Annotated in this window: 41 protein-coding genes and 1 pseudogene (2 of these 42 cut by a window edge); 38 read left to right on the top strand and 4 right to left on the bottom strand. The window is 50.5% G+C overall.

The features are described 5' to 3' along the window. Both NF683_RS20910 and NF683_RS20905 read right to left on the bottom strand, forming a co-directional pair. Positions 1-2,500, bottom strand: the 5' portion of a protein-coding gene (locus NF683_RS20910) for an efflux RND transporter permease subunit (RefSeq protein ID WP_253920894.1). Its footprint begins 575 nt before the window's first position; the window shows 2,500 of its 3,075 coding nt (coding positions 1-2,500); the start codon lies at positions 2,498-2,500; the stop codon falls past the left edge of the window. Beyond that, entirely contained in the window at positions 2,484-3,575 is a 1,092-nt protein-coding gene (locus NF683_RS20905; protein WP_253920893.1) for an efflux RND transporter periplasmic adaptor subunit, read from the bottom strand. Before NF683_RS20905 ends, NF683_RS20910 begins: the two co-directional genes overlap by 17 nt. A gap of 268 nt (positions 3,576-3,843) precedes the next feature. Here NF683_RS20905 and NF683_RS20900 point away from each other — a divergent pair, with 268 nt between their 5' ends. After that, positions 3,844-4,818 (top strand): malate dehydrogenase, encoded by a 975-nt coding sequence (locus NF683_RS20900; protein WP_038486035.1) that lies wholly within the window; start codon positions 3,844-3,846, stop codon positions 4,816-4,818. Between the two features lie 885 nt (positions 4,819-5,703). Here the strand turns inward: NF683_RS20900 and NF683_RS20895 are convergent. After that, positions 5,704-6,360: a histidinol-phosphatase gene (locus NF683_RS20895; RefSeq protein WP_253920892.1), complete on the bottom strand. Its 657-nt coding sequence runs from the start codon at positions 6,358-6,360 to the stop codon at positions 5,704-5,706. Positions 6,361-6,548: 188 nt separating this feature from the next. On the opposite strand from NF683_RS20895, the gene NF683_RS20890 reads away from it, so the two are divergent. Both NF683_RS20890 and ptsP read left to right on the top strand, forming a co-directional pair. Next, positions 6,549-7,046 (top strand): RNA pyrophosphohydrolase, encoded by a 498-nt coding sequence (locus tag NF683_RS20890; RefSeq protein WP_038486029.1) that lies wholly within the window; start codon positions 6,549-6,551, stop codon positions 7,044-7,046. 99 nt (positions 7,047-7,145) lie between these two features. Then, positions 7,146-9,407, top strand: coding sequence for a phosphoenolpyruvate--protein phosphotransferase (gene ptsP / locus NF683_RS20885; protein ID WP_253920891.1), 2,262 nt, complete (start codon positions 7,146-7,148; stop codon positions 9,405-9,407). A gap of 8 nt (positions 9,408-9,415) precedes the next feature. Here the strand turns inward: ptsP and NF683_RS20880 are convergent, their stop codons facing one another. Then, positions 9,416-10,195, bottom strand: a complete 780-nt coding sequence (locus NF683_RS20880; protein ID WP_089037438.1) for an NRDE family protein — start codon at positions 10,193-10,195, stop codon at positions 9,416-9,418. Positions 10,196-10,360: 165 nt separating this feature from the next. Here NF683_RS20880 and NF683_RS20875 point away from each other — a divergent pair, with 165 nt between their 5' ends. The 35 genes and pseudogenes from NF683_RS20875 to NF683_RS20705 form a co-directional block, all read left to right on the top strand. Next, positions 10,361-11,524, top strand: coding sequence for a response regulator (locus NF683_RS20875; RefSeq protein WP_253920890.1), 1,164 nt, complete (start codon positions 10,361-10,363; stop codon positions 11,522-11,524). Next, positions 11,521-12,318 (top strand): sulfite exporter TauE/SafE family protein, encoded by a 798-nt coding sequence (locus NF683_RS20870; RefSeq protein ID WP_253920889.1) that lies wholly within the window; start codon positions 11,521-11,523, stop codon positions 12,316-12,318. The genes NF683_RS20875 and NF683_RS20870 overlap by 4 nt, the downstream gene beginning before the upstream one ends. A gap of 51 nt (positions 12,319-12,369) precedes the next feature. Beyond that, entirely contained in the window at positions 12,370-13,158 is a 789-nt protein-coding gene (lgt, locus tag NF683_RS20865) for a prolipoprotein diacylglyceryl transferase (RefSeq protein ID WP_253920888.1), read from the top strand. Positions 13,159-13,286: 128 nt separating this feature from the next. After that, positions 13,287-14,117 carry a thymidylate synthase gene (locus NF683_RS20860; RefSeq protein WP_456362352.1) on the top strand — a complete coding sequence of 277 codons (831 nt, stop codon included), beginning with the start codon at positions 13,287-13,289 and terminating at the stop codon, positions 14,115-14,117. After that, positions 14,114-14,650 carry a dihydrofolate reductase gene (locus NF683_RS20855; RefSeq protein ID WP_089037443.1) on the top strand — a complete coding sequence of 179 codons (537 nt, stop codon included), beginning with the start codon at positions 14,114-14,116 and terminating at the stop codon, positions 14,648-14,650. Before NF683_RS20860 ends, NF683_RS20855 begins: the two co-directional genes overlap by 4 nt. 22 nt (positions 14,651-14,672) lie before the next feature. After that, the gene (locus tag NF683_RS20850; RefSeq protein WP_089037444.1) at positions 14,673-15,458 is read left to right on the top strand and encodes a ProQ/FINO family protein; all 786 of its coding nucleotides are present in this window, start codon (positions 14,673-14,675) and stop codon (positions 15,456-15,458) included. Between the two features lie 263 nt (positions 15,459-15,721). Then, complete coding sequence (locus NF683_RS20845) at positions 15,722-16,777, top strand: porin (RefSeq protein WP_253920887.1); 1,056 nt, start codon at positions 15,722-15,724, stop codon at positions 16,775-16,777. A gap of 337 nt (positions 16,778-17,114) precedes the next feature. Continuing rightward, on the top strand, positions 17,115-17,540 hold the full coding sequence (locus NF683_RS20840) for a DVU3141 family protein (RefSeq protein WP_253920886.1): 426 nt from the start codon (positions 17,115-17,117) through the stop codon (positions 17,538-17,540). Next, a complete protein-coding gene (locus tag NF683_RS20835) occupies positions 17,540-19,261 on the top strand; it encodes a polysaccharide biosynthesis/export family protein (protein ID WP_253920885.1) in 1,722 nt (573 codons plus the stop codon). Before NF683_RS20840 ends, NF683_RS20835 begins: the two co-directional genes overlap by 1 nt. Before the next feature lie 84 nt (positions 19,262-19,345). After that, entirely contained in the window at positions 19,346-20,155 is an 810-nt protein-coding gene (locus NF683_RS20830) for an ABC transporter permease (protein WP_253920884.1), read from the top strand. Between the two features lie 3 nt (positions 20,156-20,158). Next, on the top strand, positions 20,159-21,256 hold the full coding sequence (locus NF683_RS20825) for a chain-length determining protein (protein WP_253920883.1): 1,098 nt from the start codon (positions 20,159-20,161) through the stop codon (positions 21,254-21,256). Between the two features lie 665 nt (positions 21,257-21,921). Continuing rightward, positions 21,922-23,334 (top strand): MBL fold metallo-hydrolase RNA specificity domain-containing protein, encoded by a 1,413-nt coding sequence (locus NF683_RS20820; RefSeq protein ID WP_253920882.1) that lies wholly within the window; start codon positions 21,922-21,924, stop codon positions 23,332-23,334. Positions 23,335-23,467: 133 nt separating this feature from the next. Then, positions 23,468-24,349 (top strand): ATP-binding cassette domain-containing protein, encoded by an 882-nt coding sequence (locus NF683_RS20815; RefSeq protein ID WP_253920881.1) that lies wholly within the window; start codon positions 23,468-23,470, stop codon positions 24,347-24,349. Between the two features lie 48 nt (positions 24,350-24,397). Continuing rightward, a complete protein-coding gene (gene rfbB, locus NF683_RS20810; RefSeq protein WP_253920880.1) occupies positions 24,398-25,498 on the top strand; it encodes a dTDP-glucose 4,6-dehydratase in 1,101 nt (366 codons plus the stop codon). Between the two features lie 130 nt (positions 25,499-25,628). Beyond that, positions 25,629-26,522 (top strand): dTDP-4-dehydrorhamnose reductase, encoded by an 894-nt coding sequence (gene rfbD, locus NF683_RS20805; RefSeq protein WP_253920879.1) that lies wholly within the window; start codon positions 25,629-25,631, stop codon positions 26,520-26,522. 207 nt (positions 26,523-26,729) lie between these two features. After that, the gene (gene rfbA / locus NF683_RS20800) at positions 26,730-27,626 is read left to right on the top strand and encodes a glucose-1-phosphate thymidylyltransferase RfbA (protein WP_253920878.1); all 897 of its coding nucleotides are present in this window, start codon (positions 26,730-26,732) and stop codon (positions 27,624-27,626) included. An 82-nt stretch (positions 27,627-27,708) separates the two neighbouring features. Beyond that, on the top strand, positions 27,709-28,254 hold the full coding sequence (gene rfbC / locus NF683_RS20795) for a dTDP-4-dehydrorhamnose 3,5-epimerase (protein WP_253920877.1): 546 nt from the start codon (positions 27,709-27,711) through the stop codon (positions 28,252-28,254). Positions 28,255-28,295: 41 nt separating this feature from the next. Then, positions 28,296-29,618, top strand: coding sequence for a UDP-glucose dehydrogenase family protein (locus NF683_RS20790; protein WP_253920876.1), 1,323 nt, complete (start codon positions 28,296-28,298; stop codon positions 29,616-29,618). A 174-nt stretch (positions 29,619-29,792) separates the two neighbouring features. Next, positions 29,793-31,514 (top strand): coiled-coil domain-containing protein, encoded by a 1,722-nt coding sequence (locus tag NF683_RS20785; protein ID WP_253920875.1) that lies wholly within the window; start codon positions 29,793-29,795, stop codon positions 31,512-31,514. Further along, positions 31,511-33,397: a hypothetical protein gene (locus NF683_RS20780; protein ID WP_253920874.1), complete on the top strand. Its 1,887-nt coding sequence runs from the start codon at positions 31,511-31,513 to the stop codon at positions 33,395-33,397. The genes NF683_RS20785 and NF683_RS20780 overlap by 4 nt, the downstream gene beginning before the upstream one ends. A gap of 315 nt (positions 33,398-33,712) precedes the next feature. Further along, a complete protein-coding gene (locus NF683_RS20775; RefSeq protein WP_253920873.1) occupies positions 33,713-34,018 on the top strand; it encodes a hypothetical protein in 306 nt (101 codons plus the stop codon). A 60-nt stretch (positions 34,019-34,078) separates the two neighbouring features. After that, a complete protein-coding gene (wecB, locus tag NF683_RS20770; protein ID WP_253920872.1) occupies positions 34,079-35,197 on the top strand; it encodes a non-hydrolyzing UDP-N-acetylglucosamine 2-epimerase in 1,119 nt (372 codons plus the stop codon). A 125-nt stretch (positions 35,198-35,322) separates the two neighbouring features. Next, the gene (gene wecC, locus NF683_RS20765) at positions 35,323-36,603 is read left to right on the top strand and encodes a UDP-N-acetyl-D-mannosamine dehydrogenase (protein WP_253920871.1); all 1,281 of its coding nucleotides are present in this window, start codon (positions 35,323-35,325) and stop codon (positions 36,601-36,603) included. Positions 36,604-36,911: 308 nt separating this feature from the next. After that, positions 36,912-39,653: a glycosyltransferase family protein gene (locus NF683_RS20760; protein WP_253920870.1), complete on the top strand. Its 2,742-nt coding sequence runs from the start codon at positions 36,912-36,914 to the stop codon at positions 39,651-39,653. 3 nt (positions 39,654-39,656) lie between these two features. Then, on the top strand, positions 39,657-41,795 hold the full coding sequence (locus NF683_RS20755; protein ID WP_253920869.1) for a glycosyltransferase family protein: 2,139 nt from the start codon (positions 39,657-39,659) through the stop codon (positions 41,793-41,795). 8 nt (positions 41,796-41,803) lie between these two features. Next, entirely contained in the window at positions 41,804-43,408 is a 1,605-nt protein-coding gene (locus tag NF683_RS20750; protein ID WP_253920868.1) for a heparinase II/III family protein, read from the top strand. A 46-nt stretch (positions 43,409-43,454) separates the two neighbouring features. Continuing rightward, a complete protein-coding gene (locus tag NF683_RS20745) occupies positions 43,455-44,369 on the top strand; it encodes a hypothetical protein (RefSeq protein WP_253920867.1) in 915 nt (304 codons plus the stop codon). Next, on the top strand, positions 44,366-45,184 hold the full coding sequence (locus tag NF683_RS20740) for a hypothetical protein (protein WP_253920866.1): 819 nt from the start codon (positions 44,366-44,368) through the stop codon (positions 45,182-45,184). The genes NF683_RS20745 and NF683_RS20740 overlap by 4 nt, the downstream gene beginning before the upstream one ends. A gap of 49 nt (positions 45,185-45,233) precedes the next feature. Continuing rightward, on the top strand, positions 45,234-45,386 hold the full coding sequence (locus tag NF683_RS20735; protein WP_253920865.1) for a hypothetical protein: 153 nt from the start codon (positions 45,234-45,236) through the stop codon (positions 45,384-45,386). Between the two features lie 46 nt (positions 45,387-45,432). Continuing rightward, positions 45,433-45,941, top strand: a pseudogene (locus NF683_RS20730) (transposase); the annotation flags it as partial. 205 nt (positions 45,942-46,146) lie between these two features. Further along, positions 46,147-48,156 (top strand): glycosyltransferase, encoded by a 2,010-nt coding sequence (locus tag NF683_RS20725; RefSeq protein ID WP_253920864.1) that lies wholly within the window; start codon positions 46,147-46,149, stop codon positions 48,154-48,156. A 502-nt stretch (positions 48,157-48,658) separates the two neighbouring features. After that, positions 48,659-49,621: a sulfotransferase family protein gene (locus NF683_RS20720; protein ID WP_253920863.1), complete on the top strand. Its 963-nt coding sequence runs from the start codon at positions 48,659-48,661 to the stop codon at positions 49,619-49,621. A gap of 154 nt (positions 49,622-49,775) precedes the next feature. Further along, positions 49,776-55,118, top strand: a complete 5,343-nt coding sequence (locus NF683_RS20715; protein ID WP_253920862.1) for a glycosyltransferase — start codon at positions 49,776-49,778, stop codon at positions 55,116-55,118. 33 nt (positions 55,119-55,151) lie between these two features. Continuing rightward, on the top strand, positions 55,152-57,476 hold the full coding sequence (locus NF683_RS20710; RefSeq protein WP_253920861.1) for a hypothetical protein: 2,325 nt from the start codon (positions 55,152-55,154) through the stop codon (positions 57,474-57,476). Positions 57,477-57,532: 56 nt separating this feature from the next. Continuing rightward, positions 57,533-57,671, top strand: partial view of a hypothetical protein gene (locus tag NF683_RS20705; RefSeq protein WP_253920860.1) — the start only. It continues 767 nt past the right edge of the window; 139 of the gene's 906 nt are visible here — the first part of the coding sequence; its start codon is at positions 57,533-57,535; its stop codon lies off the right edge, out of view.

Raw genomic sequence — 57,671 nt, 5'->3', positions numbered from 1 at the left:
TAACCATCAAACTATCGTCAAGTTGGCTTTGGCCTGCCTCTAGTAGCGCTCGCAACCGCTCGTCCGCTAAATAGCCGGGTGCTAAATCTGCCTCAACGGTAATCGCACGGCGTCCATCAATGCGATTCAGAGTGCCTACTTTGGGGGCAGGTGTAATGTCTACAAAGTGAGCAATAGGCACTTGGCCTCGCGGGGTGTTAATCGTCAGTCGTTCAAGCTGGTTGAGCGTGCGCCAGTGTTCCGGTAAGCGCACACGAATATCCACCTCATCAGTAACGGTGGGCGGGCGGTAGTTGGCAACTTGAAGGCCAGTGGTGAGTAGCTGTACGGCACTACCAATGGTAGTGATATCGGTGCCCATGCGGGCAGCGGCTTCACGATTAACCTTTACCTGCCATTCGACTCCCGGCAGGCTGCGGTTATCCTGGATGTCGGTAAAACCGCCTAGCTCGTGCATTAGTGCCGTAATCTGGTCAACACCAGCATTTGCGATATCGGGATCGGTGGCGCTGACTTCAAGCAGAATAGGTTTGCCGCCGCCAGGCCCCATCTCCTGCTCGCGAAACTCTAGCGTAATCCCCGGTAGATCTTGAGTGCGCTCGGCCATGTCAGCCAAAATCGTGCGGGCAGGGCGGCGCTGATACCAGTCGACAAACTGAAACTGCAACATCCCGATCACATCATTGCCCATTTGCTGGTTGGGCACCGCAAAAGAGCGTGCATAAAGGGCTTCGACTTCTCCCATGCTGCCCAGTCGGCTTTCCACCCGCTTCAGGATGGTGTCGGTTTCTTCAGCGGAAAAATCGCCTCGGGCACGTACCAGTACCTGCGCGCTGTCCGGCTCTACGCTGGGGAAGAAATCAACGCCATGATTAAAACGAGCATAGCCGGTATAAATCAACCCAATTAACAGCACCGCAAACACGAGCACCCAAGCGGGATGCTGCAGCAAACGCCCGAGCACGCGGCGGTAGCCGCGCCCAAGTGACGTGCTTTCGTCGACCGGGCCTGCCCCCGCAGTCGCTGTATGGGATGTGCGGGTAAACAATCGACCCAGGGTAGGCAAAAACACCAGTGCCATGGCTAGCGACGCAAGGAGGCATAAAATGACAGTGGCAGGCAGGTACTTCATAAACTGGCCTACCACGCCTGGCCAAAACAGCAGCGGTATAAATACCGCAAGCGTTGTCGCGGTAGAGGCAATAACCGGCCAGCTCATACGTGTTGCGGCATTCAGCCAAGCCTGGTGGGGAGACTGCCCCTCATGCAGGTGTCGATCAGCGAGCTCGCTGACCACAATCGCGCCATCCACTAGCATGCCAGCCACTAAGATCAGCGCAAATAGCACCACGATGTTGAGCGTAAAGCCAAATGCCCAAACCAGAAGAATGCCGGTTAAAAACGCGCCGGGTATGGTCAGGCCTACCAGCAGCGCCATGCGCCAACCCATAACGGCTACGACAACAATTAATACCAGCACCACTGCGGTGAGCACGTTATTTAACAGCTCAGAAAGCATGTTTTGAACGGTAACCGATTCGTCCAAAATCGTGGTAATACGCAGCTGTTCCGGCAGTAGGTCACCTGCCTGGGCAAAGCGCTCTCTTACTGCGTCAATGGTGGCGATGATGTTCGCCCCAGCGCGTTTGGAAATTTCCAGCACTACGGCTGGCTGGCCGTCGATGCGGGCAAATCCTTCGGGATCTTTGTAGGTCGGTAAAATCCACGCAACATCACCAAACGTAACCACTTGGTCGCCGTCAACTTTCACCGGCATGTCCATGACATCGTTTAACGATTCGATAATGCCCGGCACTTTTAGTGCTAGCCGTCCGGCGCCGGTATCCAAGCTGCCCGCAGCAACTAGGCGATTATTGCGTGAGATTTGATTAAACAGCGTATCAAAATCAACGCCATAACTTTCCAGTACCAGTGGGTCAACGACAATTTCGAGTAAGTCCTCGCGGTCGCCAGCAATATCGACCTCTAGAACGTCGGCAATGCCCTCTATTTCCTCTTTTAAGCGACGCGCAATGGTTACCCGTTCTCGAGTATCCAACTCGCCGGAAAGGCCAATGCTCAATACCGGAAACTCAGAGACGTTAACCTCCATGACCCGAGGCTCGTCCGCTTCATCCGGTAAGCTACTGCGGGCGATATCCACGCGTTCGCGTACATCAGAAAGCGCGGTGTCCGGATCAAAGCCAGGGTCAAACTCCAGCGTTACCGACCCATGACCCTCGCTCGACTGGGCGGTAAATTTGCGCAGCCCTTCGATTCCACGCAGCTCCTGCTCCATTGGGCGAACTAGCAGGCGCTCGCCATCTTCCGGGCTAACGCCTTCCAGCGAAAGCGAGACGTAAATAATCGGGATAGTGACGTCTGGATTGGCTTCCTTGGGAATCATCTGCCAGGCAGTTGTACCCGCCAGCAGCAGGCCAACCAGGAGCAGCAGGGTGGTTCGCGTGTGGGTTAGCGCCGCATTAATCAACTGACGCATGACCACCTTCCTGGGTAGACACTGGTGTTACGGTGTCGCCTGGGTTGACCAAACCTGCGCCGAGGGTGATCAACTGCACGGAGCTGGGTAGGCCAGTAACGTAGGCGCGTTCGGTATCAGCACTGACCAATTCAATCGCCGTTTGGGCAACGCGGTTATTCTCAACAACATGCTTGATGGCTAATTGACCCTGCTCATTCAGATTAAAGAGAGCAGGCGATAGAGTATGCACCTGTCGAGGTGGCAGCGTTATGGTGAATTCAGCGCTACTGCCTGCTAGGCGTTGCCTGTCTGGATTGTCGAGCGTTACTTCGATATAGAATGTGCGAGTGGCTTCTTCTGCACGACTACTAATGTAAGACACTTCGCCGGAAAGCGACTGGCCATTGAGCAGTCGCGCGGTGACAGGTAAACCAACGCTTAACTCGCCGATTTGCTGTTGAGCCACCCAAGCGGTGCCGATTAAGCGCCGATCGTCGATCAGTCGTGCCCACTCTTCGCCTGGTTGCAGCAAGTCGCCAAGTTCAACCTGGACGCGGTCCAGCACGCCTTCAAAGGGTGCCGTTGGGCGGGTATCGCTTAACTGCTTTTCCAACTGAGCTACTTGGGCTGCGCTGGCGCTTAAGGCACTTTGCAGGCGCAGCAATTCTGGCTGAGAAATTAGCTCACGACGACGCAAATTTTGGGCGCCGGCGAACTCCGCTTCAGCAAGCGTTAGCTCATCACGTGCCTGCTGAAGGCGCTGGGGTAGCGCGTCATTGTCCAGTACCAGCAGTGTCTCGCCTCGGCTGACGGTTTCTCCTTGGGCCACCGGTTTTTCTGCGACATAGCCAGTTACATTGGCGCGCAGCAGTGTTTCTTTTTCAGCAGTTAGCTGGCCTTGCAGCACGTGCTTAGGAATATAGGGCGCGCTCTGCTGGGTCATCACCTCTACACGAGGTGTTGCGTCGCGTTCAGTGGCATCTACATCAGGTGGACTGCTTTGGAAACGTTGGAAATCGCCAACCGCTAGCCATATCACAAGCGCCAGAACCAGCAGGCTAGCAAGCGCGTAAGAGTAGGGGATTCGTCGCATGGGGTAGTTATATCCGTATTAACCCAAAAAAATCACACAAGGCAAGTCATGCTGAAGGGTATGTCATACTAAGAGTTAAGGCTTACTGACCGACACACCATAGCGCAACTGGCGTCTGGCAGCGAGTACCAAGCCGCTGAGAGAATGGGTAGTAGTCTCATGTATGATTGAGTTTTTGCACATCTGGGCATACCATCTTTGCGTCTTGAGTTCTGTCGTCCCACTCTCAGGCGAGAACCCACCCTAGGCGAACCATCAAGGAGCAATGATGAAAGATCCAGTACGTATTGCGATTACCGGCGGTGCCGGCCAGATCAGCTACTCTCTTATTTTCCGCATCGCCGCTGGCGATATGCTGGGGCCGGATCAGCCAGTCATTCTCCAGCTTCTCGAAATTCCCCAAGCCATGGACGCCCTGAATGGCGTTGTCATGGAAGTGAACGACTGTGCTTTCCCGCTGGTACAAGACATCGTTGCCACTGATGATCCGAACGTTGCCTTCAAAGATGCCGATTTCGCCTTGCTGGTAGGTGCACGTCCGCGTGGCCCGGGTATGGAGCGTAAGGATCTGCTGGAAGCCAACGCCGCGATCTTCTCTGTACAAGGTAAAGCGCTGAACGATCATGCTAGCCGTGACGTGCGCGTGCTCGTTGTCGGTAACCCGGCTAACACCAACGCATTGATTGCTTCTTGCAATGCGCCGGACCTCGATGCAGGCCAGTTCACTGCGATGACGCGTTTGGACCACAACCGTGCGCTGACGCAGCTGGCTCAGAAAACCGGCAAGCACGTTACCGACGTCGACAGCATGATTATCTGGGGCAACCACAGTGCTACTCAGTACCCGGATCTGGCGCAGTGCAAAGTAGACGGCAAAGCCGCCTTCGATCTGGTCGAGCGTGACTGGTACGAAAACGACTTTATCCCGACAGTACAGCAGCGCGGTGCGGCGATTATCAAAGCACGCGGCGCATCTTCTGCAGCATCTGCGGCGTCTTCAGCCATTGATCACATGCGTGATTGGGCGCTGGGTTGCGATGGCATCGTTAGCATGGCGATCCCGTCTGACGGCAGCTACGGCATTGAAGAAGGCATCATCTACTCCTACCCAGTGCGTTGTCAGGGTGGCAAGTATGAAATCGTTCAAGGCTTTGAGTTGGACGCGTTCAGCAAAGAGAAGATGCAGGCCACTGAGAAAGAACTGCGTGAAGAGCGCGCAGCCGTTGAGCACCTGCTCGGCTAAGCACGCTGGCTAGCGTGCTTTGAGCTGTTCTAAAAGCTGTTCTTAGAATAATGCTCAGTAATACAAAACCCCGCAAGCTAAGTGCTTGCGGGGTTTTTTATTGGGCGGCTGCGCAGCTCGCGGGTGCCTCATTTGCTCGTTCCTCGCAAGATGCGTTACCACGCGCTACGTTTGCAACGTACTGAATTAACGGGTTAGTAGCGCGGCGTAAGCGTCAGCGCACCCGCGGGGCAGTGCCATAATCGTTCGCGGGTGCCTCATTTGCTCGTTCCTCGCAAGATGCGTTACCACGCGCTACGTTTGCGACGTATTGAATTGACGGGTTTGTAGCGCGGCGTAAGCGTCAGCGCACCCGCGGGGCAGTGCCATAATCGTTCGCGGGTGCCTCATTTGCTCGTTCCTCGCAAGATTCGTTACCACGCGCTACGTTTGCAACGTATTGAATTAACGGGTTTGTAGCGCGGCGTAAGCGTCAGCGCACCCGCGGGGCAGTGCCATGGTCGTTCGCGGGTGCCTCATTTGCTCGTTCCTCGCAAGATGCGTTACCACGCGCTACGTTTGCAACGTATTGAATTAACGGGTTTGTAGCGCGGTGTAAGCGTCAGCGCACCCGCGGGGGCAGTGCCATGGTCGTTCGCGGGTGCCTCATTTGCTCGTTCCTCGCAAGATGCGTTACCACGCGCTACGTTTGCAACGTATTGAATTAACGGGTTTGTAGCGCGGCGTAAGCGTCAGCGCACCCGCGGGGCAGTGCCATAGTCGTTCGCGGGTGCCTCATTTGCTCGTTCCTCGCAAGATTCGTTACCACGCGCTACGTTCGCAACGTATTGAATTAACGGGTTTGTAGCGCGGTGTAAGCGTCAGCGCACCCGCGGGGCAGCTGGCTCAATCTCGCAGGCTCATAATGCGCCATTGGCGTTCTTCGGCCACCTTGCGCAGGGTGTCGTCGGGGTCGACGGCAACTGGGTGCTCTACCTGTTCAAGCAGGGGAAGGTCGTTGTGGGAGTCGCTGTAAAACCATGCGCCGTCCATGGTGAGCTCTTGGCCCTCTAACCATTGCTTTAAGCGAGTCACTTTGCCTTCGCGGTAGCTGGGAGTGCCCGCTACTCGGCCGGTATAGCGGCCGTCTACTATTTCTGGGTCAACTGCAATCAAGTCATCCACGCCCAAACGATTGGCGATCGGGGCCGTAATAAAGCGATTGGTGGCGGTGATGATCAGTAGAGTATCGCCTTTCGTGCGGTGCCGAGCCAGCAGCTCTTCTGCTTTAGGCAAGATATTCGGTTCGATTTTGCTGACCATAAACTGCTGATGCCAAGCGGCTAACTGTTCCGGCGTATTTTCAGCCAGTGGCTTCAATGCCATTTCCAAAAATGCCGCCATGTCTAACGTGCCCGCATTGTAGTCCGCCATAAAGCGCTCATTGGCCTCGCGGTAGGCAACTGGGTCAACTGCCCCCTGTTCGAGCAAAAACTCGCCCCAGGCATGATCGCTGTCGATGGATATCAGCGTATTATCCAAATCGAAAATGGCCAGACTCACGGCGCTCCCCTTATGGTGTTGGTTAATGGTGCTGCTCGTTAGCTCAGAATGAACGTCAGTAACGGTTTGCAAAGCGGCGGATTATCGCAGAGTCACCATGGTTTAACCACTTAGGGTGATATTGTATTGATACGCTTGTCTCCCTTGTGGAAAAATGGGGACAACTGAAAATTTATAAGGTGATGTCCGTGATCGACGCTGACGGCTTTCGCCCCAATGTTGGCATCATTATTGCCAACAGCCAGGGGCAGCTGCTTTGGGCGCGTCGTGTAGGGCAAAACGCGTGGCAGTTTCCCCAGGGAGGCATCAAGGCAAACGAAACACCACATCAAGCGCTTTTTCGTGAGCTTTTTGAGGAGATCGGTCTAACCGCCGACGATGTCGATATTGTCGCCTGTACCCGGGGATGGCTGCGCTACCGTCTGCCACGACGCATGATTCGCACCCACTCGCGGCCGGTTTGTATCGGCCAGAAGCAGAAGTGGTTTTTACTCAAGATTCGCTGCCAAGAAAATCGAATCTGTATGACGGCAACGCCTAAACCCGAGTTCGATGGTTGGCGGTGGGTAAGTTACTGGTATCCACTGGGGCAAGTGGTGCCGTTCAAACGAGAGGTATATCGGCGCGCGCTACGGGAGCTTTCTCCTCGCGTTCAGCGTTTGGCGCAACAAGATCACGATGGATAACGTGCGCTCCACTGTTCAAAGGAAACGGTTCGAAGGACACAGTGACAGCTGGCCGAAAATCCCTCAGCGAGGCAAATAATAGTGAATAGGAAAACGTCCATGCTTGAGGTGCTGCGACGCGTTATTCAAGAAGTGAATGGCGCACGAAACCTCGACGCCGCGCTGTCAACGATGGTACGCCGCATACGAAAGGCCATGCAGACGGATGTGTGCTCCTTCTGTTTATACGATAAGGAGCTTGAGTCGCTTGTATTGATGGAGACGATTGGCCTTCGCACGCAAGCGGTAGGCCGCGTTGTGCTACCGCTAGGCGAGGGTCTGGTAGGTCTAGTGGCTAAGCGCAGCGAGCCGCTTAATTTAGAAGATGCGCAAACCCATCCTCATTTTCGTTATTTTGAAGCAACTGGCGAAGAGCGTTACTCAAGCTTCTTAGGGGTGCCGATTATCCATCAGCGCCTCATGCTGGGCGTTTTGGTCGTGCAGCAAGCCGAAAAACGTCAGTACGACGACGAAGATGAAGCTTTTCTGGTCACCATGGCCGCTCAGTTGGCAGGCGTGCTGGCTCACGCGCTCGCTACCGGCAACCTGGCTCGCCCTGCGCTGCCCGGTGGCCAGGCCATGTTCAAAGGCGTGGCGGCTTCTCCAGGAATGGCGATGGGGGAGGCGGTGGTGATCACGCCGCCTGCTGACCTGAACAGCGTGCCTGATCTTATTCCTAGCGATCAAGATTACGAAGTCGCACGGCTAAAAGAAGCCATTGGCAAAACGCGCGATGAAATCCGCGCAGCGGCAGAGCGCTTGGTTAACCGTATTTCTTCCCAAGAGCTGGCGCTGTTTGATGTTTATCAGCAAATGCTTGGCGAAGCGGCGCTCTCCGAAGAAGTGGAAAAGCGTATACGTGAAGGGCAGTGGGCACCTGGCGCGTTGGCCGACGTAGTGCGCCGCCATGTGCAATACCTTGAGCGCGTCGACGACGATTACTTGCGTGAGCGCGCGGCGGATATTCGTGATCTCGGCCGTCGTGTGTTGGCGCATCTTCAAGAAGACACGCCTTCCACCCCAGAAACCTACCCAGAAAATGCCATTCTGGTAGGTGATGAAATTAGCGTTGCCATGCTGGGAGAAGTGCCAAGAGACAAGTTAAAGGGCTTGGTATCCGTGCGTGGTTCGAGTACCTCCCATGTTGCTATTGTTGCCCGGGCTATGGGGATTCCGACGGTGCTTGGGATGGTGGGTCTCCCGCTGCCGCGTTTAAACGGCGCCCCGGTAGTGCTTGATGGCCACCGAGGGCGGTTGTTTGTGCGACCAGCGCCAGAGTTAAGAGCCCGTTATGAAAGTCTGATTGCTGAAGAAGCGGCGCTGAGTGAGTTGCTGGAGCACGAACAAGACTTGCCCAGCGAAACGCCAGATGGCCATGCCATGCCGCTGATGGTAAACACCGGGCTGGCGGTTGATGCCTCGGCGCTGCTGAAAAGCCGTATCGGCGGCGTAGGCCTATACCGCACCGAAGTGCCCTTTATGATTACCGAGCGCTTCCCTGGTGAGAAAGAGCAAATGCGCATGTACCGCGAGCAGTTAGAAGGCTTTGCGCCACTGCCGGTGGTGATGCGAACGCTGGATATCGGTGGCGATAAAGACCTTCCCTATTTTCCCATTGAGGAAGCTAATCCATTCTTGGGTTGGCGGGGAATGCGGGTCACTCTCGATCATCCAGAGGTATTGATGGTACAGCTGCGTGCCATGCTGAAAGCATCGCATGACTTGAATAATCTCTACGTACTCTTCCCGATGATTACCAATGTGGAAGAGGTGGACGAAGCGATTCGTCTGTTGGATCGTGCCATTTTAGAGCTTGGCGAAGAAGGTATTGGCGTCGAACGGCCCAAAGTGGGCGTGATGATTGAAGTGCCTGCGACTATTTATCAAATGGATGCGCTGGCGAAACGGGTCGATTTCTTCTCGGTGGGCAGTAACGATCTAACGCAGTATTTGCTCGCGGTGGATCGCAATAATCCTCGCGTATCTAGCCTGTACGATGCGCTGCACCCAGCGCTGCTGGGCGCGCTGCAAGAACTCGCTCAGGATGCCACTCGGCTAGAAAAGCCTATATCGCTTTGCGGCGAATTAGCGGGTGATCCTGCTGGTGCGCTGCTATTAATGGCGATGGGATTTACCAGCCTGTCTATGAATGCTCCTAGTTTGCCGAGGGTGCGGGCCGCTATTCGCCGAGTGCCAATGCATGATGCACAAACGCTGCTCAAGGAGATCATGGATCTGGATACTCCAGCGTTAGTACATGAGCATCTCAATCAACGTATGGATGAGTGGCAGCTCTCACACTTGATGCCGCCACGAGATTAATGCCGTGGCTAATTTATTGGCAGAGGGCATGGTGTCGTCAACGTAGTTTCTCCCTCAAAATGACCGAGTGGCCCAAACCGCTGCTCGGTTATCTCCACTTCCCCTTGGTTGTTTAGCGTTAACCAAGTGGTTGCCCGTGTGCCGTAGTGTTCACCCACAATAAACGCAGCAGAGAGCTGGCGCTCCAGCGTTAAACCCACCCCAGTATCCGGTAATTCTTCATCAGGTGCGGTTTGCGAATTATGCAGCGCATGTTGCGTCGCGCTCTGCCACTGTTCGTCGGCGCTGTTTAACAAGGCGTCGCGAACCAGGTTCAGTTTTGGCCAGGGGGTATTCAGAGTGGCATTGGACAAGCCATGAACTCCAGGGGGCACGCTGGTCAGTAATACCCCATGGCGACCACGGTGCAGATGCCACATGCGATGTGGTGTCGCAACCAATAGATTAAACCCGGCATAGCGATGCGCGGTCGTGCGCTCTTTCGCTTTAAGCCATGCTTCGACATCGTCACTTTGTAACACGCTAGCAACAAGTTCGCCTCGGCTGGGCGCGTTGATTGGTGTTGCCAGTGCGGGGTCACGCACATTGGTCAATGCTGCGACAACGCCTTGGGAGTTGGCGGCTAGCCACGTACCACCGGCTTCTAAGTCGCGCCCACCCAGTACGGCGGTGTGTTCTTCCCAATGAGCAAGAGGCGCAGTGGGCCGCTGGTGGAATTCATCTCGGTTGCCTGCCAAGCGTAACGGTGTAGAAGAGCCAGGGGACCAAGAAAAGGTAATTAAGCACATAGGTAAGGCTCACGAAGAGTAACGGAAACCCAATTAGCCAGTTTGGCATGACAGTATTGAGGCGTAGACATACACTTAACATTAATATAAATATGCTTAGCCATGCTATGGCTGCCAACATGTTAAGGCGCAACATTAAAGAAGCCACCTAGGAAGGCGCATACTATGCAACGCTATCAGCGAGAGCACTTCTGGAATGCGATTGTCTGGCCTACTCTGTGGCCTCTTTTACTCGTTCAGGCGGCCTTGGTACTGCTTTGTGTGCTGGTAGGGCTGGTGGTCTGGGGGCTTTCCCCTAGTCAAACGTCATGGAGCACCACCCTATGGTTGACTCTTGCGTTGCTGCTGGGCAGTTGTTTGAATGTTGGCGTTTTTTTGATGCTGGTTAAAAGTCGCGCAAAGCAAGAAGACACCAGTTGCATGCAAGAGCTGGCCGAGTTAGAGCGTCAAACAGCCCAATTGGTTGATCGACAAGCGGAGCATGCTCATTCGCAGACGGAAGACGTCGGGGAAGGGCTGCCACTTAATCGCTTAGCGATGGTCAATCAGCGGTTGGCGGATGTCATTCGCGCAGGCGAGGATAATCAGTATCTAGCTTCTTCAAGCGAGCCATTTCGATCTGATCAAACCTTGCTTGATGACCTGCATCACCAGCAAAAACAGTTGAAGCACCTCATCGCTGGGCGTGACCGTGCGCGGGAAGAGTCTCGTTTGAAGTCTGGTTACCTAACGCTACTTCAGCGTGAAGCCGACAGTCTGTTTGATCAATTGGGCGAAATGTTGCAGATGGATAATTCAGAAACAAGTTTTCAAAATATTACTCACGTGCGAGAGCGGTTGGCGGATATACGCGCACTGCTTACTAACTTTGTTCAGCAAAGTGCCAATGAAACAGATGGTTATGAGCAACTGCTACCGACTGACCGCAAATTGCGTATTCTGGTGGTAGATGATGGCCCCGTTAATTTAATGCTGGCGCGCCAAATGCTCGAAACCCAGGGGCTTCAGGTAGATGGCGTCAGCAGTGGGGAGCAGGCTTTGGACTGCCAGCAAACGGTTTCTTATGATCTCGTGTTTATGGATATCTTTATGCCGACCTTAGATGGGCTAGAAACAGCACGTCGCTGGCGAGCCTTTGAGCGTCTGAGTGGCGGCCAGCAACGCAGTGTCTTGATTGCTCTCACCGCGAACGTTGATAGCGCTGGTCATGGCGCTTATAACGCTGCCGGTATAGATGACGTGCTAGCGAAGCCCTACAAGCCCGAAACACTACTCAGTATGATTACTAAGTGGGTGCCCAGCGCGAATAACCAAGTGCAGAATAAATGACCGTATTGAGTATTTTAGCTGGGTATTTGTTGCTAGGCGCAGTGGCAGGCACTATGGCTGGTCTGTTTGGAGTAGGGGGCGGTTTAATTATTGTGCCTGCGCTTGTTTTTGCATTTGGCCTACAGGGAGTTGCTCCTGAAATTGCCATGCATCTTGCCGTAGGCACCTCACTGGCGACGATCGTCGTCACCGGGGCTTCGTCAGCATTAGGGCACTTCCGAAAAGGTAGTATTCATAAGCCATGGTTCATGGCGCTATTACCCGGGCTTATGCTGGGGGCTATCGGTGGTGTGTTTATCGCGGATAACCTTTCGGGCACCGTTTTGGGAACGTTATTCGGGGTGTTTGTATTGCTGCTAGCCACCAGAATGGTGTTTGGCCTTTCGCCAAAGCCCGGTAGTTCGCCGCCAGGGAATGTTGCAATGACCATTGCTGGCGGCGTAGTGGGCGTTATATCAGCACTGTTTGGTATTGGTGGAGGCGCAATGACAGTGCCTTGGCTTTCACGATGTGGTGCAAGCATGACCCAAGCAGTGGGAACCTCTGCCGCCTGTGGCTTACCAATAGCAATGGTGGGTGCGTTAACGTTTATTGTTGTGGGGTGGGGTAATCCGCTCCTTCCCCAATGGGCGACCGGCTTTGTTATGTGGCCCGCCTTTATCGGCATTGTGCTAACCAGTGTACCTTTTGCACGGCTTGGCGTTCGTCTGGCGCATGTGCTTCCAGCCACTGTGTTGAGGTTTGCATTTGCAACGCTATTGGCCGTAGTGGGCTTGCGCTTCATATTGGCGTAATTCACTTATGCCACGCTGCTGTTTTCTTCCTGTTTGCTTTAGAGATTCTCGATGATTAATTATCCAACGATCGATCCGGTAGCGATTTCACTTGGCCCGCTGCAGGTTCATTGGTACGGCTTAATGTATGTGGTGGGGTTTGTGGCGGCATGGTGGCTAGGGTGTAAGCGGGCGCCACGTATTGGGCTTACAAAAGATGATATCGGTGATTTGCTTTTTTACTGCGCCATTGGTGTGGTGGTGGGGGGGCGATTAGGGTACGCACTGTTTTACGGCCTAGGGCAGTGGACGGCTGACCCGCTATGGGTGTTCCGCGTATGGGATGGCGGCATGAGTTTCCATGGTGGTTTATTAGGGGTGCTGCTTGCGGCATGGCTATTTGCACGTCGTAAACAACTGGCGTTTTTCACTCTCGCTGACTTCATTGCCCCGCTGGTACCCATTGGTTTAGGTGCTGGGCGAATTGGTAATTTTATCAACCATGAGTTGCCGGGCGGGGTAACGTCGCTACCGTGGGGCATGCCATTTCCTGGTATGGGGCCAGAGCCACGCCACCCTTCAGCGCTTTACGAAGCCTTTCTGGAAGGTATCGTACTGTTTGTCATTCTGTGGTGGGTATCTGCCAAGCCGCGCGCCAGGGGATTTGTCTCCGGCTTATTCCTGCTAGGCTATGGTGTCTTCCGCTTTATGGTTGAATTTGTACGTATGCCGGATGCCCACATTGGCTATCTCGCCTTTGGCTGGTTCACCATGGGCATGCTGCTCACACTCCCGATGATTGCGTTAGGCCTCGTTTTTATCGCCTGGTCGCGTAATCAGCCTATTGATGCCAAGGTGTAGAAGGTGAGTAGTGAGTAGTGAGTAGTGAGTAGTGAGTAGTGAAGAGTGAGTGGCAGGAATGCTTCTGGCTGCCTGATGCTTACGCGTATAGAATATCTACCCAAATTGATTTTTAATCTGGAATTTCTGTGACTGCAATAACGCCCATGCCGAAAGAAGCGCTAGAACAGCCGTATCTCGACCTAATGCGCACCGTAATGGAGCAAGGCGTTGATCGGAATGATCGCACTGGTGTTGGTACACGCTCAGTGTTTGGTCATCAAATGCGTTTCGACCTCTCCCGTGGTTTTCCGCTGCTTACCACTAAAAAGCTACACCTGCGCTCTATTATTCATGAGCTGCTGTGGTTTCTTAAAGGTGATACCAATATCGGGTATCTCAAAGAGCATGGCGTACGCATCTGGGACGAGTGGGCCGATGAAAACGGTAATCTTGGTCCGGTCTATGGTTATCAGTGGCGCAGTTGGCCGAGCCCCAGTGGCGGTAGTGTCGACCAGATTTCAAATGTGTTGGAGCAGATTCGTACGACGCCTCAGTCACGGCGACTGATTGTTTCAGCCTGGAATCCAGGTCAAGTTGATGAAATGAAATTGCCGCCTTGCCACTGCTTGTTCCAGTTTTATGTGGCCAATGGGCGTCTCTCGTGCCAGCTTTACCAGCGCAGTGCGGATATTTTCTTAGGTGTGCCATTCAATATTGCAAGCTATGCGTTACTGCTCAGTATGGTGGCGCAGGTAACTGGCCTGGAGCCTGGTGAGTTTGTACATACGTTGGGTGATGCCCATCTTTATAGCAATCACCTAGAGCAGGCTCAGGAGCAGTTGAGTCGCACGCCTAAAGCGTCTCCGCGTCTGGCGCTTAATCCTCAGGTAACCAATCTGTTTGATTTCACCTTTGACGACATCAGCATCGAAGAGTATGAATCGCATCCCCATATCAAAGCCGAGGTGGCAGTATGAGTCAGCAGCATGCTTATGACCCCCTGGTGCCGATAGCGATGATTGTGGCGATGGCCAAAAACCGGGTGATTGGGGTTGAAGGTAAGTTACCTTGGTACCTACCTGAAGACCTTAAGTTCTTCAAACGCATGACCCAGGCCAAGCCGCTTGTGATGGGGCGTAAAACCTATGCATCAATAGGCAAACCGCTGCCCAATCGGCTCAATATTGTAGTAACCCGTGATACAAACTTTGCTGCCGAAGGCGTGCGGATATGTCATGAGCTACCCGCAGCATTGGCATTGGCCGACCAACAGGCCACCATTGAGGCCGCCGAAGAAATTATGGTGATGGGAGGGGGGGAAATTTATCGACAAGCGCTTCCTCATGCCCAGCGCCTCTATATCACTGAAGTGGATATTGATGTCGATGGTGATGCTGTTTTCCCCGAGCTCTCTATGGAAGAGTGGCAGGAAGTTCAGCGTGTAGCGGGCAAGCCAGCAGAAGGGCAGCCTCAATACGACTTTGTAGTCTATGAGCGGATCGCCGACTGATCAGCGCAAAGAAGGAGGGGGTATGGCCGCACCAGTACTGGATCTGCTAGAAACTTTGGAAACGCACCTTGAGCAGACCAAAGCCGCACTGAACGCGTTGCGTGAAGAGAACGAAATGCTCAAACGGCAGTTGGCGAGCCAAGTGCCGCAGACTCAGCCACCTTCGCAGCCGCTGCAAGGCCCGGCTCAGTGTGATGCACCTGCCGCTGAGCCGTCGGCGGCAGATGTAAAGCCTTCCGACTCACAAGTGATCAGCGAAACCCGCGCTGCGGAAACAGCGCCACAGCCGCCTTCTCCTCAAGCGCTGCTGAACCAGTGGTATAAACGCTACCCGCACGCCTTTTTTACTGGCCATACTAAACCGCTGAAAGTGGGTATTCATCAAGATTTAGCCCAGCGAGAACCCTGGTCGGGGAAGTTGATACGCCGAGCATTAGCTAACTATGTGAACCTGCCACGCTATGTGAAATCCATGCGAGAAGGTGCTGAGCGAATTGACTTGGATGGCAATCCCGCAGGTAAAGTCGATAAAGAAGCGGCGCGACATGCTAGCGATCGGCGAAAAGATAAGTCAGACAGCAATGCATCAAAGCAAGCACCGTCTTCAGACCATAGAAAGCCGCAGCAATCATCAGGGCAAGCATCAAAGCAAACATCAAGACAGGCACCAGGAGATGCTGTTCCCACGCCTGTAAAGGCGCATGAGCAGAGAGGGGAAGGTGAGAAGGCGGAAGCATTTGAAACAACAAAGTCACTTAGCTTAGAGGATAAATTAAGAGGACTTCAGCAAAAATTTACAGGCCGCTGAGACCAATCAGTTGCCCATGGGTTCCTTAAAAAAATACAAATCGTAAAGAAACACTGTTTTTTTCTATTGCGTTCACTGGAATCCCAGTATAGAGTTTGACCTGCGAGCATTGGACTATAACAAGGCTTAGTTGAGGACATGCCGCATACCGCCGGGAAAAACCGGAGGATGGCATAAAGAGCATGGCCCGCAAGCCAGCTGCAGACTTCAAAATGAGTTTGCGGTAACGATCGAAACAGTAAGCTAGTTAAGGAACCTACATCATGAAAAAGACACTTTTAGCGACTGCTATCATTGGCGCCCTAGGTGCCTCTGCTGCCGCTCAAGCAGCTACCGTTTATGACCAAGATGGTACCAAGCTCGACGTCTATGGTCGTATCGCCATGGGTATCGCTGGCGGCGGTCCTGAGTACAACGACGCTGACGTAAAAATTGACAACGGCGCAGAGTTTGTTGACGTTTACTCTCGTCTTGGTCTGCGCATGAGCCACGAAGTTAACTCTGACTTGACTGCTTTCGGTCGTTTAGAGTGGCGCTTCAAAGGTGACGAGCGTTACACCGAGTCTGGCTTCACTGAAGTTCGTCAAAGCTACCTGGGCGTACAAAGCAAGCAGTACGGTACCTTCCAGGCTGGTAACTTCGACGCCTTCTACAACCAGTTCGTTTCTCTGCCGTTCGACTGGGAAATCGATCGTGGTTTAGAGTTCGCTGGTCACCCGAAGCAGTCACGTGGCGACTCTATCGGTTACTACACGCCTGATCTTCAAGGCTGGACTGCCTTCCTGCAGCTGAAACACTACAGCGAGCGTGGCATTGCTGAAACAGCAACTACCGAAGAAGGTAGTGTCGTAGCAGCTCAAGGTGGTGTGCGTTACGAGCAAGGTCCGGTCACTTTAGGTCTGGGTTTTGTTGACGACGTAGTACGTGGCGGCGGCAATGGCGAAATCATGGGCGGCCTGATCGGTTCTTACGCCATTAACGACCAGTTTTCTGTTCGTTTAGGTTATGAAGGTCGTGAAAACAGCGACGTTCGTGGCGGCGGCTACGACACCGTAGGTCTGGGTGGTACTTACACCACTGGTCCTTGGGCGTTCGCTGCAGATATCTACAATGTAGATACTGACGGTGAAGACGATGACCGTACTGCTTGGGCCCTGGGTACTTACTACAAAGTTTCCAGCAACTTCGACGTATTCGTTGAGTTGAACCAAGCTGACCAGCAGTCTATCAGTGTTGACATCGACGGTCTGGATTCCAGCGTTGAGAATGCTGACGGCGACGACATTTACTACCTGACAGGCGCGCGTTACCACTTCTAAGCTTGGCTCTAATGCCATGCTTAACAGGTAACCCCTGCAAGTAGAAATATAACCGGCCTCATTACGAGGCCGGTTTTTTTTGTGCGAAAAGGGCGGGTGTGTTCCTGTGTGAGGTGTCAGTCGTCGAGTCGGCTGCTAAAAGGAAGCGCTAGTGTTGAAGTGGTGCTTTAATAGTTGTTTTGTTTGTCAATGTAGAGTGGTGGGCGGTAATAATTTACAATGACCCACGAAACGATAAGCCAGCAGGTAGGCTACTTTTCATCCGCACTGTGTAGGGCAAGGGAATGCGTCCGTTAAAATCCCTGGGCGGTAGCGTGCCTCTTTATTGGAAAATATTATGCCAAATACCCCATTTTTGTTAACGAGGCCAGCTCGCATGCTGTTGGCAGCGTTAAGCGTTGCTGTCGTAAGTGGCTGCGCTACCTATCCCAATAGCACGCAGCAGCAAGCGCGGTATGTGCTGAATACTGACTCAGCTAAATTGCTGAGTGATGACAACCTCAACGGCTTTTTATCCCAGGCGCCTGCAGGGGCAGTTATGAACCTGGTGTACAGCCCATGGGGCGATAACGTCGAAATCATTGCAGATGCCCCATACCTCGCAGCCAGTGGTAGAGAGTGTCGGCGGCTGCGGGTAGTAGAATCAGGAAGTGGCGCTGCCGGTACGGCACTCACCTGCGAGACTCCTAATGGTTGGGTTAATCAGCGAGTGCTGAGCCCAAGCACTTCGGCTACATCCACTGCAGCACAAGGGCGCTACTAATGAACGCTATTCGTCTTCTTAAACGGCTTTCGTTTAAACGCCCTGTTGCCGTTGCTTCTTTGGTAATCGGCAGTGCCGTAAGCACGGCGGGCTGGGCACAGAGCATTAGTCTACCCAATACTATTCTGCCGGAAGAGCAGGCTGGCGAACAGCAAGAGCAGGTAGATGATACGCCCCGCGCCGATTGGCGTAGTGGCACTTACGGCCCGGTTAGCGCACCGCCGCAAAACCCCGATGCGCTACCGCCATTCGGGGCTAACCTGTTTAGCGGTGGGTTTCGTGGCGCGATGGGCGACGGCCTGAATGCCAGCTACCAAGTAAAGCCCGGCGATCAAGTGACCGTGCGCGCCTGGGGGGCATTTGAATTTGATCGCGTGCTACCGGTGGATGCCCAAGGCAATATCTTTATTCCTGGCTCAGGCCCATTAAATGTTGAGGGTCAAAATAGCCAGCAAGTAGATAGCAGCGTGCGCGGTGCTATTACGTCGGTTTACCCAGAAAACGTACAGGTCTATACCAACGTACAAGGTGTTCAGCCCGTTGCTGTTTTCGTGACCGGTTATGTTGAAAATCCTGGCCGTTTCGCAGGTACACCGAACGATTCTGTACTCTATTTTCTCGATCAAGCAGGCGGTATCGACCAAGACCTCGGCAGTTACCGGCAAATTCGCGTAATGCGTAATGATCGTACGGTTGCCACGGTCGACCTCTACGACTTCCTTATCAATGGTTCTATTGCTCGCCCACAGTTTAAAGATGGCGACACCATTGTAGTAGAAGAGCGCGGTCCCGCGATTGCAGTGGGCGGTGACGTACACCGTGAGCACCGCTATGAATTGCTGGGCAACCAGTTAAGTGGTGCCGAGTTAGTTAATTTGGCGCGCTTAAGAAGTGGTGTTTCCCATGTGCTGCTGCGTGGTAACCGGGAAGAGGGGCCCATCGCTCAATACTTCCCTATTGATAAGTTCTACGGCCAAACCATTCGTAGTGGCGATGAAGTCTTGTTCAGCGCTGACAAGCGCAGTGAAACTATCGTGGTGGAAATAGAAGGTAGCTACTACGGGCCTTCACGTTATGCGTTACCCCGTGATGCTCGCTTAAGCGAACTGCTAGATGCTATCCCTGTGCCGGAAAACATGACAGCGGTGGAAAGTGTTTCTCTTCAGCGTGAAAGCGTTAGGCAGCAGCAACAGCAATCCATGGAAGATAGCTTACGCCGCTTAGAAACTACCTACCTCGGCGCTGAATCCAGCACCAATGAAGAAGCGAAAATTCGTGCCCAAGAGGCCGAGCTTATCCAAAACTTCATTGAGCGTGCCCGCGAGCTAGAGCCAAGTGGCCGTTTAGTGGTCGCCTACAACGACCAAATTTCTGATATTCGTCTGCAAGACGGCGATGTTATCACTATTCCCGAATTGAGCGATTCGATGCTCATCAGCGGCGAAGTGCTCGTGCCCCAAGCCGCTGTTTATCGCCCGGGTATGAACGTGATTGACTACATCGAAAGCGCTGGTGGTTTCACTAACCGCGCCGATGAAGACCACATTCTGGTGGTTCGCCAGAACGGCGCGGTAGAAAATGCCCGCAACGTTAACCTGCGCCCAGGCGATGAAATTCTGGTCATGCCCGCTGCACCTACCCACAACCTGCAGCTAGCTTCTACGCTCACGCAGATATTGTTCCAAATTGCTGTCGCTACCCGCGTCGCAGTTGATCTGTAAATGGTGAAGAGTGAGGTGTGAGGGGTAAAACCACTAACACCTCACGTCTCACGCCTCACATCTCACTTATTTAAAAGTAGAGCTATGGCAAATGTAAAAGGCGCGCCTAAGGGCGCCCGTACGCCTTGGCAAGTCACCCGTAGTGTTTGGTATGCCATGTTCGTGCGCGAGGCGCTCTCCCGCACCATGGGCGATCGCATGGGCTGGTTCTGGATGATCTTTGAACCCGTTGCCTTTGTTGGCATTATGGTAGGCATACGTAGTTTTCTTAGCGGTGGTCGCTTAATTGTCAATGCGCCTTTTATTCCATGGATGATAATAGGGATGATGGGCTTTTTTCTTGTTCGTGAAGGAATGATGCGCGGGATGGGAGCAATTGATGGCAATAAAGCGCTGTTCGCCTATCGCCAAGTGCAACCGATTGACCCTGTGCTAGTACGTAACTTTCTTGAAGGAACGCTACGCAGTTTGGTTTTTTTAATATTTATTGGCGGTGGATTAATGCTGGGGTTGGATCTTTACCCTGATAACGCGATCCGCGTGATGGCCGCCTGGTTGTCACTTTGGAGTTTGGGGTTAGGTTTAGGGCTGGTGACGTCTGTTGCTGCAACATTAGTGCCTGAAATAGGCATCGTAGTACGAGTGATTTCGTTGCCACTATTAATTATTTCTGGCGTTATTTTGCCGCTAAATAGCTTGCCGCATTGGCTGCTGGAATACTTAATGCTTAACCCTATTCCTCACGGGTTGGAAACACTTCGCTTAGGTTTTTTCGAAAACTATGAAGTGGTACACGGAACCAGCATGCTCTATATGTGGCTGTTCACTCTCACTTTAATATCGCTAGGGCTACTGATGCACCTGCGTTTTGTTGATCAGTTAAAGGCAAAATAATTCATGCAAGCTTCCCTAAGTCGATTTGTAAAAGTATCCCCCCACTGGGCGTTAGCATTTGTCGCTATTATTCTAGTGTCATTTTATTGGTTTGTTTGGGCAGAAGAGCGCTATGTGTCCCGTGCAACGGTAGTGCTAGAAAGTCCTCAGGTTGCCCCGCCTGAATTTAGTCTTTCCTCGTTAATGGGGGGGGGCAGCGGCAATACCCACGATTTGTTGTTACTGCGTGAGCACTTATTGTCTGTTGATATGCTACGTTTGCTGGATGAACAGCTCGATATTCGCCAGCACTATAGCGAACACGGTGATATTTTTGCCAAACTGCGCAATCCTGATGTGCCCATTGAAGATCTACATAAATACTATCTGCGGCGGGTAGAAGTAGAGCTGGATGAGTATGCCGGTGTTCTGAATATTTACGTTCAGGGCTACACACCTGAATTCTCCCGAGATATGGCTGCACTACTGTTAGAGGCTGGCGAAAACCACATGAATGAGATGGGCCACCGTTTAGCAGACGAGCAGGTTCGTTTCCTAGAACAGCAGATGGTTCGCTTGGAAGATCGTTTTCGCGATACTCGCACTGAACTACTCGAATTTCAAAACGAGTACGGTCTAGTATCGCCCACCTCAACGGTAGAAAGCATTAACCAAGTAGTAGCCACATTAGAAGGTGACTTGGCTCGCTTACAAGCGCAACGCAATGCATTGGCAAGCTTCCAAAGCTCGCAATCAGCCGAGCTGCGCCAAGTAGAGCGCAGCATTACTGCGTTACGCGATCAAATCGTTGAGCAGCGCGACCGCTTAGCACAGGCAACGGGTGATTCGCTAAACCGCGTATCGGCTGAATACGAAACACTAGAACTTCAAGCCCAGTTCGCGCAAGAAACCTATTCAAGCGCATTGGCGGCATTGGAAAACACCCGCCTAGAAGCCGCCCGTCAGCTCAAGCAGGTTAGCGTGCTGCAAAGCCCGCTATTTCCGGAATACCCAACCGAACCAAACCGCCTTTATAACAGCAGTGTGTTCGCTATCATCACTATTTTCCTAGCTTTCATCTTCAGCATGATCATGATGATCGTAAAAGACCACAGGGATTAGAGAGAAGGCTTTTTGCAAGGCGAGTGCATTGACGTAACAATGCCTGTTTCTGTAGTGCGGTGTAACGAGGTCGCGAGGAACGAGCGAAACCGAGGCACCCGCAACGGCGGCGCAGCCGCTCAAAGGCCCCCAGTCAGCACTGCATTGATACCCCCGCGGGTGCGCTGACGCTTACACCGCGCTACACAATCAATGCACATCGTAGTGCGGTGTAACGAGGTCGTGAGGAACGAACGAAACCGAGGCACCCGCAACGGCGGCGCAGCCGCCCAAAGGCCTCCAGCCAGCACCGCATTGATACCCTCGCGGGTGCGCTGACGCTTACACCGCGCTACAAAATCAATGCACATCGTAGTGCGGTGTAACGAGGTCGCGAGGAACGAGCGAAACCGAGGCACCCGCAACGGCGGCGCAGCCGCCCAAAAGTCTCCAGTTAGCACTGCATTGATACCCCCGCGGGTGCGCTGACGCTTACACCGCGCTACAAAATCAATGCACATCGTAGTGCGGTGTAACGAGGTCGCGAGGAACGAGCGAAACCGAGGCACCCGCAACGGCGGCGCAGCCGCCCAAAGGCCTCCAGTCAGCACTGCATTGATACCCCCGCGGGTGCGCTGACGCTTACACCGCGCTACAACAGAGCACCACCGAAAAAGGAATTTTCGATGCTAGATATCCTCCACCACGGTGGTGCAACAGGCGTAACGGGCAGCTGCCACCAGCTAATCCTCAATAGTGAAAACTCACTGTTAGTCGATTGCGGCTTATTCCAAGGTGAAGACGCAGCGCAAGATAGCTTTCAACAGCTGCAAATTGAGTTTGATATCAGCACCGTTAAAGCGCTGATTATTACCCACGTACATATTGACCACGTCGGGCGGCTGCCATACTTGTTGGCAGCGGGCTTTAAAGGCCCGATTATTTGCTCCATACCGTCGGCAACGCTGTTGCCGCTGGTCATTGAAGACGCTTTAAAAATCGGCTTCACGCGTAATGCAGACCTAATCAAGCGCTTTCAAGCGCAGCTTGAGTCACAAATTGTTAGCGTGCCTTACGGCAAATGGCACTCGGTTGTGAATGAGTACGAGAAGGGTAAGCAGGGCATCACCACACGCATCAAACTCAAAAGAGCAGGACACATACTCGGTTCCAGCTATGTTGAAGTTGCCCATCAGTACGCCAATGGCAGTAAAGAGCGTATTGTCTTCAGCGGCGATTTAGGCGCACCCTACGCCCCGTTATTGCCCGCGCCTAAATCGCCCTATGGTTGCGACCAGCTAGTTCTCGAAAGCACCTACGGCGACCGTCAGCACGTAGGTCGCCGTAAACGTCGTGCCACGCTAAAAAATGCCATTGAACAAGCCCTGGCTAACGGCGGTACGGTCATGGTGCCCGCCTTCAGCATTGGCCGTACCCAAGAGCTGCTTTACGAGCTGGAGGGCATTATTTATGAAGCCAAGCGCAACGCCAAAAACAACCAGTGGCAAGATATAGAAATTATTGTAGATTCACCGCTTGCCGCACGCTTTACCCACGTATATCGCCAGTTAAAGCCCTACTGGGATAAAGAAGCCCAACGCCGCCTACGTAGTGGCCGCCACCCGCTCAATTTCGAAAATCTCTACACCGTAGAAAGCCACGAAGCCCACGAGCAAACTGTCCAATACCTTGCGAAGACCGGTCGTCCAGCGGTAGTCATTGCTGCCAGTGGCATGTGTGCAGGTGGGCGCATCATGAACTACCTAAAAGCCATGTTAGGTGATGAGCGTCACCAGGTATTGTTCGTGGGGTATCAAGGGGCAGGCACGCCAGGGCGAGCGATACAGCAATATGGTCCACAGGGTGGTTGGGTGGAAATTGATGGCCAGCGAATCGATATCCACGCTGGCATTACCACCATTAGCGGCTACTCTGCTCATGCAGACCAAAAAGGCTTGCTTAATTTCGTCAAGCGCATGCGTCGCTGGCCTCATACCATACGCCTTGTACACGGCGAAAAAAACGCTAAAAACGCGCTCAAACATGAACTAGAAGCACTTTATCAGCGCAACAGCAAACCGCTTGATATCAATTTGTAGTGCGGTTCTCTTACCGCTCGCTATCTATTAAACACTTAAAGAGTCGGTGAAACTAACTTGCCCATGAATTTCCTATTTACTATTTACCACTCACTATTCACGAGTTCACCACTCACTAGTTCACGAATTCAAAATGATTGAAATCAAACACCTCTACAAGCGTTACCACAATCATCATGGTAGCGACTGGGTACTAAAAGACGTCAATTTCACTATCCCTATGGGCGTTAGTGTAGGCTTGATAGGCGCGAACGGAGCAGGTAAATCGACACTTTTGCGTCTTATTGCGGGCATGGACACTCCTGAACGCGGAGAGGTTATTCGTCATAGTCGTGTTTCCTGGCCAGTTGGTCTTTCTGGGGGAATGCAGGGAAACATGACGGGGCGCCAAAACGTTAAATTCGTTGCGCGTGTCCAAGGCAGTGACCCCGAAGAGGTCAAGCGGGTTATCAAGTTCGTAGAAGAGTTCGCAGAAATTGGCCCAGCCTTTGATGAGCCCATTCGTACATATTCATCGGGCATGAAGTCACGTATTTCGTTTGGTTTATCGCTCGCGTTTGATTTTGATGTCTACATTTCCGATGAAGCCACTGCCGTTGGTGATCGCGCATTTAAAGCCAAAGCTAAAGAGCTATTTGAATCGAAAACGGGTCAAGCCTCTTTGATAATGGTTTCCCACTCAGAAGGTATTTTGAAAGACCTCTGCCAGGCAGGGGTTTATCTCAAAAAAGGCAGCGCCTTTTGGTACGACGATATCAACGATGCCATTGCCGCCTATCATTCAGATGTAGACAAAAAGCAACGTCAGTCTGAACTGCCTAGCGATGTGGTAGGGGCTCGTAAATACCTACAGGCCTGCCACGCCGATTTAAAAGCCGCTCAAGAAATCCTTGCTGATGCCAAAGAGCAGGAAGACAAGGAGGCGCTCGCTGCTGCTAAAAATGCAGTTAAAGAAGCTAGCAGCAGAGCAAGAGAAGCACGTGAAAACTTAGAGTTACGGCAAAGCACACGCTAGCGTCAGCGCTAATGAAATAGTCAATAAGATAGTTACTGAGATTGCAGCATGAGCAAAACTTTTTTCATTACCGGTGGAGCAGGTTTCATTGGTTCTGCCGTTATTCGTGAGTTAATCCATAACACCGACAACCATGTCGTGAATGTTGATAAGCTCACTTATGCAGGCAATCTAGAATCGTTGGTAAGTGTCGCTGACAGTGAACGCTACACGTTTGCGCAAGCAGACATTTGCGATGCACCTGCGATGCAGCAGTTGTTTGAACAGCACCAGCCGGACGTGGTGATGCACTTGGCAGCAGAAAGCCATGTAGACCGCTCCATCGATGGCCCCGCCGCGTTTATTCAAACCAATGTGGTCGGTACAGCGGTTCTGTTAGAAGCCGCCCGAGCCTACTGGAAAAGTTTACAGCAGCAAGAGGCTACCAAAGCAGAAGCATTCCGTTTTCACCATATCAGTACTGATGAAGTGTATGGCGATTTAGACGGAACCGATGGGCTCTTCACCGAAGAAACTTCCTACGCGCCTAGCTCGCCATACTCAGCGAGTAAAGCCAGTTCAGACCACCTGGTTCGCTCCTGGCAGCGTACCTACGGCTTGCCTACACTGGTCACCAACTGCTCTAACAACTACGGGCCGTATCACTTCCCCGAAAAGTTAATTCCGCTGATGATCCTAAATGCCCTGGCTGGCAAGCCGCTGCCGGTATACGGCGATGGCCAGCAAATTCGCGACTGGTTGTATGTCGAAGATCACGCCCGCGCCTTAATTAAGGTGGCTACTGAAGGCGAAATCGGCGAAACCTACAACATTGGCGGGCATAACGAACAAACTAACTTACATGTAGTAGAGACTATCTGTGAGATTTTGGATGAGCTAGTGCCATACAAAGTGAAGGGTAGTTCTCACGATTCACCACTCACCACTCACGATTCACATAAACAACTAATCACGTTTGTGACTGATCGCCCAGGCCACGACGTACGTTATGCCATTGATGCCAGCAAAATTGAACGAGAACTCGGCTGGGCACCAGAAGAAACCTTCGAAACTGGCTTACGAAAAACTGTCGAATGGTACCTCGCCAACGAAACCTGGTGGAAGCGCGTGCAAGACGGCAGCTATCAACGGCTGGGCACCAACACGTAGTGCGTGGTAAGCCTACGGCGCACCCGCAACAGACTTTCGGATTTCGCGGGTGCCTTGGTATCGCTCGTTCCTCACGACCCCATTTCGCCGCGCTACAGGTTGCGCAATCGATTGACGTTAAGGCTTTACTATGAACATCTTCATCACCGGTGGTAACGGCCAGGTCGGCTTTGAATTACAGCGCCAATTTGCCCCTTTCGGCACTATCTTGGCCCCGACACGCCAAGAGCTCGACTTAACCAACGCCGAAGCCGTCGATGTTTATCTTGAAAAACACCAGCCCGGCTTAATACTCAACGCGGCGGCCTACACAGCGGTTGATAAAGCCGAGAGTGAACCAGAGCAGGCAAAGCGCCTAAACGCCAAACTGCCAGCGCAGTTGGCCGATTACGCCGCGACGCAGGGCATTCCCCTGGTGCATTACTCAACGGATTACGTCTACCCAGGCAACGGCGAAGCCTCTTGGCAGGAAGACAGCCCCACCGGTCCGCTAAGCGTTTATGGCCAAACCAAGCTGGAAGGGGATGAAGCCGTCGTTAAAAGCGGTGCCAGCCACCTGATTTTTCGCACGAGCTGGGTATACGCCGCGCGTGGCAATAACTTTATGAAAACCATGCTACGCCTTGGCCGCGACCGGGGTGCACTGAGCATTGTCAACGATCAAATAGGCGCGCCTACGCCAGCACGGCTAATCGCTCAAGTCACCGCGCTGGCATTCACCACGCAAGGCTCACCACTGACCATTAACATACCGTCTGGGGTTTATCATCTTGCTCCACGCGGTGAAACCAGCTGGCACGGCTTCGCCAGCGAAATTTTCACCCAAGCCCGTGGAGCAGGGGAAGCACTAACGATTACGCCTGAAAGCACCGCAGGCATCCCCACGGCAGAATACCCAACACCCGCCAAGCGCCCGCTAAATTCGCGCATGGCGCTAAGCAGGCTAGAAAATTCACTAGGCATCACCATGCCCACCTGGCAAAGCCAGCTGGGGCTGACACTGCGTGAATATCTGGATCGATAGCGATCGTTAGCAAGTCATGCAAAAACAGCCTTGCGTATACATAATGGCCAGCAGAAAACGCGGCACACTTTAATCGGTGTGACCAGCAACTTGGCTCAGCGAACATGGCAGGACGTCGGGCACGCGGAAATGACAGAAAGTCGGGCCACGTTAATGACGAAACGTCGAGCGCGTGGGAACGACAGAACAAAAGGTTAATGAATGACTATGAGTCAAAGTACACCAAGGAAAGGCATTATCCTTGCCGGTGGCTCGGGTACGCGGTTGCATCCAATTACCCGCGGTGTATCCAAGCAGCTACTGCCTATTTACGATAAGCCGATGATCTACTATCCGATCTCGGTGCTCATGCTGGCAGGTATCCGAGAGATCTTAATTATCTCAACGCCAGAAGACTTGCCGCAGTATCAAAGCCTACTAGGTACCGGCGAAGACTTCGGTATAAGCCTAGAATACGCAGAGCAGCCTAGCCCAGACGGCCTAGCGCAAGCGTTTATTATTGGCGAAGAATTCATTGGTGACAGCCCGGTGTGCCTAGTGCTAGGCGATAACATCTTCCATGGGCAGCACTTCTCTGATCAGCTAAAACGCGCCGGCTCATATACCTCCGGTGCGACGGTATTTGGTTATCTAGTCAAAGATCCCGAGCGGTTTGGTGTTGTAGAGTTTGATGAAAATAGCAACGCTATTTCCATTGAAGAAAAGCCCCTCAAGCCAAAGTCCGCCTACGCGGTGACCGGCCTATATTTCTACGATAACGATGTTGTTGAAATCGCCAAAAACGTAATGCCTTCAGAGCGTGGCGAGCTAGAAATTACCAGTGTGAATAACGCCTATTTAAAGCGCGGCGATTTACGCGTAGAACGCCTTGGCCGCGGCTTTGCCTGGCTAGACACCGGCACCCACGACAGCTTGCTAGAAGCCAGCCAATACGTGCAAACCATAGAGCACCGCCAAGGTCTTAAAATCGCCTGTCTAGAAGAGATTGCTTGGCAGCACCAGTGGATTAGCGACGAGCGCCTAGCCGAACTCGCCAAACCACTTGCCAAAACGCAATACGGCCAGTATCTAAAGCGCCTACTCAAAACGAAAGGTAATAAGTAAGGAGTGAGTAGTGAGGAGAAAGTAATCTTACCCCTCACGCCTTACATCGAGCTCCTCATCCTTCACCGCTCATGGTTTAGATATGCAATACGAAAAACTCGCCATTCCTGATGTTGTGCTTATTACCCCTCAAGTGTTCGGCGATGAGCGCGGTTTCTTTATGGAGACCTTCCGCCAAAGTGAATTCGAACACCACTGTGGCCACTACACGTTTGTGCAAGATAACCACAGTAAATCCACTCATGGCATTCTCCGAGGGCTGCACTACCAGCACCAACAACCACAGGGTAAATTAGTTCGGGTAACCCAGGGGGAGGTCTTCGATGTGGCGGTGGACATGCGCAAAAGTTCACCCACCTATGGCCAGTGGGTAGGCGCAACACTCAGTGAACAAAACAAGCAGATGCTCTGGGTTCCCCCCGGTTTCGCCCACGGCTTTTATGTCACCAGCGAAACGGCTGAGTTTCAGTACAAGTGTACCGACTACTATGCCCCGGGGGATGAAGTGTCTATTTTATGGAACGACCCGCAACTGGCTATTCAATGGCCTACCCAAGGCCAGAAGCCCCGGCTTTCGGCAAAAGATGAGCAAGGGCTTGCTTTTAAAGCCGCGCCAGCTTTTGACTAAAAGCGGTGAGCTAACGAACACACTCAAACTGAAGTGAACGAATGAACATAACGGTTTTTGGTACAGGTTACGTAGGGCTCGTTACAGGCACATGCTTAGCAGAAGCTGGTCATCACGTTATATGTGTCGATGTGGATGAGCAAAAAATAGCTCGGTTAAACCAAGGCATCATTCCCATTTATGAACCTGGCCTAGAAGCCATGGTAAGGCATAACGGCGAGGACGGCAGGCTCAAGTTCACCACCGATGCAGCGCAGGCGGTACAATTTGGTACCCTGCAGTTTATAGCGGTAGGAACGCCTGCTGATGAAGATGGCAGTGCCGATTTACAATACGTGCTGAATGTAGCCGAAACGATCGCTCAGCATATGAACGGCTACAAAGTTGTTATTGATAAATCGACTGTGCCAGTCGGTACCGCTGAAAAAGTACGCGACACCATTGCAGCAACACTCAGCAGCCTAGGTAAAGATTACGCCTTTGATGTCTGTTCCAACCCTGAATTTCTCAAGGAAGGGGCTGCGATAGAAGACTTTACTCGGGGCGCTCGAATTGTGGTGGGTACTGATAGCCCCCACGTAGAAAAGCTAATGCGCGAATGCTACGCCCCTTACAACCGCAATCATGAAAAAATGCTGTTTATGGATGTGCGCAGTGCCGAACTGACCAAGTACGCCGCTAACGCCATGCTAGCCACCAAAATCAGCTTTATGAACGAAATAGCGAATCTCGCTGAACGCCTGGGCGCCGATATTGAGCAAGTGCGCCAAGGCATAGGTTCCGATCCGCGCATTGGCTACCATTTCATTTACCCCGGCTGTGGTTATGGCGGCTCCTGTTTTCCTAAAGATGTTCAAGCGCTTGCCCGCACCGCTGGACTGGCAGGCTACTCTGCTGAACTGTTGAAAGCCGTCGAAAGTGTCAATGAACGGCAAAAACAGACGCTGTTCACCAAGCTAAGCAATGCCCTTGATGGGCAGCTGCGCGGCAAAACAATCGCTGTATGGGGACTTGCCTTCAAGCCGAATACCGATGATATGCGAGAAGCGCCCAGCCGCGTATTAATGGAAGCGTTATGGGAAGCTGGTGCCCAGGTACGAGCGTTCGACCCTAAAGCGATGGAAGAAGCAGCCCGCATCTATGGCAGTCGTGAAGGCTTAACGTTATGTAAGCGAATGGAAGATACCGTCATCGACGCAGATGCACTAGTGATTTGTACCGAGTGGCAGCAATTTCGAGCAGTAGACTTAACGTGGTTGGCTAATCAATTAAAAGGCGGTGTGGTCATTGATGGGCGTAATCTTTACAACCCCAAAGAAGCTAAAGCCGTTAATTTACGCTACATATCGGTAGGTCGGGCATAACGCGGCTAAATAGAGCTGTGATATTGCGCTCTTAATTTTGTTCAAGCACCCAGTTTTAACATTACTGTTTGGGTTAGCCCTTTTCGTACAGTCAGAGAGTGCCTGTGGCTAACTAGCTTATCTGTTCAATTTTTGAAAAATGTTATCAACATTCAAGCAAGGAGCTTTCAACCTATGCCGCGGGTAATTTATCTGGGCTTGCAAGCCTTCGCGCACGAGCCGCACCAGTTGTTGCCAGCTGCGGAAAATCCGTTGGCATGCGAATCACTAGTAGATATCAGCGAAGCAGATACGCAAGCTCCAAGCAGTATATATCTGTTATCCACGTTGAATGATGAAGACGTCGTTAAGCTACGCGCTTGGTGTAAGCACGACGCAGAGCGCCAGGTAATGATCGCTTGGCCACAGCCAGATGCCTGGCTAGCGGCAAGCCTTGCAAGCGGCGCCGTTGCCGAAGAGGCGCTTAATGACTGGTTAGCGCAGGCTAAACGGCTACTTGCACTGTTTCGCTCAGCGCGCCGCCAGATTACCTTAGTAGGCTACTCGCCAGGCCGCACGTCAAAGCTAATTGACGCACCGCTCGACTTACAAACCACGGCAACGGATAAGGCAATTTATCAGCTAGCCGCGGCTTATCTTTGTGGGCAAGCCCAACCGTTACAAGACACCTATGCCTACCTGTTGGCTAGCAGCCAGGAGAGCCCAGTTGAGGAAGGCCATGAGGCGACCATCGCCCAAGCCGCGCTTAACGAATATCACGCCTTGCAAGCAACCAGCGAAAAAGGGCTGCGCGATGGCCGAGCGTTACAACAGGCAGAGAGTCTTCAAGAACAACAACAGCAGAATATCGCTCGTTTGAAGGGTGAACTAACAGCCGCGCGCGAAGAGTACGCTGTTGTTTTTCAACAGCTTCAAAGCGTTCAGTCGTCGCTGGCTGAAAGTGTTGACAAGCAAAAGGCAAATGTTGAACAGCATGAGCAAGAGAGTGCAAAACGCCTTGAAGAACTTCAGCAGCAAACTAAAGCGTTGCAAAAGGAAAATGCTCAGCTGAGCCAAGATAACGCGACTATTAAAAAAGCTCAGCTAGCACTTCAGCAAGAAAAAGAGTCCCTGAAAAAGGCGTTGGCGGCGCAGCTCAATACTCAAAAAGAGGGGCAGGAGACCCTTGCTACGGCGCAAAAAGAGAGTGCTCAGCTGCTGAGCACCCTGCAACAGGCACAGCAAGCGTATGAAACGCTGAATCAGGAATACCAAGCTCTGGCCGAGCGCAAAGAGAACCAGATTGCCGAGCAGCAGCGCCTAGTAAACGCCCAGCAGCAAAACATGGATAGCGTGGTCACCAAGCTAGAGCGGCGCGCAGCCGAAGTGCAAAAAATCCAGCAACAGCTAGAGAAAAGCACCCAGGATACCGCACACTTCCGCCAACAGCTGGAAAAGCGCCAGAAAGAACTCAATATACTACGTGCTGATACTCAGAGGCATATTAGTCACTTGGAACGCTTAGTACAGTGGCTGCGTGTACATGCCCAGCGCCATGCCGCAGTGGCTTACCGCGATAGCCGAAGCTACAAAAAAGAGCTACCAAAGCAGCTAGCCATGCTGGAAGCAACCCCGTTCTTTGATGCCGACTGGTACCTTGCCCAATACCCTGATGTTGCCAAGTCAGGTATTAAACCCGCCGAACACTTTATTAAGTTTGGCGCGATTGATGGACGTCATCCAAGCCCTCAATTCAGCACCGATTTTTATCTTACTCACTACAAAGATGTTGCGGCATCGGGCCAGCATCCGCTGCTGCACTACCTGCGGCATGGCATCGCCGAACAGCGAAAAACACAGCCACCACAACACCATTTGCCCGCGCCCAAAAAACCGACAGAGGGGGCTGATGCATGAGTCAAGCTGCCGACCTGCTAGTGCATATTGGCCCACTACGTGAAGAGAGTGAGACGCTTATTAAACAGGCCAACTTAGCGGTATTGTTGGCATCACTTTCGCCCGTTTCAACGCACCACAAAGCGTTATCTCAAGTGTTACCGGCATTGCATATTGCAGACCAGCCGATAACCCCCCCTGGCGGAGAAGCAGTGTGCTATGCCTATACACTGAAAGACTTCAACAGCTTGGCTCCTGCCAGTGAGCTAACGACCCTCTATCCAGGTCTTGGCAAGGCTCGTCACCAATCAGTAGATACTCAAACACTGCCGCAGGCGCTAGAGCAGGCTGGCCTGAGCCAAGCAGCGTTCACCCATTTGGTTATCGAACAGCCGGAAATTTCCCTAAGCCTGCTGCAAGCGTTCAACCATTCCGGCTTACTTGACCAGTTAACCCATCTATGGGTACGTACAAGCCCACTGCGGCTATACGAGGGAATGGCAACAGACGCCGAGCTAACCCAGTGGTGCGAACAGCAAGGTTTTGAAGTGGTGGCTCAACATGCCACGGACCCGGATTTCTTTCTTCTCGGTTTTACCCGCAACCCGCTGTATCGCAAGCTAAAAGATACCCATACACAATTGGCCGAGCGTGATACACAGCTCAGCCAGCTAACCGAAGAGCGGGATGCGCTAAAAAAGCAGCTAAATCAGGCGCTCAAAGCTAATCAGCAGCAGCAAAAAGAGCATCAGGAAACCGAGCAGGCACTTAAAAAGACCGAACAGCAGTATCAAGACGCTGTGAAAGCAGAGCAGAAAGCGCAGGAAAAGCTGCAAGAAACGCACACTTGGTTTACTCACCGGAAGCAGCAGGCAGAAGAGGGCGTCGAGAAAATCGCTAGCCTTCAAGAAAAGTTAACGCACAGCGAAGAAGAGCGCGAAAATTATCAGCGCTACTTTGCTAATCGAAAAAAGCAGCATGAAGAAGCTGAAGCTGAACTAGCGAAAGCCCAGCAGCAGCTAACTGAAAAAGACGCTACGATCAGCCAGCTCAGCGAACAGCTCGCCACGTTACAACAAAGTAACGAACGCTTTGGGCAGTTGGAAAGCAAGCTGGAATCGCTGTTCGGCGAACAGCGCAGCTATATACAGCAAACCACCAACGCCCTTGGTCAGCACGTTACCCGTAGCGCCCGCCAACAGCGTGACGAACAGGCGCTAATGAACTACCTGCAACATGGCCAGCGCCCAATTAGCACAACGTTAGCACCTGGCTATGCCATGGCCTTGCTAGAACACTACAATGCAAACAACCATGATGTAATAGTGATTTTTGGCAGCAATGGCACAACGGAGCTGCTGGCGCAAAGCATTATTAATGCCCGGGCAGAGCAGCCCAAACTAACCCGGCAGAAAGGCCAGCATCACGGTCAGGAGAACGAGGTAACGTTATCTCACGCTGACCTGCCGCAAACTATTGTTAGCATTACGCATCAGAAAGTAGCTAGCGATGAACTGAAACAGTGCTTGAATAACAAGCGCCTTAGCCACTCGGTCAATGTGGTGCATGCCCCTTGGATAGAGTGCCAAACCAACGGCCAAACGGCGCTGTTCTACGCGGCAAACACCGTTCTGCAACGCCTTAACCAATGGCTGCCGGAAGATGCCCGTGTACTAGCTATTGTAGGTGAAGCGCTAACGGAAGCAGGGCACAGCCGAGAAGTGGCGTTATCGCTACTGCTACAGCAACTGCCCACGCAACGGCTTGATGTTGTGCTGGAAGGTAATAGCTATCCGCAGGAAAACGGCCTAAAGGAAAGCTGGAATACGCTACTCGAAACCCGCCAACGCCCAGCCCAATGGCTAACGCTCCCCAATGCACTCAGCCTCAGAGTAGAAGGGTAGATAACGCATTCTTCCCAACTGTCATTCCCGTATACCACCGAACCGCCATTAACGGATGCATCTAATCGCCATTAACGCATGCCACCTAACCGCCATTAACGTATGCCACCGAACTGTCATTCCCGCATGCCCTTAGCGGGAATCCATTTTGGTTCAGGCATTCGAGCATCAGTGGGCAAGGTCAAGGTGGATTCCCGATAACCCCACTCGGGAATGATCGGGCCGTGGTTGTGGGAAATGACGGGTGAGGGACCCTACCCTAAAAATTCACGATTCACGATTCACGATTCACGATTCACGACCCAAGAGATACTCATGGAAAAAGATCTTGTTAAGCGCGCTCACGATGCTTTTAAACAAAATGATTATCAAAATGCCATAACACTCTATCAACAAGCTGCCTACCAGTATGGGCAAAGCCTGTTTGATGTTAATATTAAGATTTGTGAACAAAGGCTGCAGAAGCCCGGCCAAGTGATCCAACATGCGCCCAAAAGTGCTGAGACTATCCCTATTGCCCAGCAATTAGCAGAAACTCAAGAGCTGCTGGAATACTACTATCGCCGTTGTCAAGAATTGGAATACCGCCTACAAGACGCTGGCCAAGCGGAAACGTCATAAGGCTGTCAAGGTATGACACTCAGGCCTTAAAATGGACTGATAACTGAAAAAAGGTAAAGAATGAAAGTACTCACTGTATTCGGCACCCGCCCAGAAGCCATTAAAATGGCACCGCTTGCGCTGCAGCTTGCCACAGACGAGCGTTTTGAAGCCCGCGTTTGTGTCACCGCTCAGCATCGCGAAATGCTAGATCAAGTGCTCGCTTTATTCGAACTTACTCCAGACTATGACCTGGACATTATGAAGCCAGGGCAGGATCTTAACGACGTTACTTGTGGCATTCTGCAAGGGCTCAAGCCGGTACTGGAAGACTTCAAGCCTGATATCGTTCTTGTGCATGGCGACACCGCCACCACCTTTGCGACCACCCTGGCGTGTTATTATCAGCAGATCCCCGTAGGGCATGTTGAAGCAGGCCTGCGGACCGGCAACCTTTATTCTCCCTGGCCGGAAGAGGGCAACCGTAAGCTCACAGGTGCGTTGGCGGCGGTTCATTTTGCGCCTACGGGCACCTCGCAGCAAAACTTACTGGATGAAGGCATTGCCCCAGCGACTATTCACATAACCGGCAATACCGTGATAGATGCGCTGTTGGAAGTCGCTCACAAGCTGGAAACCAACCAAGCGCTAGCCCTTGAGCAGGCCAAGCGGTTCCCGATGCTGGATGAAAGCAAGCGTTTGATTCTAGTCACCGGCCACCGTCGTGAAAGCTTTGGCGGCGGGTTTGAGCGTATCTGCCAAGCCCTAGCTGATACCGCCGAGCGCCATCCAGATACCCAGATTCTCTACCCGGTACACCTCAACCCCAATGTCCGTGAGCCGGTTAACCGCTTGCTAGCCAGGGTAGATAATGTGCACCTGATTGAACCCCAGGACTACCTGCCGTTTGTCTACCTGATGAACCGAGCACACATTATCCTCACCGATTCTGGTGGCATTCAGGAAGAAGCGCCTTCGCTGGGCAAACCGGTACTGGTTATGCGTGATACGACTGAACGCCCCGAAGCCGTCGAAGCAGGTACCGTCAAGCTGGTAGGCACCGATGTGGCGACCATTGCCAGCGAGCTAACCCGGCTGCTGACCGATAACGACGCCTACACTGCCATGAGCTATGCCCACAACCCCTACGGTGACGGCAAAGCCTGCGAACGCATCCGCGATATTTTGGCTTCGCTGTGAAATGTGAGCGCGCTACGCGCTTGTGAATAGCTGCTGACACGATTCACTATTTCTACCCACTATTCACTATTCACTATTCACTATTCACTATTCACTATTCACAATTCCTACTCACGGAACACCACATGAAATTCGATACTATTTCCATGATTGGCCTGGGCTATATCGGCCTACCTACCGCTGCTGTTTTCGCTTCCCGCAAGCAGAATGTTATCGGTGTTGATGTTAATCAACATGCTGTCGACACCATCAACAATGGCGAAATCCACATTGTTGAGCCGGAACTGGACATGATTGTTCACGCGGCAGTGAAAGAAGGTTACCTGCGCGCGACTACCACGCCAGAACCCGCCGATGCTTTTCTGGTGGCCGTGCCCACGCCGTTTCATACCGATGAAAACGGCCAAAATCACAAGGCAGATTTAAGCTATATCGAAGCCGCCAGCAAAGCCGTGGCTAAGGTGCTCAAGCCCGGTAACCTAGTCGTATTGGAATCTACCAGCCCGGTAGGCGCTACTGAGCAGATGGCCGCTTGGTTAGCGGAAGCTCGCCCAGACCTGACGTTCCCGCAAACTCACGGTGAAGGATCGGATATTCGTATTGCCCACTGCCCGGAACGCGTATTGCCCGGCCATGTTATCCGCGAACTAGTCGAAAATGATCGCGTGATTGGCGGCATGACGCCCAAGTGCGCCGAAGTGGCCTGCGAGCTCTACAAAATCGTAGTAGAAGGCGATTGTGTATCCACCACCGCCCGCACTGCAGAAATGGCCAAGCTGACCGAAAACAGCTTCCGCGATGTGAATATTGCCTTCGCCAATGAGCTTTCCACCATTTGCCATGAGCTGGAAATTAACGTGTGGGAACTGATCGCCCTGGCGAACCGCCACCCACGCGTGAATATTCTTACCCCTGGCGCAGGTGTTGGCGGCCACTGCATTGCTGTCGATCCTTGGTTCATCGTCGATTCCTGCCCGGAACAAGCAAAAATCATCCGTGCCGCACGCGAAGTGAACGATGACAAACCCCAGTGGGTACTAGGCCGCGTCAAAGAAGCGCTAGAGTACTACCACCAGCAACACCCGGATGCCAAACGCAGCGACCTTACCGTGGCCTGCCTGGGCGTTGCCTTCAAGCCAGATATCGATGACTTGCGTGAAAGCCCCGCACTGGGCATTGCGCAGCAAGTGCAGCAGCTAGGCTGCCGTCTGCAAGTGGTAGAACCCAATATCAAATCACTACCCAAAACGCTGCAAGGCGAGAACACCACGCTAGCCACGCTGGAAGAAGCACTTACCCAAGCAGACGTGGTGTGTGTACTCGTCAAGCACAAGCCATTTATCGCTAATGCCGAACAAGTACGTGCTAAAGAGAGCGTGATCGATGCGGTAGGGTTACTAGGGTAATTCTTTTTCGACTCGTCATCCCGAGAGGCCCCACACCGTCATTCACAGGTGACCCCACACCGTCATTCCCGAGTGGGGTTATTGGGAATCAAGTGAGAGCCCGTCACTCTCGAGTGGCCCCAAAACTGTCATTCCCGAATGGGGTTATCGGGAATCCAGTGAGAGCCCGTCACTCTCGAATGGCCCCAAAACTGTCATTCCCGAGTGGGGTTATCGGGAATCCAAGACAGAGCCGGCACGATACGCTAGTAACCTTCATGACTGAAAATAAAGTCTCAAAACTCAACGGGTAACAGTAATATACTTCTATGGACGATCTGCTCAATCACGCCCAACAGCTTGCTAACCAGGCTCCTACGCCTATCATCCAGCCAATAGAAGGACGGGTAGCCTACTTAGTAAATCAGGGCCGTGGCACAGCGAATGACAGCACTCAACAACTCGCAGAGGCCTTACACCGGCAAGGCCTTGAAACCCTTTGTATGGTGCGCCCTGGTTGGCCTTGGGATGTTGAAGGGGAGGGAGACGAGCTAATTACCCCTGAGTCTGATATCAACGGTGTGCGTTACCTTCACTCGACATTACCCGGCAGTGCTTTAGGGTGCGCGCGTGCTACATTAGAGGCTACCGTAGAGAAACTGATCAAGCTATTACGTGTGTATCGTCCCGCGGCCGTTCTGGCGGAAACGGCAGGTGTAGGGTTGGCTGGGTGGATCGCAGCAAAACGGCTAGGACTGGCGTTCTATGGAGGAGAAAGCAGTAAATGTGTATCTAGTGGTTCTAGTGATATAGTTGAGCCACAGAGTTTGTTTGTTGCTAGGCAAGCTTTGCACCTATTTGCGGTGAGTGAAAACTTTAAAGAAGCATTGGTGAAAAATGGGTTAACAGAAAATAAAATTGATAACGTAGCCCATCAACTCAGTGAAGCTAAGTTACTGCCAAATTATGCTGAGCGGATGGCAACGCTATTGAAAGGAGAGAACGTAGCGCCCGCACAAAAAATGCCAATAGAAAATCCGCCAGCGCTAGAGAAATCAGTTGTTAGCCAAAAATCACCAGCAAAAACTCAGCCTCGCTTAGGGGAGTTTAGTCAGTTACAAGCAGTAGAGTTACCTCAACAAGAGCCTCTCTGGCATAAGATTCCGGTAAAACCCGGCCAGCAACTGATTATTGAAGCCGCTTCGGAATATCGTAATATTAAGGGCGCTCAGAATCGTAAGGCGGTTTTGCTGATCAATAGCTTTAATGCCGATGGCAAGCCGGTTGATAAACCCTGCGGTAAAATGTCCAAGTCAGGCCATCTTAAGGCTTACTTTAAGTACTTGCCCTGCACGAAAAATAAAATCCAAGAAATTCATGAGTTTACTATTCCAAAAGGTGTTAGTGAAATTCACTTGGGACTGTGTGGTTTCAATAAAGGTGATAATGAACAAATTTTTGTCAAAGAGTTAAAGGTTAGGCCTAAACCGGATAAGTCTCAGCCCACACAGTTTGTAGCCCCTAGCGCCCAGGCGGCTGCAATTAGTATTCTTGGTTGGCCAGAATATCCTGAAAATGAAAAACCCTATGTAATAGGGATCATGGATGAGTTTACCACTGGTTGCTTTGAGCAAGATGTCAATCTCATTCAGCCCCGTCCGGATAATTGGTACGCCTTAGCCGAAAAGTACAAACCAAAGTTGTTCTTTATTGAAAGTGCTTGGAAAGGTAACTACGGCAGCTGGCAGTATAGAGTAGCGGACTATGCCAACAAACCAGGGCAGGAAATAGCACACATCTGTCAATATGCCCGGGAAAAAGGAATTCCTACGCTTTTCTGGAACAAGGAAGACCCGGTTCACCATCAGAAATTCATGTGCAGCGCCAAGTTAGTGGATCATATATTTACCACTGACGCTAATATGAAAGACTCTTACCAAGCCAAAACAGGTAACCCGAGTGTTCATGCAATGCCTTTTGCTGCGCAACCAGCGCTACATAAGCCTGCACCATTAACGGGTCGGTTGGCGCGCTCATGTTTTGCAGGCAGTTGGTATGGCAATCGTCACGCTGAGCGTGGCGAAGCGATGCGCTGGTTGCTTCAAGCAGCCAATCACCATGGCCTGGATATCTTTGATCGCAATTATGGTACTGGTATTTTCCCTTTTCCTGAAGAGTATCAAGCCGGAATAAAAGGGAGCCTGCCATATAAAGCGTTGTGTGATGAGTACAGCCGCTATCGTATCTTCTTGAATGTCAACTCAGTAACTGATTCACCCACCATGTTCTCGCGTCGCGTATTCGAGTTAATGGCATGTGGTACGCCTATTGTCAGTACCTATGCGAAAGGCATAGATAAGTTATTCGAGAGTGATGCAGTGTGGATGGTACATAGCCAAAAAGAGGCCGATGAAGCTATTCATGTATTGATGACAAATGATGCTGAATGGCGTCGACGTAGCTTGGCTGGGATTCGGGAAGTGTTTTCCAAACATACATACGCCCACAGGCTGAATGATATCTTTGATCGTTTGGGGATCGAGTCGCATTTGCCAACTGACCCGGCTATCGCTTTAGTGGCAGAGGCGCATAGCCAAGCAGAGCTTGAAGCATTGGATCAGTTCGCGCGCAAGCAAAGTTACCGCACTTTCCAGTTGGGTATCGCCTGTGCACCTGGGTTGGCTCAACTAGCTGGCTCGCTTTCTGAAAATATTACCTTGCTTCAGCCAGGGCAAAAAGCTGCGTGGCTAACTGAGCAACAAGCTGAGTATGGCATTGGGGGCTGGATAGCTCCACGGTGCCAATACGGCGAGCACTATCTGCGAGATCTTGCCAATGCCACTATCTATGAATCTGCAGCTAGCGGCTGGGCAAAGGCACTTAATCAAGACCGTTTTGCCTATGGCGATGAGACGTTGTTGGGAGGCACATTGTGGAAGATGGCAGAGTTTCTCAAGCAACCAGTTAGAACTTCACCGGTCGAGCGTATTTCCCGTCCAGACCTCTACCTTGCAGACAGCGATCAGTTCCAATTGCACAGCGCTGCACAACAGCAAGTAGAGAGAGCTTAACTAATGACTAAACGTGTACTGATCTGCGGCAATCCAGATCTTAACTATATTGATGGCTCTTCTATTTGGGCACAGACTATCGCTCTGGCTACTGCCGCAGCTGGCAATACTGAGGTTGATTTTCTGGCCCGTAGCACGCCAGCACGTGATGAGCTATTTGGCCCGTTAAAAGCCGCTGACAATATTACTATTATCGATGGCAGTGACCGTCAGCACTGGAAAGGCAAAGGCTTCGCTCGCATTACACCAGCGATGATGGGCGAGCTAGCTATCCGCCTAGACCGCGCTAGTCCTTATGATGTAATTATCGTAAGGGGCATGGAACTTGCTACTCAAATGTTAGACGCCGAAGACGTATTAGCCAAAACTTGGATGTATCTCACCGATATTCCTCAGGCTGTGGCTGAGTATGCCCCAGAACAGCGCTTGATTATTCAGCGGATAGGCAAAGGATGTCACCGGCTTCTATGTCAAACAGAAGGGTTTCGAGCACTTTGGCAAGCCTTAATACCGGAGCTTGATGCCTCCAAAGCTCGCCTTTACACGCCAGTGATTCCAGATCTTCCTAATACGCTTCCACCTTTGAGTGAGCGGCCTCAGCGCGCTATATATGCTGGGAAGTTCAAGGGGGACTGGATGACGCTTGAAATGACTGAAGCGTGGCACACCATTCATCATCAGTTACCTGATAGTGAATTAGTGATGATTGGTGACAAGATCCACGATGAACCAGACAAGCCCGATTATGCAGGCCGCATGCAGAATGCTTTGAACGATACGAAGGGGTTAAACTGGCTAGGTGCGCAATCTCGGGAGGCTGTACAAAAGCAACTCCAGCAGGCTCGTGTAGGGCTATCTTGGCGTCATGAAAGTATGAACGACACGGTAGAATACTCCACTAAAATTCTTGAGTATGGCGGAGCGGGTTGTGCCGCGATCCTTAATCGCAACCCGCTTCATGAGCAGTTGCTGGGTACTGACTATCCGTTATTCGCCAACAGCCCCGAAGAGTTTTGCAGCCAGCTGACCCGGGCACTCAGTGAGCCGCAGGTCACTCTGCAGGCCGCTACCGCTTTGAAGCAACTGGCCGAACGCCATACCTTCAGTACTCGCGTGCGCGAGATGCGTGAGTGGCTAGATGAAGCACCCAAAGCGCCCAAACCGAAACCCAAAACCCGTGTGCTGGTGGCTGGGCACGACTTAAAATTCTTCACGTTATTGCAGAAAAAACTGGAAGCAACCGGCCAGTTTGAATTTCTGACTGACCAGTGGCAACACCATAATAAGCATGATGAAGCAAAGAGTTATGCTCTGTTAGAGCAGGCTGACGTGATCTTCTGCGAATGGTGCCTTGGAAACCTCAAATGGTATTCACATAACAAGAAGCCTCATCAGCGGCTGGTAGCGCGCTTTCACCTGCAGGAGCGTGAGTTGCCCTATGTGGCTGAGGCCAACTGGGACAATATTGACCATATCAGTTACGTGAGTGAGTTTATTCGTCGGGAGGGGCAAAAGGCCTTCGGCTTTCCTTTCGAAAAGACCTCGGTGATACCCAACCTGCTGGACGAGAGCAAATTTACACCTAAGAAGAAAACGGGAGACGCACGCTACACTCTGGGCATCATTGGTGTAGCCCCGTCTCGAAAACGCTTAGACCGTGCGATAGATCTGCTGGAAGAATTATTGGATGAAGACGAGCGTTACTGCCTGCGGGTCAAAGGGAAGCACCCGCTGGACTACGGTTGGCTGCTCAAGCGTGAAGATGAGTTGGCTTACTACCAAAACGTTTTTGAGCGGATTAACAGCAACCCCAGGTTGCGGCACAAAGTGATCTTTGATCCCCCCGGAGACGACGTCAATGATTGGTTCACCATGGTGGGCTTTATCCTCTCGCCTTCAGACTTCGAGTCCTTCCATATGGCGATTGGTGAAGGGATGCTGACCGGCGCGACACCGATCATATGGGACTGGGATGGAGCCGCAGAGATTTGGGGAGAGAAGTGGATCTCCCGAACCCTTCAAAGTTCCAAACAGGCCGTTATGGGCAGTGAGCCGACCAAAGGACTGGCGACTGAAGTCATGAGCGTCATGTCGTCGCAAGATATTAGCCAGCAGTGGCAGAACGTTATTCAGAAGAGTTAATCAATTTCATGACGACGAATGATCTATTGGCCTGCGTCACGCCAGGTGCCAACGACTATATCCAGACAACCATCAACACAAAGAACAAAGCGGACTATCAAAAGCTGAAGAAGCTTTTCGACGACCAGCGCTTCGAAGCAAAAAGTTTTGAAGACAGCGACCTGAATATATTGACCTTTGATTGGCAGAGCTTGGAGCGTGATCGTAACTGGTGGTGGCAGCTGCAGGCGTTGCCGTTCCTGAACTGGTATGCCAATAGCTTTTCACTGCAAAGTGAGGAGGAGCGTACTGGCTACTTGTCACTGTGCCTTGACGCGATTCACAACTGGATCAATCAAGCTAAGCAGAATAAAGATTCGCCGCTTGTCTGGCATGATCATGCTTCGGCATATCGTGTACGCAACCTGACCAACTGGCTGGTGTTTTGCCACTCCAACGGCCTTCCGTTAGGTGAAGAGCCCTGTGCGGAGCTTCTTGGCAGCCTAATTATTGAACATCTTGACTGGATTCAGGAAGACAAGCACTACTCTAAACACACCAACCACGGCTTTGATCAGGCGATGATTGCTCTAACCATCAGCCTAATGTTTGCTCGTGACGATTTTGAACTCTATCGACAATGTAATCGTGCTCGCTTGAAAGACGAAGTGACTTTTGCCTTTACCAATGAGGGAGTGCATAAGGAAAACAGCCCAGGTTATCAAAAAATGATGCTGGGCAGGCTCAAGCAGCTAAGAACATTATCTCCTCTCGGTGAGCAAGAAATTTCGCAAATGGGCGAACTTTATATTGAGAAAGCTGAGGCTTTTTTGCGTGCGATTACGCTTCCAAATGGCTATTTGCCGATGATTGGTGATACCAGAGGTGGAGACGAAGGGCTGCCCTACGAGCAAAAAGAGCAGGTAGATGTATTAAACTATTCCGCCTCGGGCTATGTAATTATTAGGGGTAAGGATGGAAAAGGTAAATCTTTTTTCATTTTGATGAAAAATACTCATGAATCAAATTATCATCGCCATGATGATGATTTAATGTTGTATGTTTTTTACGATGGAGAAACTGTTTTCGGTGATGCAGGACTCCTTAGTCACAATGAAAAAGATTCTAGAAGAGTGTTTGTGAGATCGCATTTCGCCCATAGCTTGCCTTATATAAATAAGAGGGGTATCAGGAATAGAGAAAGACTGGCTAATAGACCACACCTTAGCATTGATCAATATGGAGTGGTAAACATGTCTAGCTCCATGTTTGGTGAGAAAATTTCTCGATCTGTAAGATTGTTTTATCATGAGCTCCTTAAAATAAATGTTACAGATACAAGGGTTGGTGGCGACAGCGATGATTTGTTCGTGAATTTTATTGTCCCTCAAGCCAATAGTGTTACTTCTGGTAGTAATAGAGTGTGTGCATCGTTTGATGACTTCTGTTGCAAGATCGAATGCACGTCAATGTTAAACTCTAAAGTCTTAAAGGGCTGGGATGAAACAAGTAATGAGAGCAGTTCTATAAGCTCTCCTAATTACGGCGCAATTGTAGATGCATATCGTATAACAATCATGTCGAAAAAGGTAGTCGATACCAAGGTGGCTATGAGTCTTTTTTCTCATGTATGAGAAGTTGAATAATCATCTATAAGTTTAATGTTCAATGAGGTGATGAATGAATATTGACAGAAAATTAGTTAGGAAGGTTATTGAATCGTTTGTAGATTCACCTGAGTATTATTGGAATAATAACGCACGTCAGCTAAAAAAAAGTTCTAGTAGAATTAAAAGATTGTTTGATTATTATGGTTGGGATGCCGAGTCATTAATTGAGATAATTATTTGTATAGCTGAGGAAAGGATAAGTAAAAATACTAAGACTATTTATTTTTCGAGCTTTGGATCTTCTGGGTCTCATTTATTGCAACACGTACTAGTTGACTCGTTTGATATGATTGGGCTTGGAGAAATATATCTTCCGCAACCCCTAGAGAACACACTTAGAGAAGTGGATTTAAAAAGCGGGCAGATGTTGCTCGAGTGTTATCATTTATTACATAGTCCACCAGAAAATATTTTCAAAAATAAACCCATAATAAATACTGCTCACAGGGCTAGTCTTCAAACATTTTCATCAAGTACAGCTTTGTTTACTCCTGTTTTTATCATTAGAGATCCAGTTGAGTTGACAATATCTAGATCGTTTAGAAAAGATGAGTATAGAAGTTACTTAGGCATGGCTGATGTTTCAGATGAAGAATACTTAAAAGAAAATATAGAGAAAACAAAAAGATTTTACCAGTCGGCATTGAAGTATCCATATGAGTATTACTTGTTTTTTGAAGATATTTCAAAAAATCCGGTTAGAGTAGCAGAGTTGTTGTCTTTAATTTCTAATGAAAAAGGCAATGAGTCAAAAGTTTTAGAGTCACTTAAGAGAGCCGTTGAGACAGGTGCTACCAATAAGTATAGTGGACCAAAAATTTTGGTGTCTGAGTCTTTGATATCTTTGGCTGAGAGTGAGTTAAAAAATATTTCTTCAAAAGTCGAAGAGTTTCGATCTGTATATGCTGGAAAGAAAGCTTTATGAAAGTATATAATTCTCTAGAAGATGCAGTAATTGATATTAGAGAAGGGGAGGCTAGACAGTTCTTTATTTTTACTGCCGGAGTTCTTTTTCCTTTACATATAAGTTGGAAAGGTGTGGGTAAGAACTGGGTTGTTTTTTATCCAGGGGCGTATAATAGATCTAGAGACATTCCATCTTTTCAGCGAAGAAAACACGGTGAGCTTTTGGATTGTAATGTTTTATGTGTATTTGACCCTGGGCTTTTTTTTCACAAAAAAATCACCTTGACATGGTTTTCTGGAACTCCGAGCCTTCATTATAGTAGTTTGTTGGCTGATGTTCTAAGCTCTTTTTTTTATCGATCAGGAATCGATGGTTCTCGAATATTACTCTTTGGTAGTTCTGGTGGTGGATTGCCTGCTTTTGAGACGGCAATGAAAATCAATAATTCATCAGTGATGGTTTTTAATATTCAAATTAATGCATCTAAGCATCCCGGGTTCGGGAAAATGTACGATATAATGTTTCCTGATTTGTCACGTGATCAAGTTTTCGAAAATTACCGAAGCCGTTTTTTTCTCCCTGATATAATAGGGGGTAAAGGTTGTTTTTCATTCTTTTATCTCCAGAATTTAGCTGATGAGAGCCATTATGCTAAACATTACTCATTTTTTAAAAAATGGTTCTTAAATGAAAAGGGAAAAGGAAACCTTGATTCTCTAAAGGGAGATTTTATTTTATATGAAGATTTAGATTCAGGACATGGCAGTATTGGTAAAGAAGCTGAGGTCAGGCTGATAGAAAGTTTCTTCTCTGGCGATGGTGTTAAGTTATAGTTTTTTTCGAAAAAAATTATTATAATTTCTATTTGGATTTAGGCAGGCTATGGATATTAAAGAGAGTGTTAGAGATTTTTTTTATTCAAGCGAAGATAAGGAACCTCCGGAAGAATTTTTTTCTGGAATAGGTATAGGCGAAGGCATTATTTATTTTGGTAGTGAAGCAATGGTGGTGAAGCCGACGTCACCCCCAGATTGAGTAGCGCTACACTTTAGAGTCCGATCCTATGCTAAGGAGATTGGACATGAAGAAGCGTTTCAGCGAAGAACAGATCATTGGCTTCTTGGGCGAAGCGGAGGCGGGACTGCCCATCAAGGAGCTATGTCGTCGGCACGGTTTCTCGGAAGCCAGTTATTACCTTTGGCGCAGCAAGTTTGGTGGTATGAGCGTCCCCGATGCCAAGCGACTGAAAGAGCTCGAAGCCGAAAATGGACGCCTGAAAAAGCTGCTCGCGGAGCCGCTATTGGAGATGGAGGTCACTCGCGAGGCGCTGAGAAAAAATTGGTGAGCGCCCTGGCACGTCGAGACGTGGTGCGTTTTATGGCGTCATGTGGCCTGAGTGAGCGCCGAGCGCTCCGTGTCATTCGTATGAGTGCCAGTGCATTGCGCTACCAACCGGCCCCTGACCGCAATGCGGCATTGCGTGAACGCATTATTGCCTTGGCACACCGGCATCGTCGTTACGGCGCGGGCATGATCTACCTGAAGCTGCGTCAAACCGGTGAACAGGTCAATCACAAGCGCGTCGAGCGGCCTCATTCTGCAACCGGCGCTCTTCCTGGGGGCAGTAAGTGGCCTATCAAGCCGCTAGTATCGCAGGGTTAGATTTTCTATTTTTGAGTGGTTGGAGTGAGGTAGCTGATTGGGAGAATTGGTAACGGTTCATCACCTAAGATGCTACGAAAATATCGAATCACTACAGTTATAAGCTATATAGTCAGAACAAAGGGGTTAGATCGTGCATGTTGTAATACCAGTTTTTTTTAAAGCTTCACATGGTGGGCTGCACGAAAATGTTCTAGCAACTGCTCGCTTTTTGATCAATAACGATCACAAGGCCACTATTGTTTGCCCCGCTGGCCCATTTGCTGACTCGCTGGCAAGTTATGGCGTTGGCGTTATTCGAACGGATTACACAGATACTGATGCCACAATCCATGAGGCTTTGAAACTTCACGCTGCTGATTCTATTGATCTAGTGCACGCTCATCCATTTGCTTCTCGTAAGTTTGGCTTAGCACTGGCGGAACGGTTGGACGTACCCTTAGTGCTGACATTTCATGGCAAATACACTGACGATCTCCCTAGCTATATTGATAAAGTATCGGCAGTACTAACAGTGTCATCTGGCGTCCGTGATTATCTGCTGAGCGAGAACGGTAAGGCTCCAGAAAAGTTTCATGTGATGCCCAATGTCCCTGATACAGGCTTCTTTCAACCGCTCTTGGAAAAGCCCCAGAGTAATGAAGGTAAGCTTAGCGTGACCTTAGTCTCGCGGCTTGATAACGATAAGGTATTTATCCTAGATGTCTTTGCAGATGCAGTGGAGTACGCCGCCAGGCATTACCCTGGGAAGCTATCTTGGGTTGTTGTAGGCGATGGTACACAAGCCGAAGAGTTTCGCGCTCGCCTTAAAGCAGTGCAAGGCGACAATACTATCGAGTTCAGGGGGTGGCTCGAAGGAGAGGCGCTTCGTAGTGCATATCAATTGAGTGACTTCGTCTTTGCGCCTGGTCGTTGCGCTTTAGAGGCCATGAGCTGTGGTGTGCCGGCCATTGCGGTAGGCAGCAAAAGCTATTGTGGTTTGGTACGTGCGGATACTTGGCAGCAAGGTGTGTATTCAAATTTTGGCGGCGTAGGTAATCAGCATGAAGATTATAAGTCTGAGATAGTGCATCGAGACATTGATAACCTTCTTGCCTCAAAAAGTTATCGTCTAGGCCTCGGTGCCTTTGGTGCTAGGATAATTCAGCAGTTTTTCGACTTTCAAAAAGTACATGAGTATCTTCTGGGCATATACCGTCTCGCTATTGCCTCTCATTCCCTGAGTAAAGGGGAAGATGGCAATCAAGCCCAAGTAAAAAACAGCTCAGTAAAATCCGAAAACAAGAAGGCTAGTATAATGCTGGAACAAAAGCTTGAGCAGCTGGAAAAAGCATTTCTTCAGGCGAGTAAGGATAGCGCAGGAAAACATACCAAAGATTTGATAATCGTTCAAAACCGCCTTTACGCCCAGCTGGAAAGTCTCTCCTGGCTGCAGCGTCGACTCTCCATCAAAGGTCAGCTGCCGCCCTTGAGGGGCTGGGCAACCTCTCCTGATGTGCTGTTGCGCCTGCATGCGCACATTATGTCTACCCGCCCACAGGTGATAGTAGAGTTTGGTAGTGGTGCTTCTACGTTGGTTATTGCAGATGCTTTACGCCAGAACGGGTGTGGCAAGCTGATTTCTATTGAGCACAGCGAGCACTACGGAGCGCAGTCTCTGGCTACTTTGCAGGCTGAGCGGCTGGATGATTGGGTTGATCTGCGCATTGGGGATTTGGAAGCCTGGGAAGACGAGCACTTGAACCCTGAAGATGCCGAAAAATCCTCGCGCTGGTACCCGGTCTCGCTGCTGGAAGGTGTTGAAAACGTCGATTTGCTGTGGGTGGATGGTCCTCCTGGGGCAACGTGCCTGTTCAGCCGCTATCCGGCGTTACCTGCGTTGGCCGATAAGCTCTCCCCAGCTGCTGAAGTATGGATGGACGATACCATTCGCCAAGAGGAGAAGGATATCTGCGAACGCTGGGCCAAGGATCATGGCTTTGAGCTGGAATACTATCCGCTAGAGAAGGGGCTGGGCCGACTGACACGGCCAGGAGCTTCCTACGTTGCTTTGGCACCGAAGCCGCTTACTGTCAGCAATGACGATGTTCACCCTGAGCATGCACTAGGCTTGGATTTCTCCTTGCCTGAAGAGAGACGTTGATGGCCTGTGAGGAATTGTGCCTTCTTTGAGTATGGATTCCCGAGTGTCCTTCCATTTCGTCATTCCCGTGTGCCCTTAGCGGGAATCCGTGTTGGTTTGGGTGTCTGGGCTTCAGTGGGTTAGGTCAAATTGGATTCCCGATAACCCCATTCGGGAATGACGGGTATGGGGCGTGCCCTTAGCGGGAATTCATGCTGGTTCAGGCGACAGAGTCTCTGCGGGTAAGGTCAAACTGGATTCCCGATAACCCCATTCGGGAATGACGGGGTTGGGGCGTGCCCTTAGCGGGAACCCATGTTGGTTTAGGTGAACGGGCCTCAGTGGGGAAGGTCAAATTGGATTCCCGATAACCCCATTCGGGAATGACGGGGCTGGGGTGAGGCCTCAGTGGGTAAGGTCAAGATGGATTCCCGATAACCCCGCTCGGGAATGACGGGCATGGGGCGGCTTCGGGAATCGGTGTGGTTAGTAGTTCGCTCATGAAATAACAGAGATGTAATTAATGCCATTTTTTTTTCTACATATACCCAAAACTGCTGGGACAAGCTTTCGACTGGGCGCGGAAGCGTACTTTTCGAAGGAACGAATTGTTTATGACTATGGTGCAAAATCTAAAACCACGTCTCCGCTTGTCAAAGAGTCTTTACATGTCGATCATCCAGATTTTTGGCAGTTCAAGAAGGCCTTCTTAGCAAATAACCCCGCTATGATCTGTGGGCATGTGCCTGTCGCTCGGTTTGTTTCTTTAATCGGCGTGGGGCGTACGATTACTTTTCTACGCGAACCGCTGCAGCGAATTGCGTCTGAATATGGCCATTTTGTCAGAAATATGGATTACAAAGGGAGCTTCAAAGAGTTCTACTCATCTCCGGCGATGATTAATCGTCAGCGCCGAGGCCTGAATGGGGTAAACCCTGAAGCGGTTGGCTTTCTAGGTTTAACCGAGCGTTACACGGAAAGCTTGGAAATATTAAATGATAGCTTTGCAACCGATATCGTTGAGCGTAAAGACAATCTAGGTAAGCGTATTCCGCTGGCTGAGCATAAGCTGGATCAAGACGACATTGATGAACTCACGCGGCTGAATAAACGAGACATTATGCTTTATAAGCATGCATGTGCGTTATTTGATGCGCGTTATGCCATGTTTAAACTGAACCAGCCGTGGGCGCATGCGCGTCTTGTCGAAGCTAATACAAAACGCATCAGCGGTTGGGCGTGGTGGGCGAATGGAAGTGATGAGCCAATAGATATTGAACTGTGGGTGAAGGGTGAGCATACCACCACTCTGCGTGCAGTCGAGATGCGCAAGGAGTTATGCCGCTTGCTGCCGCCCCGTGGCGGATATGTGGGTTTTCACCTACCCGTTAAGTTATTGCCAGGCGATACGGTGCAATGCCGGGTTGCCGCAACAGGGCAGTGGTTTCCGCTCAAGCCGCAACGCGTTACGGAGCCCGCTAGCTGAACTTATTGTTGCTCCGTGTCGTCAAACGAACATGAATATCTACCCGCCTGCGTGCGGGTTTTCCTTTCTCTGCGTATGATGTGGCAGCGCCTAGCAATTCAGCTTATTGCTTTGTTGTTGTTAATAAATTTTCACTTTACCGGCCAGGTATTGCATGGATGACCTGATTAAGCACGCGGAACAAATTGCGTCGCAACCTCTGACTTCTGTTTTTCAACCCATTGCTAAGCGTGTGGCCTATGTGGTTAGCCACGGTCAAAGTTACGCGAATAATGGCTACGCGATTCGCACCCAAGGGGTTGCGGAAGCACTGAACCAGCAAGGGCTGGAAGTGCTATGTTTCTTGCGCCCAGGGCGCCCGTGGGAATTTCACTCGGCGAGTGATACGGCCCCAGAAGTGGTCGTCAATGGCGTTAAGTATATTCACTCGCGGTGGCCTTATCGTGTGGTGCCTCAAGGGGCGCGTGCTAATTTTAATGCCAGTGTTGAGCGCTTTATTGAGCTATTTCGGGTGTACCGTCCTTCTGTGGTGTTGGCCGCCTCTAATTGGATTGTCGCGCTACCTGCCTGGGTGGCAGCCAAACGGTTGGGTCTGCCATTCTGTAACGAAGTCCGAGGTTTTTGGGAGCTTTCCAAAGATGCCCGTGAGCCAGGGTATGCCCATACGGAAAGCTTTAAGGAAGAAGCCGAGCGAGATAGTTTTGTTGCGCGGAAGGCTAATCAAGTCTTTACGCTGAATGACCCGATGAAGGCTGAGCTGGTGAAGCGCGGTGTGCAGCCCGAGCGTATTAGCATTGTGCCCAATGGCATTCGCGAACTGCCTGATCTAAAACCCACCGATCCGCAGCTGCAACAAAGCTTGGGGATTCAGGCTGGCGACCATGTGATTGGCTATATCGGCAGCTTCACTGCTTATGAAGGGCTGGATGTACTGCTTCAAGCCTGTGAAATATTGGTCAAGAAAGGTGTCCCTCTTAAACTGCTGCTGGTGGGGGATGACCAGCCGCTAACCCATGTAATGAGTACCCACGAGCATGATGCTGATAGGCCTTGGTTAATTCAGGTAGGGCGTGTTCCCCATCAGCAGGTGGCTGATTATTATGCACTGATTGATTGTGTTGCCATTCCGCGTAAGAACTATCCGGTATGCCGGTTGGTGCCGCCTATTAAAGCGGCGGAAGCGCTGGCCTACGGCAAGCGGTTGGTGATGTCGAAGCTCCCGGCATTGCAGAGTGCTTGCCCGGTGGTCAAAGGCGTTAGCTTTGCCGAAGCTGATAATGCTGAATTGCTAGCGGCAGCCTTGGAATGCTCACTGGAAGAGCCATCGCCTGAGGTGCAGGGAAGCGCTTCCCTTCAAGTACTAAACCGCAATGTGTTGACGTTTAGCCGCTTGACTCAAGGAATGGCGGAGACACTCGAAAACGTTATTCAGGAAAGCGCTCGTCCAGAAAACATTAGCCAGAAAAGCGTTCGTCAGAAACTCATAGAGCTTGATAAACCGGCTTTATGCAGTGTTCAACAAAGTGCTGATGCCTTTGCTCAGGTTGATTATCCCACTGCCAGCCGTTGGTTTTATAAAGAAGGCCGCCTGACCGACACACTGAAAGCGTTGCAAAATCTTCAGGCGCGGGGTGTGAAGTTCGATAAACCTAAACGCGACTTTGAAGCTTTTGTGGCGGGCTTGGCGCGCTTGAAAGGGGGCGTAACGCTGCCGCCTCGCCAACCCAATGCCGGGCTGATGAGCCGCCGCCAGCGTGTCTTATACTGCTTACATCAGTCGGTTCCCCATGCCACTAACGGTTATTCGACTCGCTCGCACGGTATTGCGGTGGGCTTGCAAGAATCTGGCTGGAACGTGCGGGCGACGACGCGCCCTGGCTTTCCGTGGGATGGCGGCGCTAGAGGATTGCCTCGTGGTTACCATGAAGCCACTGTCGATGGCGTGGCCTATGCGGCGTGTGCTGGCTGGAATATTGCCAAAACGCCGCTGGATTTCTACCTAGCTGAAGCTGCTGACCACTATCTGCGTGAAGCGCAAACCAGTGGTGCGGAAATCATCGTGGCAGCCTCTAACCATATTACTGCACTACCTGCCTTAATGGCGGCGCGCCGCCTGGGCTTGCCGTTTGTGTATGAAGTGCGCGGCTTGTGGGAAGTGACGCAAGCATCGACCCAGCCTGAATGGGCTGGCTCTGAGCGTTACCAACTCATGCGAGAACTGGAGCAGCAGGCTGCCCTGGAAGCGGATCTTGTCATTACCCTGACTGAAGAGCTGGCTGACGAACTGGCCAGTTGGGGCGTCGCTCGTGAGCGAATTACGGTCGTGCCTAACGCGGTGAATGCTGAACGCTTTACCCCCAGGCCAGCCGATATTGATGTGGCGCGCCAACTAAAACTACCTGCGGGCGTACCGGTTATCGGTTATGCGGGTAGCGCCGTCGCCTATGAAGGGCTGGAACTGCTGCAGGAAGCGTTAGCCAAACTGAAGGCTCGGGGGCAGGAGTTCGTCTTTGTGCTGGTAGGCGATGGCAAGGTAATTGATACCGTTAAAGCCACTGCCAAAGCGTTAGGAATTGAAAAGAACTGCCGCTTTACCGGGCGGGTAGCGTTTGAGCAGGTGCCAAGTTATTTATCGTGCATGGATATTATGCCGATACCGCGGCTTTCCTCAGCGGTTACTGAAATGGTATCGGCACTCAAACCGCTTGAAGCTATGGCAATGGGTAAGGCGGTGGTGCTTTCCGATGTGTCGCCCCATCAGGTAATGGCAGGCCCAGGTGGCGAACGTGCACGGTTGTTTGAAAAAGACAACGCGGCGGCGTTATGCGATGCGATTGAAGCGCTAATCAATAACCCCGCAGAGCGGGAGCGTTTGGGCAAGGCGGCTCGTGCTTGGATTGACCGCGAGCGTACTTGGAATCACGTTACTAGTATTTATGCGCGTAGCTTGCAGCAGTTGCGTGAGTCGCTGGCTTCACGCCAGCAGGCGCAAGAGCCCGAAGCTAAAACCCTTGCGCAGCTGACCCTGGGATTGATAGGCGATACCTTTACTACTGATACTTTGGCAAGTGCCGTCAAAGTCGTGCCGCTTTCACCGGATAACTGGCGTGAGCAGATTAAAGAACAGCCGATTGATGCGCTGTTTGTGGAATCCGCTTGGAAGGGCAATGACTGGCAGTGGTTCCGCCAAATAGGGCATTACAGCGACCATGAGTTTGCCGCGCTTGATGCCTTGTTGGCGCATTGTCGCCGCAAGGGAATCCCGTCTCTGTTCTGGAACAAGGAAGACCCGGTTCACTTTGACCGCTTCCGCGCGACCGCCGCCAAGTGTGACCATGTATTCACGACGGATAGTCGTCGAATAGTGCCTTATCTGTCCACACCCGGTGCGCTCACTCAAACCGCGAGCAGCGCGCCGTTCTATGCCTCACCGAAGATCCATAACTTGCTGCCGTCTAGCCGTGAATGGCAGCCAACGGCTGCTTATGGCGGTACCTATTATGGTAAGCGCTACCCCGAGCGCACCGAGTACATGGACAAGATCATGAGCGCAGCGGCACCTTTGGGCCTAACGCTTTATGATCGCCAGCATGATGACCCCGCATCTCCCTATAAATACCCCGGTGGCTTGGGGAGCTATGTGGCCGGTAGCCTCAGTTATGAAGAGATGATCCAGGCCTACAAGGCTCATCCGGTGCAAATTAACGTCAACTCGGTGCTGGATTCCCCAACGATGTTTTCGCGCCGTGTTGTTGAAACCGCTGCTTGCGGCTCGCCGATGATTTCTGGCCCAGCCCTTGGTATGAATCGTTATCTGGAAGGGGCGGGCCATGTGGTTCGCACCGAAAGCGATGCCGCCCAGGCGCTTGAAAACCTAATGCATTACCCGGCGTATCGCTGGCGCGTGGCGCTGAATGGAGCCCGGGCGGTTATGCGTGCTCATACCACAGAACTACGCCTGACTCAGATGCTGCGCACTGCCGGTATGGCTATCCAAGCCCCTGAACCGCCGACGTACTCTATATATACACTTGAAATGACTCCTGCTGGCGCACAGCGCGTATTAGCGCAAACGGTTCGCCCGGCATGTATTGTTAGTCGCGAATGGCAGGCAGGTACCCGTGCCCAGCTCGAAGCAGAAGGTATTCGTTGTGCAACGCCAGATGGCGAACGTGCGGTGGCGGGAACGCTTTGGCTGTTAGCTAATCCGCGTGCCTTGGAAGGCTTGGAAGCGGAAGACCTCGAAGACTTGATCTGGCCAACGTTTTACGCCTCCCACAAGCGCATTGCTTTCAGCCGACATGCGGTGCTTGAAGAGGGCGGCTGGCCGGGCGTGGCGGTGGAAAACTCTTCTATCGATACGACATTGCAGCTACTTCGCCCAGATACGGAAATGGCACTTTCCCAGCTTCAGAAATGGGTGTCGCGTAAGCCGACCTTAACGCTTCGCAAACCTCCTCAGGTACATGCCCAGGCTCCCGATGTGCCACCCAAGAAAACCGTTGTGATCGCAGGGCATGATCTCAAGTTTATTAAGCCGTTTTATCCCTACTTTACGAAGGCAGGGATGCGCCTATTGCTAGATTTCTGGACCGGCCATAACCAGCACAACGAAACTGCTAGTAAGCGTTTGGTGCGCCAAGCCGATACCGTGTTCTGTGAGTGGACCCTGGGTAACGCTATTTGGTATGCCAAGCACAAAGTTGAAGGGCAAAGGTTAGTCGGACGCTTGCACGCCCAGGAGCTGCGCAGCCCACTGTTTGAAAAAGTGCCATTCGAAGCGTTTGATACGGTGATATTCGTTGGCCCCCATATGCTGCGTAATGCCCAGCAACGTAACCCGGCACTGAACAGCAACGGTATTGTTATTTACAACGGTGTGGATATTGATGCTATGCAAGCAGTACCGCGCCAACCGACCAATGGCAAGGTGTTGGGGTTAGTAGGCTTAGTGCCACAAAGCAAGCGTATAGACCGAGCGCTGGATATTCTTAAACAACTACGCAGGGAAGACACGGGTTACACCCTGCGAGTAAAAGGCAAGCAGCCTGCAGACTACCCTTGGATGGCGAAATATCGACCAGAAGAAATGGCCTGGTATGACGAGCAGTACCGCCGAATTGCCGAAGATCCCGATCTTCAGGGAGCTGTTGTTTTCGATTCACACGGCAACGATATGCCCCAGTGGTATGCGGGTATTGATTTCATTCTTTCCGTTAGTGACCACGAAAGCTTCCACCTAGCAGTAGCCGAAGGCGCCGCTAGCGGTTGCACACCCATTGTATTACCTTGGGAAGGCGCGGATGAGATTTATCCGAAGGAGTGGGTGTATACAAGTCCTAGTGCCGTAGCTGAGAGTATTAAGGCTAATAATTACAGTGAAAGAAAATATTTTAGTTTTGTTAATGATTGCTTTGATGTTCATTTGATAGGCAAGAAATTGTTGGAGGCTGCTTCATTTAAGGAGGAAATAGTAGTCAGGCTTAAGAAAATATAATTATTTTTGTTAACAGTGTTTAGGATTATAATTGTGGAAAATAATGTTCGCCATAGTTTTAGTGCAGGGAAGGTTTTTCCAGATTTTTTAAGCGCTTATAAGGCCGTGAAGAATGGTGAGTTTTTTATATGTTTTGATGGAGTAATGTATCCTTTTAAATGGAATTTAACATGTGGTTTTGATTCTCCAGTTGTGTTTTTTACTCCAGGGCGAACAATTCGAGGTAAGCCCGTTCCTATATTTCAAAGGTCAAAGTATTTTAGTTTTTTAGAGGAATATAACTGCATTTCATGTTTCGACCCCACTTTGTTCAAAGATAGTGAAATGAATTTGGCTTGGTTTCAAGGCGAGAGGGGGCGCTTTTATGCTTTGGAAATTGCGAAAATGTGGGGAGATTTTGTAAAAAAAGCCAAAATAAATCCCGCTAACATTCTTTACTATGGTACTAGTGGTGGCGGTATTTTAGGATTTTATCTCGCTAAGATTACACCGAAATCAACGCTCTATATGTCAAATGTTCAAACTGATATTAGAGATTACGATGCTAAGACATTAAAAAAATTGGTGGATGTGTCATTTTATGGTGATTTCGATTATGTGAACAACGCTGGTGAAACACAGAATCGATTTACTATAAACGGGCATAGTGGTGCGTTTAATTTGGTTTATGCGCAAAATAAAGCCGATGCTTTTCATTACTCTAATCACTATAAAAAGTGGAGAGAGAAAACGGATTTGACTTTTTTTGAAAGTGTTAGATTTATAGAGTATGACGATCCGGTTAGTGGGCATGGACCTCTGAGCGCTGAATCAGAGGTGGAAATAATTCGTGGAATTATAGATCAAAAAAACTATGAAAGTGTTTTCCCAAATGTCAACATTGAAAATGTGCTTCCTGAAAAAAATAACGATGTATCAAACAGGAGTTTTTTTTTAAGGCACAGTGCATTTCCTTCTCGGGAAATTGTATTTCCGATTAATTGGAGCCAAGACCCTTACCGATCAAAAAATTGGCAGCATCATCTCAATAGCTTGAGGTGGCTTCCATTATTAGAAAAAAAATTACAGAAAAATATTATTATTGATTTTTATAATTATCATCTTAGGGACAGAAAAAAGAATAAGTACTATAATACTCGAACTGGTGATCATACTACAGCTATTAGAATTGCAGTGCTGAAAGAGTTAAAGAAGACATTTATACACGATGAGAGAATGTTGGTAATTATCTCTAAGGTTTTAGAAGAAGATATAAAGGCGTTGCTTTCGGATCATGTATATCAAAGTAACAATCACGGTCTGATGGCTGATGTTGCTATTATAAAAGCACTACGCTCAGAGGCTTCTTCTAATCAATTAATATTAACTAAAGTTTACAAGAGACTTGGTGAAACCCTTCTTAAAATGTATGACGATGAGGGTGTTTGTTTAGAGCACTCCGTTTCATATCAGGAATATAATTTAGAAATTATTTCTGAAATTAAGAAGCTTTTGCCTAAAGGTAACTATTTTCATGGTGTTATCGACAATATCATAGAGAAAAGTAAAGAGATTTTAGGTTTTTATCTGTTAAATAACGGACAATACATTCCCATAGGTGATTCATTCCGTCTTCCTAATAAAAGAATTTTACGTAAAGTATATGGTGCTGAGGGTCCAATGGAGGCATTGGCTCCGTTTTCAAATAATTCAGGTTGTTTTTATTCTAAAGCAGGATATTTTTCTTATAAATGGCCAACTAATTTGACTAGTTTTTCGCTAGTGTCGGGTTGGCACTCTCATGTTCATAAACAAAATGATGAGCTTTCAATATTTCTTTTTCATAAGAATTTTATTATTTTTGATGATCCTGGATATACAGATTTTAAAACATGGGATGAAATAAAAGAATTTAAGTCGGAGAGATGGCATTCTAGTTTTTGGATTGAAAATTATGACTGGTCAGATACGTGTGATCATCCTTCTGGCTCTGATTTAAAAATACTTAGTGACAACCCTGTAAGGGTTGTAGCAAGAAGCTCTAGACAAGAAGGTTTTGTACTAAGTCGTGAGGCTGAAGTTTTACAAAATAAAATCTTGATAACAGACTCCGTCGAAGGAGAAGTGGAGCCTGTTATTAAAGCAAGGCATCAGTTTCTTTTGTCTGATGTTTATCCTGTGATAGAAGGTGGCGCTGTTCTTTTAATTTCAAAGATTGGTAATGAAGAAGTTGTAAAAATTGAAGCAGCTGGCTCTGGAGATTGGATGATGGAGAAATCTTGTCGTGTCAATAAAGATCGCAGAGTGGTCGATCCAGCTGATTTGCTCGTATACATATCAAGCGATAAAGAAACTGTCTTTTCCGTTGATCTCTTGTGATTTTAACTGTTAATTATCGTTCGTTATTTTGAAATGAAGAGGCTTTGGAGCTTCGTATGAAAAAAGTTAAAATACTAGGCCCGTCGTATTCTGGAACCACTGTTTTAGGGTATGTTTTAAATACTTCGCCAGGATGGTTTTTTGGCTCGGAAGTTCATAGGCTTTTATATAGCTATATTCAGAGGTATGGTGCAA

The sequence above is a fragment of the Halomonas sp. MS1 genome, assembly GCF_024182575.1.
Classification (GTDB): domain Bacteria; phylum Pseudomonadota; class Gammaproteobacteria; order Pseudomonadales; family Halomonadaceae; genus Vreelandella.
This window is presented reverse-complemented; position numbering and strand designations above follow the sequence as displayed.

Bases quoted from the DNA above. Each gene is read 5' to 3' on its own strand.
- NF683_RS20900 (WP_038486035.1), top strand. From the start codon at position 3,844: ATGAAAGATCCAGTACGTATTGCGATTACCGGCGGTGCCGGCCAGATC.
- rfbA (WP_253920878.1), top strand. From the start codon at position 26,730: ATGAGTCAAAGTACACCAAGGAAAGGCATTATCCTTGCCGGTGGCTCG.
- NF683_RS20750 (WP_253920868.1), top strand. From the start codon at position 41,804: ATGACGACGAATGATCTATTGGCCTGCGTCACGCCAGGTGCCAACGAC.
- NF683_RS20850 (WP_089037444.1), top strand. From the start codon at position 14,673: ATGGCCGCACCAGTACTGGATCTGCTAGAAACTTTGGAAACGCACCTT.
- ptsP (WP_253920891.1), top strand. From the start codon at position 7,146: ATGCTTGAGGTGCTGCGACGCGTTATTCAAGAAGTGAATGGCGCACGA.
- NF683_RS20855 (WP_089037443.1), top strand. From the start codon at position 14,114: ATGAGTCAGCAGCATGCTTATGACCCCCTGGTGCCGATAGCGATGATT.
- NF683_RS20880 (WP_089037438.1), bottom strand. From the start codon at position 10,195: ATGTGCTTAATTACCTTTTCTTGGTCCCCTGGCTCTTCTACACCGTTA.
- NF683_RS20815 (WP_253920881.1), top strand. From the start codon at position 23,468: ATGATTGAAATCAAACACCTCTACAAGCGTTACCACAATCATCATGGT.
- NF683_RS20715 (WP_253920862.1), top strand. From the start codon at position 49,776: ATGGATGACCTGATTAAGCACGCGGAACAAATTGCGTCGCAACCTCTG.
- NF683_RS20840 (WP_253920886.1), top strand. From the start codon at position 17,115: ATGCCAAATACCCCATTTTTGTTAACGAGGCCAGCTCGCATGCTGTTG.
- NF683_RS20820 (WP_253920882.1), top strand. From the start codon at position 21,922: ATGCTAGATATCCTCCACCACGGTGGTGCAACAGGCGTAACGGGCAGC.
- NF683_RS20845 (WP_253920887.1), top strand. From the start codon at position 15,722: ATGAAAAAGACACTTTTAGCGACTGCTATCATTGGCGCCCTAGGTGCC.
- NF683_RS20760 (WP_253920870.1), top strand. From the start codon at position 36,912: ATGGACGATCTGCTCAATCACGCCCAACAGCTTGCTAACCAGGCTCCT.
- rfbD (WP_253920879.1), top strand. From the start codon at position 25,629: ATGAACATCTTCATCACCGGTGGTAACGGCCAGGTCGGCTTTGAATTA.
- rfbB (WP_253920880.1), top strand. From the start codon at position 24,398: ATGAGCAAAACTTTTTTCATTACCGGTGGAGCAGGTTTCATTGGTTCT.
- NF683_RS20755 (WP_253920869.1), top strand. From the start codon at position 39,657: ATGACTAAACGTGTACTGATCTGCGGCAATCCAGATCTTAACTATATT.
- wecC (WP_253920871.1), top strand. From the start codon at position 35,323: ATGAAATTCGATACTATTTCCATGATTGGCCTGGGCTATATCGGCCTA.
- NF683_RS20870 (WP_253920889.1), top strand. From the start codon at position 11,521: ATGACCGTATTGAGTATTTTAGCTGGGTATTTGTTGCTAGGCGCAGTG.
- NF683_RS20830 (WP_253920884.1), top strand. From the start codon at position 19,346: ATGGCAAATGTAAAAGGCGCGCCTAAGGGCGCCCGTACGCCTTGGCAA.
- rfbC (WP_253920877.1), top strand. From the start codon at position 27,709: ATGCAATACGAAAAACTCGCCATTCCTGATGTTGTGCTTATTACCCCT.
- NF683_RS20735 (WP_253920865.1), top strand. From the start codon at position 45,234: ATGGATATTAAAGAGAGTGTTAGAGATTTTTTTTATTCAAGCGAAGAT.
- NF683_RS20790 (WP_253920876.1), top strand. From the start codon at position 28,296: ATGAACATAACGGTTTTTGGTACAGGTTACGTAGGGCTCGTTACAGGC.
- lgt (WP_253920888.1), top strand. From the start codon at position 12,370: ATGATTAATTATCCAACGATCGATCCGGTAGCGATTTCACTTGGCCCG.
- NF683_RS20780 (WP_253920874.1), top strand. From the start codon at position 31,511: ATGAGTCAAGCTGCCGACCTGCTAGTGCATATTGGCCCACTACGTGAA.
- NF683_RS20720 (WP_253920863.1), top strand. From the start codon at position 48,659: ATGCCATTTTTTTTTCTACATATACCCAAAACTGCTGGGACAAGCTTT.
- NF683_RS20745 (WP_253920867.1), top strand. From the start codon at position 43,455: ATGAATATTGACAGAAAATTAGTTAGGAAGGTTATTGAATCGTTTGTA.
- wecB (WP_253920872.1), top strand. From the start codon at position 34,079: ATGAAAGTACTCACTGTATTCGGCACCCGCCCAGAAGCCATTAAAATG.
- NF683_RS20825 (WP_253920883.1), top strand. From the start codon at position 20,159: ATGCAAGCTTCCCTAAGTCGATTTGTAAAAGTATCCCCCCACTGGGCG.
- NF683_RS20875 (WP_253920890.1), top strand. From the start codon at position 10,361: ATGCAACGCTATCAGCGAGAGCACTTCTGGAATGCGATTGTCTGGCCT.
- NF683_RS20905 (WP_253920893.1), bottom strand. From the start codon at position 3,575: ATGCGACGAATCCCCTACTCTTACGCGCTTGCTAGCCTGCTGGTTCTG.
- NF683_RS20785 (WP_253920875.1), top strand. From the start codon at position 29,793: ATGCCGCGGGTAATTTATCTGGGCTTGCAAGCCTTCGCGCACGAGCCG.
- NF683_RS20835 (WP_253920885.1), top strand. From the start codon at position 17,540: ATGAACGCTATTCGTCTTCTTAAACGGCTTTCGTTTAAACGCCCTGTT.
- NF683_RS20740 (WP_253920866.1), top strand. From the start codon at position 44,366: ATGAAAGTATATAATTCTCTAGAAGATGCAGTAATTGATATTAGAGAA.
- NF683_RS20775 (WP_253920873.1), top strand. From the start codon at position 33,713: ATGGAAAAAGATCTTGTTAAGCGCGCTCACGATGCTTTTAAACAAAAT.